The sequence below is a fragment of the Methylopila sp. Yamaguchi genome (assembly GCF_002897035.1).
Lineage (GTDB): Bacteria > Pseudomonadota > Alphaproteobacteria > Rhizobiales > Methylopilaceae > Methylopila.
The window spans coordinates 1-55,239 of record NZ_BAUX01000020.1; the positions used below are offsets into that span (position 1 = coordinate 1).

Below are 55,239 nucleotides of genomic sequence, written 5' to 3' on the forward strand. Positions count from 1 at the left end.
GGGGCGCAGCGCGCGGTCGCATGGGGCGCTATCGATCGGAGCGGAGGGCGCCGGGCGCAGGCGGTGGCCCGCGACGAGACGCTTCGTCGAACGCGTTGGAACGATCTCCATCGCGTCCTTCCAACCAAGGCTCCGTCCTCAACCGCGCTATTAAACACGCGTTTAATATGGCCCATGAGACGGTCGATGTGCAGCTCAAAAGCTGGGCGCCGCTATTGGACCGAGTGGGCTGAATTCCGCAGGAGGCGCCCGTGCGGAAGGCGCCGACTGCGCGCGAAGCGCCCAGCTCGTCCGGGGGTGAAAACGGGCGCCAGGGCACCGATCCCGGGCTTCTACTTGGGTCGGGCCTGCTCGACGACGGCGTCGCCGTTGGGATCTCCGCAGACAGTTAAGAGAGGTCGAGGTCAACAGGGCGGCTCACGGCGCAGCGAATGACCATCGCCGCGCGGTTGATCGGTTCAGCGCCAGCCCAAGGCGGGGGCGACGTGCTTCAGAATGGCCTCGATCACATGGGCGTTGTAGGCGACGCCCAGCTGGTTCGGGACGGTCAGCAGCAGCGTGTCGGCCTCCTGGATCGCCTCATCCGCCTTCAACGCCGCCGCCAGCTTGTCGGGTTCGGCCGCGTAGGACCTGCCGAAGATCGCCCGCATGTCGTCGATCACCCCGATCTGGTCGTCGCCGTCCCCGCGACCGAAGTACGCCCGGTCCTGGTCGTTCACGAGGGCGAAGATCGAACGGGAGACCGAGACGCGCGGGGTCCGCGCGTGGCCCGCCTCTTTCCAGGCGTCGCGATAGATCCGGATCTGCTTGGCCTGCTGCACGTGGAAGGGCTCGCCGCTTTCGTCCTTCTTCAGGGTCGAGCTTTGCAGGTTCATCCCCTGTTGCGCGGCCCAGACGGCCGTGTCGTTGGAGGCCGACCCCCACCAGATGCGGTCGCGCAAGCCGGGGGAGTGCGGCTCGATGCGCAGCAGCCAGGGCGGGTTCGGGAACATCGGGCGCGGGTTGGGCTGAGCGAAGCCTTCGCCCTTCAGCACGTTCAGGAAGACCTCGGCGTGACGGCGACCCATGTCGGCGTCGCTTTCGCCGTCGGCCGGCGCATAGCCGAAGTGTCGCCAACCCTCGATGACCTGCTCGGGCGAGCCGCGGCTGATCCCGAGCTGCAGCCGGCCCCCGGCGATGAGGTCCGCCGCGCCCGCGTCCTCGGCCATATAGAGCGGGTTCTCGTAGCGCATGTCGATGACGCCGGTGCCGATCTCGATGCGGCTCGTCTTCGCGCCGACGGCCGCCAGCAGCGGAAACGGCGAGGCCAACTGCCGCGCGAAGTGATGCACCCGGAAATAGGCCCCATCCGCGCCAAGCTCCTCAGCCGCTACGGCGAGGTCGATCGACTGGAGCAGGGTGTCGCCCGCCGAGCGGGTCTGCGAGTGCGCGGAGGGCGACCAATGGCCGAACGACAGGAACCCGATCTTCTTCATGACGTCCACTCTACATGTGCTGTCGGCCGCCACCTGTGCGGGCAGGGCGGCCGATCGTGCGTTACCAAGGCATACGCCGGCGCAAGCGTGAGGTCGCCGGCGCTGCGCGAACCGACGTCACGCCGCTTTCAGCCGCGCCGCGTCCTGAAGCGCCGCGTCGAGCGCCTTCTCCCGCAAGCCGGGTCCGGCCATGACGCCCTCGGCTATGACAAACTCGACCTGCGGGACGCCAATGAACGCGAACACAGACTTGAGATAGGTCTCGACATGCTCGAACGCCGCCATGGGCGTGTCGGCGCCATAAAAGCCTCCGCGGGAGACCGCGACGATCACCCGCTTGTCGCCCGCAAGTCCGACGACGCGTCCGTTCTCGCCGTACTTGAAGGTCCGGCCTGCTACGAGCAGCCGGTCGATCCACGCCTTGAGCTGGCTTGGGATCGTGAAGTTGTACATCGGCGCGCCGATCACCACGACATCGGCTTCCAGGAACTCGTCGAGCGCCCGAGCGGCCTCGGCGTTCTCGGCCCTCGTGTCGGCGGAGACGTCCGCGTCCGGGGCCGCGGCCGCCAGATGCTCGCCCGAGAGATGCGCCAGCGGCGCGGCCGCCAGATCGCGCCGGACGATCTCGACGCCGGGCGTCTCGGCTTCGAACCGCTGGACGATCGCCGCAGACACAGCGCGACTGACGGAATGGGCGCCGAGAATGCTGGCGTCGACATGGAGCAGTTTCATTGTGATCCTCGGTATTGGTTTGTAACCGAGGCTCAATAAGTTACTCTTGGACGCTGATCGCAAGGAGGCACATTCTTGGAACGCAGGCACACCGATGATCCCATCCCCGGCTACGCGGGCGCGGAGTCCCACGAGTGCCTGATGGTGAACTCGGTGCTGGCGCGGGTCGGCGACAAGTGGACCGTGCTGGTCGTCATGTTCCTCGCAGACGGCTCCAAACGCTTCAACGAGCTCAAACGGCTGATCGGAGGCGTGTCCCAGCGGATGCTGACTCTGACGCTGCGCGGTCTCGAGCGGGACGGGCTGGTGACGCGGACTGTGACCCCGAGCATTCCGCCGCGGGTCGATTACGAACTCACCGATCTCGGCCGCTCCCTGCAGGCGCACGCGGTCGCGCTTGCTCGTTGGGCGCACGAGAACGGACCGGCGATCGAGAGCGCCCGCGCCGCCTTCGATGACGAGCGCAGAGAGGCGTCGTGACTGGGAGCGACGCGCCGGCCAAGCCTTGGAACCCGCCGCCGCTCATCCTGACGCTCCGCCTCGATCAGGCGCGGCAAGTCAGGTTCGACGCGTTGCGCCAGGAGCATTTTCCTCCGGAGCGCAATTACCTGTCGTCGCACGTCACCCTGTTCCACCATCTCCCGGGCGCAGATGTGTTGGAGATCATTCGACGGTTGCGCGCAGTCGTCGACGGGCGCCCGCCGCCCCTGGTGACGGTGCAGTCCGTGGCCTCGCTCGGCCGCGGCGTCGCCTTTCGGCTGTCGTCCCCGGAGACGCTCGAGATCAGGCGCGCGCTCGCCGCGGAGTGGCGGCCGCACCTGACGCCCCAGGACCGCAACTTCGGCGGGCTGCATGTGACGGTCCAGAACAAGGTCGCTCCAGAAGCCGCCCACGCTCTGCTGGCGCGCCTGCGAAGTTCATTCGCGCCCGACGATTTTCACGCTCCCGGTCTCGACCTGTGGCGGTACCTCGGCGGACCTTGGGAGCACGTCGAGGCGTTCGATTTCGCGCCGCGGCAGGGAGCCGGGGTCGGCTTCTCGGCCGGCGCGGGCGGGAACTGAGCGGCGCCGCGCGAAAGACGCCGGATCAATCCGGCGGCGCGGCTCTTTCAGGGTCATGACCATCCCCCAGGCCTTGCTCCCCGACCCCTACATCCTCGCGCTCACCGGGGCGGGGCTCCTGATTGCCCTGGTCGTCTGGCTTCCGACGGCGCTGCGGAGGGTCCCGCTGTCGTTGCCGATCATCTGCATCGCGCTTGGCGCGGCTCTGTTCGCGCTTCCGGGGATCTCGCTCGAGCCGCTGCCGACCCTCCACCCCGAGCTGACCGAGCGCCTCTCGGAGCTCGTGGTCGTCATCGCCCTGATGGGCGCGGGATTGAAGATCGACCGGGTGTTCGGCGTCCGGCGATGGTCCGTAGCTCTGCGCCTGATCGTCGTGACGATGCCGCTTAGCATCGTGGCCATCACCGCGATCGGCGGTTGGTGGATCGGGATGTCATGGACCGTGGCGCTGCTGTTCGGCGCCGCGCTCGCCCCGACAGATCCCGTGCTGGCGGCGGACGTTCAGGTCGGACCGCCGAAGTCGCACGATGAGGACGACGTGCGGTTCGGGCTGACGGCCGAGGCCGGATTGAACGACGGCTTCGCCTTTCCCTTCGTTCATCTGGCGATCGCGCTCGCCGCGTCGGCCGCGACAGGAAAGCCCTGGGTCGCCGAATGGATCGCCGTCAACGTGATCTGGGAGATCGCCGCCGGGGTCACGGCGGGCTACGTCATCGGCCGGGCGTTCGGGTGGCTGACATTCCATGTGCCGGCGAAGTCCAAGCTGGCGGAGAGCGGCGACGGGCTGATCGCGCTGTCCGCGGCCTTGGTGTCCTACGGCCTGACCGAGATCATCCACTGCTACGGCTTCCTCGCGGTTTTCGTGACGGCGCTCACCTTCCGGCATGCGCACCGCGACCACGAGCTTCACGTCGGGATGCACGAGGTCGCGGAGCAGATCGAACGTCTCATGATGATGGCGCTGCTCCTGCTTTTCGGCGGCGCTCTCGTTAGCGGCCTGCTGGCCCCGCTCGGCTGGGTCGACGTCGCCGCCGCGGTGGTTATTCTGGTCGTGGTCCGGCCGCTCGCCGGGCTGATCGGATTGATCGGGCACAAAGCGGACTGGCGGGAGCGGCTGACGCTCGCGTTCTTCGGCATCCGCGGCGTGGGTTCGATCTATTACATCGCCTACGGCCTCAACCACATGCCCGCTCAAGAAGGCGAACGTCTCTGGGCGATCGTCGGTCTGGTGATCCTGCTCTCGATCCTCATGCATGGGCTGACCGTCACGCCGATCATGCGCAGGCTCGACCGGAGCCAGGGTCGAGATCCCGATCAGGACGAGCCGCAGCCTGCGGCCGTCCAGAACGCGCCCTGACGCGCGGCGCTCTTGTCGACTTCCGTCACCTCGGCTCGTCGGCGTCCTGGGCGTCATACCATGTGGCGTAGGGGGTGTTCCGGGCGAGCTTCCGGTTCAGATCAGGCGCGCCGTCCGTCCACCACGCAGGTCCGCGCTCCCCGAGCGCGACCTTCGCGGCGTGAACCCGGTCGCGGGCGGCCTTCAGCGCTTCAGCGTCGGCGCGCGCGGTCCGGACGGCGCTGCGGGCCGACATCAGCTCGGACACGAGTCGACGCCGCTCGTCGTCCGACAGAGCGGGATTGCTGAGCCTCCACAGGCGTCCCCTCACCACAAAATAGCGGCCGTCAGGGGTGACGGGATGCCGTCGCGCAAGCGCCTCCGAGGACGAGCCGGCTTCAGCCATCGCCTGAACTGCTCCGTTGGGTCGGGCGCGCTAAGCGCCGAGCGCCCTTGAGGGCGAGCTCGGAACATAGCGCTGACAGCGTCAAGGCCAGCCGTGACGCCGCCCGCCTGAGTGGGCCTTTGTAGTACATAGAATTTATAGATTGTATTGACTTATTCGTTGAAGTTTCGGAGGAATGCGCCGGACGCCGCGAAGGGCTTGGAGATGGCGCAGATCGAATTCGGCGTGTGGGCGCCCGTGCACGGACCGCGCGCTGCCGCCCATGATCCGCAGGAGGCCTACGACGCCTCGTGGGAGCACAACCGCGCCACGGTGATCGAGGCCGAAACGCTCGGTTACGACTCCGTGCTCGTCGCCCAGCACACCGCCAATCCTCATGTGCCCAGCCATGATCAGCTCGAGGCCTGGACGGCGTCCGCCGGTCTCGCGGCGCTGACGCACCGCATCGAAATCATCGCGGCGATCAAGCCGGCGCTCTACCACCCGGTCGTGCTCGCCAAGATGGCGCTGCAGATCGAGGAGATCAGCCGCGGCCGCTTCGCCCTCAACCTGATCAACGCCTGGAACCGCGCCGAATTCGACAGGGCCGGCATCCCCTTCCTCGACCACGATCTGCGCTACGCCTATGGCCGCGAGTGGCTCTCGATCGTGAAGCGGCTGCTGCGCGGAGAGACCGTCACGCACCGGGGCGAGCACTTCGCCATCGATGGCTACGTGCTGGCGCCGGCGGGTAAATTCCGAGAGCGGCCGCGGATTTATCTCGGGGGCGAGTCCGAGCCCGCGCGGGAGCTTGCGACCGAGCACAGCGACGTCTGGTTCATCAACGGCCAGCCGCTCGGGGCGGTCGAGGGGCTGATCGCCGACCTCAGGGCCCGGCCGCGCCTGGGAAGCCCGCTGCGCTTCGGCCTGGCGGCCTTCGTGATCGCCCGCGAGACCGAGGCCGAGGCCCAGGCCGAACACCGCAGGCTCGCGACGCTCGCCGAGCGCGACAAGGCCGACCGGGCGATCCAGAAGGCCAACACCGACCCGAAGGTGGTGATGTTCCAGACGATCGCGAAGAACCCTTCCGTCGGCACGAACGGCGGCACGGCGGCCGGCCTCGTCGGCAGCTACGACCAGGTCGCCGAACGCATCGCGGCGTTCCACGCCGCCGGCGTCGAGGTCTTCATGCTGCAGTTCCAGCCTTTCCGCGCCGAGATGCGGCGCTTCGCCGAAGAGATCTTTCCGCGTCTCGGCCGGTCGCCGGCGACGGTCGCCGCGAGCCTGAGGGACGCTCGATGAGCCTCGCCGATCCGCGCGTCGGCAGCGGCTACGCGCTCGCGCCCGAGCCCAGCCTGCGGGCGCCGTCCGCCCGGCCGTCCGCGCGCGCCGCCGCCGCCGGCGCGGCCGCGAGACAGCGCTGGCTGCTCGCGCTGTCCTGGGCGGCGCCCGTCGTCGTGCTCATCGTCTGGGAAGCCCTGTGCCGCGGCGGCTACGTCGCGCCGCATGTGCTGCCGGCGCCGAGCAAGGTGGTGCAGACGGCGATCAAGCTCGCCTCCACAGGAAGCCTGTTCTCCGACCTCGGCGTAAGCCTCCTCAGAGCGGCGACCGGCTTCGCCGTCGGCGGCTTGATCGGCTTCTCGCTCGGCGTCACGGTCGGCTTCTCGCGCCTCGCGGAAGCCGCGATCGACCGCAGCGTCCAGATGATCCGCGCGGTGCCGTTCCTGGCGGCTCTGCCGCTCACGATCATCTGGTTCGGCGTCGGCGAGGCGCAGAAGATCTTCCTCGTGTCGCTCGGCGTCGTCTTCCCGATTTACATCAACACGATCCTCGGGATCCGGCAGGTCGACCCGAAGCTGCTCGAACTCGCACGCGTGCAGGGCCTGTCGGGATGGACCACCATCCGGCGCATCATCCTGCCGGGCGCGCTGCCCTCGATCCTGACGGGCGTCCGCTACGCCCTCGCTGTCGCCTGGCTTGCGCTCGTCGTCGCCGAGACCGTCGGCGCACAGGCGGGCCTCGGATTCCTCGCCATGGACGCTCGCGAGTTCCTGCGCACGGACGTCATCGTGCTAACCATCCTGATCTACGCGCTGATCGGCGCCGGATCAGATTCGATCGCGCGCCTGCTGGAGCGGCGGCTGCTTGCCTGGCACCCGAACTATGCAAAGGGCGCCCGATGAGCCCGGTCGCCGCGGCTCCGGCTGTCGTCGTCCGCCGCCTCGTCCGGCGCTACGGCGAGCGCACCGTCATCGACGGCCTCGACCTGACCATCCAGCGCGGCGAGTTCGTCGCCCTGCTCGGCGAAAGCGGCTGCGGCAAGACCACCCTGCTGCGCGCGCTCGCCGGCCTCGACCCGATCGACGGCGGGTCGGTCAACGCGCCGGGGCGGCCAGCCGTCGTGTTCCAGGAGCATCGCCTGCTGCCTTGGGACAGCCTCTGGCGAAACGTGTCTCTGGGGCAGCCGGAGGACGGGGCGCGCGAGCGCGCCGCCGCCGCTTTGGCGGAGGTCGGCCTTGGCGACCGGCTGGACGACTGGCCGCGCAACCTCTCCGGCGGCCAGGCGCAGCGCGTCGCGCTCGCCCGCGCGCTGGTGCAGGAGCCCGAGCTGCTGCTCCTCGACGAGCCTTTCGCCGCGCTCGACGCGCTGACGCGTCTTCGGATGCACCAGCTCGTCAAGGAGCTCATCGCCCGACATCGGCCGGGCGTGCTGCTCGTCACCCATGACGTCGACGAGGCGCTCGCGCTGGCCGACCGCATCCTGCTCATGCGGGACGGGGCGATCGCTCACGAAATCCGGCTCTCGGACGAGGTCTCGCTCCAGGCCGCCCGCGCGGACCTGTTGGCCCAACTCGGCGTCGTTCCGGCGGATCGCCGCGCGAGCTCTCCCGCGTCCTCCCTCTCTCAAACGCCCGCTTAAGGCTCAACCCATGTCGTTCTTCCGCACCCCTTCGCGCCGCTCGTTCCTCGCGGGTTCGACGCTCGCCGCCGGCGCACTGTCCGGCGCCTTCTCGCTCGGGGGCGCCGCCCCTGCGTCCGCGCGCAACACCGACAAGGTTCGGCTGACCTTCGGACCGTCCGGGGGCCTCACGCTGATCGCCAAGGAGCGCGGCGCGTTCGAGAAGGCGCTCAATGACCAGGGCCTCAAGGTCGAGTGGGTCGGTCCGTTCCCGAACCACGCGCCGACCCTGCAGGCGGTGACGGGCGGCAGCGCCGACTTCAGCTTCGGCGGCAGCACGACACCGGCCTTCGCAGCGATCAGCGCCGGCTCGCCGCTCGTCTTCACCCAGTTCCTCGTCTACCGCCCGCGCACGACCTCGATCATCGCCCGGCAGGGCTCGGGGATCGAGAAGGTCCAGGACCTCGTCGGCAGGTCGGTGGCGGTGAATCGCTCCGGGCTGGGCGAGTTCCTGTTGGTCGCGGCGCTGGAAAAGTACGGCGTTGACCGCTCCAAGGTGAACTTCGTCTACCTCAACCCGCCGGACGCGGCGCCCGCGCTCGCCTCCGGCAAGGTCGACGCCTGGTCCATGTGGAGCCCCGGCGTCGACATCGCCCGCGCCGAGTACAAGGCGCACGACATCTTCGTCGAGGAGCGAGATCTCGACTTCCAGATCGACTTCACGACCTGGCTGACCTCGCGCACCTTCGCGACCGAAAACGCCGACATCGTGCGGTTGGTGAACGCCGGCTTCGCCCGCGAGGCGGAGTGGGCGAGCGCAAACCCGCAGGAGGCCGAGAAGATCGCTCAAGGCACGCCGCCCCGCTACTCCGACGCCGTCCGCGACCTCTTCCTCGAGCGCAAGCGACGCTACGAGATCTATCCCGTCACAGACGAGGCCTTCGTCGCCCAGTTGCAGAAGGCCGCGGACTGGCTGGTCGAGCGCAAGGTCCTGCCGGAGAAGGTGACGGTGACGGACCTGCTCGCGAAGGTCTGAGGCGGACCTCGTCCCGGCCTCGGTTGATCCGAGGTCGGCCGGCGCTGCCCGAGATTTCGGGTGCGCGCGCCGCCTACACGTCACGGATCGACGGCCTCATAGGCGTGCGGAGGGCCTACCGGCCGGCGTGCGATGCGTCTTCGGAGGTTGTCAATCGCTCCGACCTGGGCGATTGCCTTGGGCTGCGATCAAAAGCCCGGGGAATGAACAATGCCTCCGATCACCTATCTGACGACGATCGACTTCGAGATCGGCGCCGTCGCTCGGCTTGGCGAGGCGATCCAGGGCCTCAAGATTTCCCGCCCCTTGATCGTTTCGGACCGAGGCCTGAAGGCGGCGGGGATCGTCGACCGCATCGCGGCGCTCTGCCCGGCGGGATCGCCGGTGTTTCTCGACGTCCCGACCAACCCGACCGAATCCGCGGCGCTCGCCGCTCTCGAGGTCTACAAAGCGGAGGGCTGCGACGGCTTGGTGGCGGCCGGCGGCGGGTCGCCGATCGACCTCGCGAAGGCGGTCGCCCTGCTCGCGACCCACGACGGTCCGCTGGAGACCTACGCCGCAATCCTCGGCGGCATTCCGAAGATCGCCGCAGTCGCGCCGCTGATCGCAGTGCCGACCACGGCGGGCACCGGCTCGGAGGTCGGCCGCGCGGCCTTGATCAGTCTCGACGACGGCCGAAAGCTGGGCTTCATCAGCCCGCACCTCATCCCGAAGCTCGCGATCTGCGACCCCGAGCTGACGCTTGGCCTGCCGGCGTGGCTGACCGCCGCGACCGCGCTGGACGGGCTGTCGCACTGCATCGAGACCTTGCTCTCGCCCCGCTTCAATCCGCCGGCCGAGGCGATCGCGCTCGACGGCGCCGGGCGCATCTGGCGGCACATCGAGCGGGCCTGCGCCGACGGGAGCGACATCGAGGCGCGTTCCGAACTGATGATGGGCGCGCTCGAGGGCGGCCTGACCTTCCAGAAGGGCCTCGGCGCGGTCCACGCGCTCAGCCATGCGCTCGGCGGCCTGAAGACGACGTCGCTGCACCACGGCACCCTGAACGCGATCCTGATGCCGCCGGTGCTGCGGTTCAGCGCCGGCCATGTCGGCGACAAGATCGAGCGCCTCAAGGCGGCGATGGGCCTCCCGCCGGAGGCCGATCTTGCGGACGAGCTTGACGCCCTCAACCGGCGCCTCGGCGTGCCGGCGGGCCTGGGTACGCTCGGCGTCACCGCGGACGTGCTGCCTTGGGTGGTCGAGCGCGCGCTCGCCGACCACAGCCACGCGACCGCGCCGCGCCAGCCGACCGCCGAGGAGTACCGGGCGCTGCTGGACGACCGCATGGGGTGAGGCCGCCAGTGCGCGGCCGTCACGCGATTGCCGAGGCGTCGAAACCGGGCTTCAATCGCGGCGCGGCGACGCGCTCCTCGGCGCGGATCTCGGCGGAGGAAGAGACGACATGACTTGGAGCCCCTGTCCCGATCCCATGATCGGCGACCGCCCGTCGACCGACGCGATCGAGACCTTGATCGTGCCGCGAGCGGTCGATCTGGGCGAGATGGTGGTGCGCCGCGCGCTGCCCTCGACCAAGCGCCAGATGGTCGGACCCTTCATCTTCTTCGATCAGATGGGGCCGGCGGAGTTTCTGACCGACCAGGGCATCGACGTCCGGCCGCACCCGCACATCAACCTCGCGACCCTGACCTACCTGTTCGAAGGCGAGATTCTCCACCGCGACAGCCTCGGCACCGAGATCGCCATCCAGCCCGGCGCCGTGAATTGGATGCGGGCGGGCCGCGGCATCGTGCACTCCGAGCGCACCAGCGAAACCCGCAAGCGAACGGGCCAGAAACTCTTCGGCATCCAGTCCTGGATGGCGCTTCCCACCGCGATCGAGGAGGCGGATCCCGCCTTCATGCACCACGGCGCGGCGGCCCTGCCGGTGATCGACGTGGAGGGCGTCCAGGCGCGGCTCATCGCGGGCGCCGCCTTCGGCGAGATCTCTCCGCTCGCCGTCGCGTCGCCGACGCTCTACGCCGACGTTCGCCTCGCGGCGGGGCGGCGCCTGCCGATCGACGCGACCTACGAGGAGCGCGCGCTCTACACCATCGCCGGCGAGATCGAGATCGCAGGCGACGCCTTCGCGCCGGGCCAGCTCCTCGTTCTGCGCCCCGGCGACCCAATTACGATCCACGCCCGCTCCGACGCGCGGTTCATGCTGTTCGGCGGCGAGCCGATGGAGGGCCCGCGCTACATCTGGTGGAACTTCGTTTCCTCGCGACTTGAGCGGATCGAGCTCGCCAAAGAGGAGTGGGCGAAAGGCCGCTTCGACACGGTGCCGGGGGACGAGCACGAGTTCATCCCGCTGCCGCCGTCTTTGAACGCGCCGCAGCGCGCCACCGGCGGCGCGGAGCGCGTCTGACGGCGTTTTTTACGGGTTTCTCCCGGCTGACTCGTTCTTCCATCGGTGGCGCATGCCCGGCGCTGCGTTGACGGGAGACGAACGATGGCGGAACAGGCGACGGGTCGCGGCGGCGATGCGACCGCGCGGAGGGGTGCCGGCGTCGGCCGCGTGCGGGCCGCGACGTGTTTCCTCGGGAGCTGGCGCATCCTTCCCCTGATCGCCGCGCTCGCCTGCGCCGTCGGCCCGGCCTCCGCCGTCGAGATCATGACCGCGTCTGGTCCGGTCGACGTCGCGACGCCCCTGAAGCGCGTCGCGGTCTACGACCTGTCGGCGCTCGACACGCTGGACAGGCTCGGCGTCGTCCCCGCCGGGGTGCCGGAGAAGCTCTACGCGCCCGCGCTCGAGCCGATCGCCGCCAAGGCGGCGCATGTCGGCACCCTGTTCGAACCGGACCTCGAGGCGCTCAGCGCGTTGAAGCCAGACCTGGTCATCGTCGGCGGCCGCTCGTCCCCGCGGGCCGAGGCGACGCGCAAGGTGGCGCCCACCATCGACATGACCATGACCGGCGGCGATCTCGTAGGCGAAGCCAAAGCGCGGCTCGCGGCCTACGGGACGCTGTTCGGCCGCGAGACGGAGGCCGCGGCGGCGAAGGCGGAGCTGGAGGCCGCGGAGCAGGCCGCCCGCGCGGCGGCGCAAGGCAAGGGGACCGGTCTCATCCTGATGACGACCGGGCCAAAGATTTCGGTGTTCGGCCCGGGCACGCGTTTCGGCTGGGTTCACGAGGCGCTGGGCCTGCCGGCCGCCATCAAGCAGGTCAAGGCCGGCTTCCATGGCGAGGCCGCGTCGTTCGAGCTGATCGCACAGGCGAACCCGGACTGGCTCATCGTCGTGGATCGTGCCGTCGCGATCGGCGCGCCCGGCGCGACCGCGCGGGCGACGCTGGACAATGAGCTCGTCGCGGGCACGACCGCCTGGAAGAAGGGGCAGGTGATCTACCTCCCGCCAGCCGATTTCTACGTCGCCGGCGGCGGGGTGCAGGCGTTGACCCGGACGTTCAAGGCCATGACCGCCGCATTCGACGCGGCGAAATGAGGGCTGTCCGCCGCGCGTCGCCGGCGGGCCTCGCGGGCGTCGCGCTGCTGCTGGCGCTCGCCTCCGCCAGCCTGTTCGTCGGCGCGGGGCATCTCAGCCTCGCGCGCCTCACGCAGGATCCTGCGGCCTGGACGCTGTTCGCCGCGAGCCGGCTGCCCCGGACTCTGGCCGCGATCCTCGCCGGCGCGGGCCTCGCCGTCGCGGGTCTCGTGATGCAGACGCTCGCCCGCAACCGCTTCGTCGAGCCGATGACCGCCGGCGGCGGACAGAGCGCGGCGCTCGGCGTTCTCGCGGTCACGCTGCTCTGGCCGGCCGCCTCGCTGCCCGTGAAGATGGCGGCGGCGAGCGCGGCGGCGCTGGCGGCGTCCTCGCTGTTCGTCGCGGTCGCCCAGAGGCTGCCGCCCACCCAGCCGCTGCTCGTGCCTCTTTTCGGGCTCGCTTACGGCGCCGTGCTCGGCTCCGCACTGACCTTCCTGGCCTGGCGCACCGACCTCCTGCAGTATGTTGAGATCTGGATCAACGGCGACTTCTCCGGGGTGCTGCGGGGGCGGTACGAGTTGCTGTGGCTCGCCGCCGCGGCGACGGCCCTCGCCTGGTGGGCGGCGGACCGGCTGACCGTGTTGTCGCTCGGGCGGGACGCGAGCGTCGGCCTCGGGCTCGACTACGCGGCGATGATGCGGCTCGGCCTCGTTATCGTCTCGGTGGTCTCCGCTATCACCGTCACCACGGTCGGCATGATCCCGTTCGTCGGCCTCGTCGCGCCGAACCTGGTCACGCGCCTCGTCGGCGATCACCTTCGGCGCGCGACGCCGTGGGCGGCGCTCGCGGGCGCAAGCCTCACGCTCGGCTGCGACGTGCTGGGACGGCTGCTGCGCCACCCCTACGAAGCGCCGGTCGGCACGGTCCTCGGCGTCGTGGGAGCGGCGGCATTCCTTTGGCTGCTCTTCGGTCCGCGGCCAGCCCGTGCTTAAGCGCGAACGCGTCGTGCTCGCCAGCCTCGCCGGGCTCGCGCTGGTCGCGACGGCGGCGTTCCTCGGCCTCAACCTGCGCGGCGACCTCGCCTTCGCGCTTGAGCTTCGGGGCGTGCGGCTGCTGGCGCTGGTCCTCGTGGCCGTCGCCGTCGCCGCCTCGACCGTGACGTTCCAGACGGTGACGGCGAACCGCATCCTGACGCCCGCGATCATGGGGCTCGACGCGCTCTACGCCTTCGGCCAGACCGCGCTGGTGTTCGGGCTCGGCGCCTACGGCTTCGCGTCGCTCGACCCGCGCCTCAAGTTCGCGGGGGAATCGACCCTGATGCTCGTCATGGCGCTCGCGCTGTTCCTGCCGCTGCTCCGCGCCCGCATGGACGTCACGCTGATGCTGCTCAGCGGCGTCGTGCTCGGCGTGCTGTTCCGCAGTCTCTCGGCGCTGCTGATCCGCCTTGTCGATCCAACGGCCTTCGCCGCCATCCAGGGCGCGAGCTTCGCGAGCTTCAACGCGGTTCGCAGCGACCTGCTCGCGATCGCCGGCGTCGTCACAATCCTCGCCGTCGCCGCGATCTGGCGGGCGCGCCACGCGCTCGACGTCCTGGCGCTGGGGGCGGACCCCGCCACAGGGCTCGGCCTCGACTGGCGGCGCTCGGCGGTCGGGCTGCTCGCGCTGACCGCCCTTCTCGTCGCCGTCTCCACCGCGCTGGTGGGTCCGGTCGTGTTCCTCGGCCTGTTCGTGGTGGCGGTGGCCGAGCGCCTGGTCGACACGCGTCGCCACGCCGTGCTCCTGCCTGCGGCGGCGCTGGTGGGCGTCGTCATTCTCGTCGGAGGACAGGCTCTGCTGCAACACGGCCTCGGCGGGGAGGGCGCGCTGGGCATCGTGGTCGAATTCCTCGGCGGCGTCGTCTTCCTCGCCCTGCTGATCTCGGAGGCTCGGCGATGATCCGGATCGAGAACGTCTCGCTGACGCGCGGCGGCGCGCGCATCCTGGACGACGTCAGCCTGACCCTGCCGAAGGGCGGCCTGACGGCGCTGATCGGCCCGAACGGCGCGGGCAAGTCGTCGCTGCTCTCGCTGATCGCCCGGCTGCAGCCGCTCCAAACCGGGCGCATCTCGGTCGACGGCCTACCCGTGGACGGGACCCCGGGGCGGGCGCTCGCGAAGACGCTCGCCGTCCTGCGCCAGGATCCTGGCGTCGCGAGCCGGTTGCGCGTCCGCGAACTGGTGGGCTTCGGCCGCTTCCCGCACAGCCGCGGGCGGCTGACGCCTGAGGACGAGGCGGTGGTGGCGGCCACGCTCGACCAGTTCGACCTGACGCCGCTCGAGGAGCGCTTCGTCGAGACGCTGTCCGGCGGCCAGCGCCAGCGGGCGCTGATCGCCATGACGGTGGCCCAGGCGACCGATTACCTGCTGCTGGACGAGCCTCTCAACAATCTCGACATGCGCTACGCCCGCGACCTGATGCGACGCCTGCGCGCCTTGGCCGACGCCGGCCGCACGATCGTCGCGGTGCTCCATGACGTGAACCAGGCCGCGGCCTACGCCGACCGCATCGTCGCCCTGCGGGACGGGCGGCAGGTGGCGATGGGAGCGCCCGCGGAGATCATGACGCCGGAAATCCTGGACGCCGTCTTCGGCTACCGCATGCGCGTCGTGGACCTCGAGGGGCGGCCGATGGCGCTGCACCATCTGTGACGCCGAAAACGATCTTCTAGAAGCCTTCTTCCATGCAGAGCTGCCTGAGATAACGGCCGTAGTCCGATTTCGACAGGCCAGCGGCGATCGAGGACAGGGCCTCGCCCGTGATCCAGCCCTTGCGGAACGCGATCTCCTCTGGGCAGCCGGTCTGCACGCCCTGCCTCTGCTGGAGCGTGCGCACGAAGTTGCCGGCGTCGAGCAGGCTTTCGTGCGTGCCGGTGTCGAGCCAGGCGAACCCCCGGCCGAGCTTCTCCACGCTCAGCGAGCCCTCCCGCAGATAGAGCTCGAGCAGCGCCGTGATCTCCAGTTCGCCCCGGGCGGAGGGCTTGATGTCCTTCGCCTTCCGCGACGCCGTTCCGTCGAGGAAATAGAGGCCCGTAACCGCGTAGCTCGACGGCGGCGCCGCCGGCTTCTCGATGATGGCCGTCGCCGTCCCCGCGGCGTCGAACGCCACGACCCCGTAGCGCTGAGGCTCGGTGACGCGATAGGCGAAGACGGTTCCGCCTTGCTGGCCGGCGCTTGCGGCCTGAAGGATCTCGGGCAGGCCGTGCCCGAAGAAGATGTTGTCGCCGAGGATCATGCAGGAGGGCGAACCCGCGAGAAAATCCTCGCAGATCAGATAGGCCTGGGCGAGCCCGTCCGGACTTTCCTGCGTAAAGAACGACAGCTCGACGCCCCACTGCCGGCCGTCCCCGAGCGCCCTTCGGAACTGGTCGGCGTCGCCGGGCGTGGTGATGATCGCGATGTCCCGGATGCCCGCCAGCATCAGCACCGACAGCGGATAGTAGATCATCGGCTTGTCGAACACCGGCATCAGCTGCTTCGAGACGCCGTGGGTGATCGGATAGAGGCGCGTGCCCGATCCGCCCGCGAGGATGATGCCTTTTCTCGTGCTCACGCGTGGTCCGTTCGAAGCTGGGCGATGATCGGGCCAAGCGCAGATCGCCAGTCAGGTCTGCGAACGCCCAAATGCCGCCTTATCCGATCGCAGTCGAGGCGGGAGTTGGACGGGCGCCGCGCCGGCCGCGGACAGTCGGACGAGGGAACGCCCACCACGTCGCATTCCATCGCAGCCGTCTCGAAGATCGCCGAGGCGAAGCTCGCCCAGCTGACGTCGGGCGCCCCCGCGAGATGATAGAGGCCACGATGTGCTTCGGATTCTCGCAGCGCCGCCGCCAGGTCGAGGCAGGCCCGTGCGACGGCCGCGGCAGGCGTCGGGCCGCCGATCTGATCGTCCACCACCCGCAGGGACGACCGGCCCTCGCCGGCCCGGAGCATGGTACGGACGAAGTTGGCCCCGAAGCGCGAGAAGACCCAGGAGGTGCGCAGGATCGCGCAACGCCCGCCGTTCCGCAGGACCTGCTCCTCGCCGAGCCGTTTGCTGCGTCCGTAGGCGTTGATCGGCGCGGTCGCATCGTCCTCGCGCCAGGGCGCTTCGCCGGCGCCGCTGAAGACATAGTCGGTGGAGATGTGGACGAAGGGTGCGCCAAGCTCCGCGCAGGCCTGCGCCATCTGGCCGGGCGCCTCGCCGTTGACGATGAGCGCGGCGGCCTCCTGCTCCTCGGCGAGATCGACGGCTGTCCAGGCGGCGGCGTTGATGACCGCGTCGGGCCGGGCGGCCCGGATCAGCCGGGCGCAGGCGCGGGGATCGGTGAGGTCGGCCTCGTTCCGGCCGACGAAGCGGGCCGCCGGCGCGGCCAACGCCAGCTCGCGTGCGACCTGTCCCGTGGAGCCGAAGACGAGGAGCGTCATCGCGGCCTCATCATGGCGGGGTCACGCTGAGGCCGAGCCGCGCGGAGCGTTCGTCGATGCGGCCGCGCCACCAGCTCTCGTTGTCGAGGAACCACTGCACCGTGGCCTCGAGGCCGACCCGCAGCGTCGTCCGCGGCGCCCACCCCAGCTCGTTCCGGATGCGGCTCGCGTCGATCGCGTAGCGGAAATCGTGGCCGGGCCGGTCAGCGACGAAGGCGATCTGGCGCTCGTAGCGGCTCGCCTTAGGTCGCTTCGCGTCGAGGATCGCGCAGAGCGTGCGGACGATGTCGATGTTCGTCGCCTCGGCGTCGCCGCCGACGTTGTAGCTTCGGCCGACGACTCCGCTGGAGAGCGCGAGCAGCAGCGCGGCCGCATGGTCTTCCACGTAGAGCCAGTCGCGCACGTTCCGGCCGTCGCCATAGACCGGGAGCGGCCGCCCGCCGAGCGCCGCGAGGATCGTCAACGGGATCAGCTTCTCGGGAAACTGGAAGGGACCGTAGTTGTTCGAGCAGTTCGTCAGGATCACCGGCAGGCCGTAGGTCGCATGCCACGCCCGCGCGAGATGGTCCGACGCCGCCTTCGAGGCCGCGTAGGGGCTGTTCGGCGCGTAGGGCGAGGTTTCGGTGAACTTGCCGTCGACGTCGAGCGCGCCGAACACCTCGTCTGTGGAGACATGGAGAAAGCGGAAGCGGGCGGGCGACCCCGCGTCGAGCCAGAAGGCGCGCGCCGCCTCGAGCAGGTTCAGCGTGCCGACGACGTTAGTCTCGACGAACACGCGCGGCGCGTCGATCGACCGGTCGACGTGGGTCTCGGCGGCGAGATGGATCACGCCGTCCGGCCGGTAGTCGCGAAACAGCGCCCGCATTGCCTCGGCGTCCCGGATGTCGGCGTGCGCGAAGCGATGCCGCGTCGAGCCCGCGACCTCGGCGACGTTCGCGAGCGACGAGGCGTAGCTCAGCGCGTCGATGTTGAGGACGTCATGGCCTTCGCGCACGGCGAGCCGCACGACGGCCGATCCGATGAACCCCGCGCCGCCGGTTACGATCAGGCGCATGGGCCGCTCCTCATGCGAACGGCGAGACGAAGGCCGCGAGGGCCTGCGCCTCGGCGTCCCGGGGGGAGGTGAGCGGCGCGACTCCCGCGGGGACCGGCCAGTCCACGCCGCAGCTGTCCCAGCGGACGGCGCCCTGCGCGTCGGGAGCGTAATCGGCGGTGCACTTGTAGAGCGCCTCGGTGTCGTCCTCGAGCGTAAGCAGGCCGTGGAGAAAGCCTTCGGGGATGTAGAGCTGCAGCCCATTGTCCGCGCTGAGCTCGATCCCGAACGACCGCCCGTAGGTCGCGCTGCTCGTCCGGACGTCCACCGCGACGTCGAAGAACCGTCCCCGCCCGCAGCGCACGAGCTTGCCCTGGGCGTGCGGCGGGGCCTGGTAGTGCATCCCGCGGAGTGTCCAGCGGCGCGGCGACAGCGAACGGTTGTCCTGGACGAACTCCGGAAGCGCGACGCCCGCCTCGGCGAGCCTCCGCTTGCTCCACGTTTCCGAAAGCGCGCCCCGGTCGTCCCGGAACTGGGGCGGCGTGATGATAATCAGGCCCGCGATGTCCGTTCGCTCGACGCGCATGCGCCCCTTCATGGCCGTGGCGCGGCCCATCTCCAGGAAACGTCGGTGAAACCCGCCGTCGAGATTTCTAACCTTCAGGCCGGGCTGGGGGAAAGCCCCGCCAGACGCGCCTCCTTGAAGGAGATCAGCTTGCGGGCGGTCTCATCCCAGAGCGCGAGCGGCACGCATTTCAGGCTCTGAGTGAACGTCAGCCGTCCCACGGCGCGCAGCTCGGGGAAGTCGCGGAGCACTTCCGGCAGGCGGTAGTAGGGGATGCGGCTCGACACGTGATGCACGTGGTGGATGCCGATGTTCGCCGTGAGCCACTGGAACGGCGCCGGAAGATCATAGTGCGAACTGCCGTGCAGCGCGGCTTCCGAGGCGTTCCATTCCTCGCCCTCGCGCCAGTGCGTCTCCTCGAACTGGTGCTGGACAAAGAACAGCCACACGCCCGCGGAGGCGGCGAGCGCGACCACCGGGAGCTGGATGAGGAAGAACGAGCTGGCCCCGACGGCCCAGATCATCAGACCCGCGATCAGCGCGATGACGGCGTTGGTCGCCATGGTGCTGAGCCACAGCGTCCGTCCCTTGCGCATGAAGCCGACAGGCAGACGACCCTGCAGGATGAAGACGTACGAGGGGCCGAAGCCGAACATCACCAGCGGATTGCGGTAGAGCCGGTACCGGAGGCGGCCCCAGGGCGAGCGCGCCCAATATTCCGCGACCGTCAGCGTGTCGATATCGCCGACGCCCCGGTGGTCCAGGTTGCCCGAGGTCGCATGGTGCACGGCGTGGCTGCGCCGCCAGTAATCGTAGTCGGTGAGGGTGAGCACGCCGATCACGCGGCCGACCCAGTCGTTGGCCGAGCGGCGCGGGAAGAACGAGCCGTGCCCGCAGTCGTGCTGGATCATGAACAGCCGCACGAGGAAGCCGGCGGCCGGCGCGATCAGCAACAGATAGAGCCACACCAGGCCCTGGTTCAGCGCGACCGCCATGGCCGCCCAGGTCCCCGCGAACAACGCGACCGTCAGGCCGATCTCATAGACGCTGCGAGCCGTGCTCGGCTCGTGGTAGGCGCGAAGTTTCCCGCGCAGCTGGCTCGCGTCCAGGGAGGCCGTTCGGCTGTCGTCCGGCGCCATGGCGCGTCGCTTTCTGCTGCGCGGTGAGGCTGCCAGCTGTGGAGAGTTCACAGATCGACACGGCAAGTCGTGTGCGCCGCGCCGTCCCGCAAGCCCGCGGGGAGCCCCCGCATAGCCTGCGTAGCCGCCGACATCCATCATTTCGTGCGCCCAAGGGTTGCCGAACGAGCGTCGCCGATAGCGCGGATCGGCGACGTTCCGGACGCGTGCCACCCGATGGTCCGCTCTTAGCCGGAGCGCGAGAGAGGCGGACGCGCGGGTCGGCGGCTGGCCTTCGCGAACACGAGATGGTGACCGACGTCGCCGACCGAGTGGGGGCGAGCCGAGGCGCGGGGCGAACAGCCGACCGGCCTCAACCCGCCTTCCGCGAGACGACAATAGACGTCTGCAACATAGAAAAATATAAAATCGATGTAATGAATATATTTATGTTGACCCAGCGATTGGACTGGCGCATCGTCACTCTGCGCTCGGGTCGTCCCCGACTGAACGCCGCGGCTTTTGAACGAGCAGCTTGCGCCGCGTCACCAATCGCTAAAGCGCCACGGCGTGACGAACGCCCGTGGTTCCGACAGCCCCGAAGGTCCGTCATGCCTGCGTTCCCGACGTCCTCTCTCGACCACCTCAAACCCCGGCTCCGCACGGCCGCGGGACGATGTCGCCCCTGACGCGAGGGTCGATGTGGTCCGGCCGCCGCGACGGCGCCGGGGTTCTTTCTTGAGAGACGTGAAAAGGAGCGCGCCATGAGCGCAGCGTTCGTCATCGAAGTGCGAGGCCGGCAGGCCGGTCTCGTCGTGCGCCAGGACCGCGGCGGCTACCGCTTTTTCGCGGCGATGTCCGAAGCCTTTGCGCTTGAAGGCAAGGTGTTTCCCTCGGCGGCGGACGCGAGCCGGGCCGCCCGGGCGATTTTTGCGGCCTCCGCCCGCTAAAACCGTGACCGTTCGGCCACGCCTCTCTCCGCTATCGTCGCTTCTCCGGCCCTCGTGACGCCGCAGGCCGCGCATTGGGCATGCGCGGCGGCGACGGGCCGGCTAAGCCTCTTCGCTCAGGACATCCGCGGCGGGGGCTTTGAACGATGGCGGCTGAAGGCCAGAGCGAACTCGTGCAGGTCGTGGCTCTGCTCGGCGCGGGCGTCGTCGCCGTTCCGATCTTCCGGCGGCTGGGATTGGGCTCGGTGCTCGGCTACTTCGCGGCCGGCCTCGTCATCGGGCCGTTCGGGTTCGGGCTGTTCTCCGATCCCGGCGCAATCCTCCATGTCGCCGAGTTCGGCGTCATCATGCTGCTGTTCGTCATCGGCCTCGAGATGCAGCCCTCGCGGCTGTGGGCGCTCAGGCGCGAGATCTTCGGCCTCGGCGTGGCGCAGGTCGTCGCCTCCGGCGCGCTGCTGACTCTGGGCGGCTACATGGCGGGACTCGACCCCGCCGTCGCCTTCGTCGCCGGCATGGGCTTCGTGCTGTCCTCGACCGCGGTCGTCATGCAGATGCTGGACGAGCGCGGCGAGACGTCCACGGCGCAGGGCCAGAAGGCGGTCTCGATCCTTCTGCTCGAGGATCTCGCGATCGTGCCGCTGCTCGCGATCGTGGCGTTCATCGCGCCCGCCGACAGCGGCGAGAACGCCGCCGACCGCTGGCGCGAGATCGCGATCGCGATCGTGGCGGTGGGCGGCCTCGTGCTCGCCGGCCGCTATCTGCTGAACCCGATGTTCCGGATCCTGGCCCGCTCCCAGGCGCGCGAGGTGATGACGGCGGCGGCGCTGCTGGTGGTGCTCGGCGCGGCGCTGCTGATGGAGTTCGGCGGCCTGTCGATGGCCATGGGCGCCTTCCTCGCCGGCGTGCTGCTGTCGGAATCGACCTTCCGCCACCAGCTCGAAGCCGACATCGAGCCGTTCCGCGGCATCCTGCTCGGCCTGTTCTTCCTGGCGGTCGGCATGTCGCTCGATCTGGCCGCGATCTCCGTCCACTGGCCGACGATCCTCGCCTTCACCGCGCTGTTCATAGCGGTCAAGGCGGCCGCGATCTTCGGCGTCGCGCGGCTGATGGGCTCGTCCTCCCGGGAGTCGATCGACCGGGTGGCGCTGTTCGCGCAGGGCGGCGAGTTCGCCTTCGTGCTCTACTCCGCGGCCTCCGCCGTCGGGATCATGGACGCGCCGACCAACGCGATCTTCACGTCGGTCGTGATCCTCTCGATGGCGCTGACGCCGCTCACCGCGCTGGCGCTGAAGCGCCTCTTGCCCCGCAGCGCGCCGTCGCTCGACGGGGTGGACAAGGCGGACGGACTCAGCGGCGAGGTGCTGGTGATTGGCTTCGGCCGGTTCGCGCAGGTGGCGAGCCAGTCGCTGCTCGCCCGCGGCTTCGAGGTCTCGATCATCGAGAACGACGTCGAGATGATCGAGGCGGCGGCGACCTTCGGCTTCAAGGTCTATTACGGCGACGGCACGCGGCTGGACACGCTGCGGGCCTCCGGCGCGGGTCAGGCGCGGGCGGTTCTGGTGTGCGTCGACAAGCAGGAGGCGGCCGAAAAGATCGTCGAGCTGGTTCAGTCCGAATTTCCGCTCGCCAAGCTGTTCGTGCGCGCGTTCGACCGCGGCCACGCGATGGATCTGGTGCGGGCCGGGGTCGACTATCACATCCGCGAGACGTTCGAATCCGCCATGGTCTTTGGCGAGGCGGCGCTGGTCGCGCTTGGGGTGCCCGAGGAGGAGGCGGCCGAGATCGCGGAGGACGTGCGGCGGCGGGACGCGGAGCGGTTCGCGCTGCAGGTCGCGGGCGACATCCACTCCGGCTCCAGCCTGATCCGCGGCAACGCGCCGATCCCGACGCCGCTCACGCGTCCGCGCCGCGCCGGTCAGATCATGGACCAGGGAGCGCCGCAGCCGGAGGCGAGCTGACGTCGCCCCGCGGAACTTTCACCGCGTCCGAGGCCTTTCTCTGCAAAGGAGAATCCGCCATGGACAGCACGCAGGAAATTCGAGAACGGGCCTATCAGATCTGGATCGAGGCCGGCCAACCCGTCGGTCAGGAGGAGCAGCACTGGGAGCAGGCGCGCCGCGACGTCGAGGGCGCCCATCAGGACGCGGCAGGCCAGAGCGAGAGCCAGGAGAGCCGGCTCGACGAGACCTTGAAGGAAAGCTTTCCAAGCAGCGACCCGTCGTCGGAAAGCCAGCCCGGCGGGGGCATCACGGGTCCGGGAAACCCGTAGTTTTCGTTGTGAAGACATCGGCGAGGGGGCGGCCGTCGGCGGCCGCCTCGAGCGCGATCCAGTGTCCGACGGCGCCTGGGCGACGCTTGAGCCCACGCAGACGGACCGTCAGCCTCGCTCCCGGCTCCAGGTTGCCGTGATAGACGATCTCTCGAGCGCGGACGGCGACGCCGCGAGCGGGGAGGTCCAGCAGGTCCCACTCCGCGCGATCGGCGAAGGCCTGATAGGCGCAGAAGTACATGAGCTCCGCGCCGTTGAAATCCTGAGTGGGGCATGGGCGCACGTCGATGTGGCCGATGTCGCTCTCGTCGCCGCATGTGAAGCCGCGATGCTCAGTCCAGCGGCCCCGCCGGAGCTGGGCTGGCAGCGCCGCAATCGCGGCGCCGCGAGACAACCCGTCCCACGCCGGCAGCCCTGGCAGAACGACCTTGGCGATCGATCGATTGCAGCCTCCCTCCGCGCGTTTCACGAAGGTCGACAGCAGCGCGATACTCCCCGCCGCCGCGCCGCCGCGACGCTGAAGCCGATGCGTGGTGGCGAACCGGGTGCGGGAGGTCCGTGTCATCTCCGAGCGGATCGTCAGCTCGTCGTGCTCGGCGAAGGCGTCGAGAGCAAGCCCCTGAGACTGCACCGCGCAGAACGCGGCGTAGACCTTGTCTCCGGTCGCGTCGCGGAAGTCCGCGGCGGCGACGCCGCAGACCTCGGCGAGGAGCCGCCAGTGCAGGTCGCCGCACAGCTTTAGCAGCCACGTCTCGGAGACGCCGCCGAGGCACAGCTCCGGCATGCCCAGCGTCACCCGCGTCGTCCGGCACGGGGCCGTGAAGACGGTCGCGCCCTCGAGCGCGGAACGATCGACCGCGATGTTCATGGTCAGACGGCGACGCTGAGGGGCGCGCGTTTGCGCGACAGGCGGTCGGCGATCCTGGACACGACGAACTCCGCGTCTCGGCCGACCGCGCCGAAGCGGCCGGAGCCCCAGGTGTTCAGCCAGGGCAGCCCGATGAAGGACACGCCCTCGACCTCGGTCTCGCCGCGCCTGTGGACCGGACGGCCCGCGCCGTTGAAGACGGGCGCGTCGAGCCAGCGGAAGTCCGGCGTGAAGCCGATGCACCAGACGATCGACGTGATCCCGGAGCCGGCAAGATCGAGCGTTCCGCGCTCCGCCGGCGGCGTCCACACCGGCTCGTAGACCGACGGCGGCGGGGCGTCGACGCCGGTCTCGGCGATGTGCTTGTCGATCGCCGCGTTGATGCCGTTGTAGGTGCGGTCGGCGAAGTCGAGGCTGGCGGCGAGGTTCTCGCGGAAGCGCAGGACCCCGGCGTCGTAATCCTCCAGCACGCCGTAGAGCTCCATCCCCTCCGTCGCGAAGCGCCGGAGGTCGATGTCGCGGCCGCCGTCGCGGCCGGTGACGTAGTGATTGGTGTTGTCGCGCACGCCCTCGCGCAGGGGGTGCTTGTCGACCGTCATCTCGTAGTAGCCCATGTCCGCGAGCCAGGTGACGACATCGCGGCCGCGGTAGAACCGAGCGCAGCGCGGCGCCTCTCCGACGGCGAGATGCACCTTGCGGCCCGTGAGATGGAGGTCTTCGGCGATCTGGGCTCCAGACTGGCCCGAACCCACCACGAGGACCTCGCCGGCGGGCAGCTGGTCGGCGTTGCGGTACTGTTCGGAGTGGATCTGCGTGATCGATTTCGGCAGCTTCTCCGCCATGCGCGGAATGATCGGCGTGTGGTAGCCGCCGGACGCGACCACGATTTCGTCGGCGGTGTAGTCGCCGTCCGAGGTCGCGATCGCGAAGCCCCCGTGCGGACGCCGCGCCACGCGCGTCACCGACACGCCCTCGCGGATCGGCGGGTTCACCTTCTCCACGAAGCCGCGGACGTAGGCGACGATCTCGTCCTTCTTCATGAAGCCGTCAGGGTCGGGACCATCGTAGGGATGGCCCGGCAGGTCGCACTGCCAGTTGGGCGTGACCAAGCTGAAACTGTCCCAGCGCTGCGTCGACCAAGTGTGTGCGGCGAAGCGCTTCTCGATCACCAGGTGATCGATCTGCCGCTGCTGCAGCCAGTAGCTGGTGGAGAGGCCCGCCTGGCCGCCTCCGACGACGACGACGCTGAGATGCGGAGTTCCGGACATGCTCATGCTGTCCTCCTGGAGGATCAGGTTTCGAAGGAGACGACGGTGACGGGCGCGTCCGGCGCGAACCGCGCGGAGGCTCGCTCGATCCGCCCGAGTTGGTCGAGCGCGCTGGAGCAGGCGAAGCCATACTTCGCGCGCACCCGTTCGCTCGCGATGTTCAGCGCGGTGCGGCAGCGCTCGGCGAAGTCGGAAACGGGATAGCTCTCGCCCGCTGTCATGTGCTCGGAGATGACGAGCGAGGGCGAGTAGCAGCTCTCTTCCGCGCCGTCGGGCCAGCGGATGGTGAAGCGCATTTCAGGCATGGGCGGACTCCGTCAGACGGCTGTAGACGTCGAGATGAGTGCGGGCGACGGAGAGCCAGTCGCGGCCCAGCGCCGCCGCCCGGCCGCGCTCCGCGAACTGGGAGCGGACGGGTTCCGCCAGCGTCAGCATCAGCGCGTTCGCGATCGATCCCGGGTTAAGCGGGTCGCACCAGGCGACGTCTCCGTCGCCGAGGTACTCCGTGAAGGGCGCGATGCGGGAGGCGGCGACGGGCGTCCCGCTCGCCATCGCCTCAAGCGCCACGAGGCCGAAGCCTTCCCGCACCGAAGGAAAGGCGAGCACGTCCGCGACGCGGTAGAGCGCGGGCATGTCGGCGTCGGGCAGCGGACCCGTGCGGATCAACGCGCTCGGCGGAAGTCCGCTCGCAGCGGCGTCCCGCTCGAAGGCCGCGCGGTAATCGCCGTGGTCCAGCACCGAGGCGCCGCCGGCGATCACCAGTTGCGCGCGCTCGTGGAGCCGGCGCACCTGCCGGAAGGCCTCCAGCAGCCGCCGCGCGTTCTTGCGCTCCTCGACGCCGCCGACCGAGAGGATGATGGGACCGGAGCCCAACCCCAGGCGAACGCGCAGCGTCGCCTCGCGGCCGTCCGGATCGGGGCGGAACCGCCGGGCGTCGACGCCGTTGCCGGCGAGCGTCGCCTCCAGCCCGTAGCGGGCGCGCAGCACGCCGCGCCAGAGCTCGCTGACGACGATTTGAGCGTCTGAGGTCGTCACGGAGCGCGTCTGCAGCGCGGCGACCCGGGCGTCCGCAAAGTCGTCGAGGTGGTGCACCGTCCGCGCGAAACCGCGGACGAGGCCGTCGTCCTTGAGCGTCGCGAGCGCGTTGCCGGAAATGCCGTCCTGGGCGTGGAACACGTCGAAGCGACGGTTCTCCGGTTTCGCGAAATGCCGGCGATACTCATCGACCCGCGTCATCACCATGTCGTGGGTGTCGCCCTCGACCGGGGCGGCCTCGACGCAGACGGTCTGGAACGGCGCCTCGCGGAAGAACCCGCGGGCCGCGGGATCGGGGGCGTGGACGACGGGGGCGTGCCCGAGGTCGTGCAGGGCGCCCGCAAGCTCCATCGCGTGGACCACGCCGCCGCGCGGATTGACCGAATGACAGAGCAGGGCGATGCGGAGAGGCGCCGTCATGACGCCGGTCCCGGGGCGCAGCCGATGAGCGGGCGCGCGGCGAGGTCCCAGACGGTCGCGACGCCTCCGCGGGATGCGATCTCGACGCGGCCGCCCCGTGTGATCCCGCCGATGTCGGCCGCGGCGATCCCGCGCGCATGAAACCGGCCGAGGATCGCGTCGACGTGGTTCGACGGCGCGGCGATCAGGTAGCCGAAGCTCGGAAAGCTCCGGAGCCAGCGATCGAGCGGAACGCCGTCCGGCCGGGGCACGGCGTCGAGCTCGATCCGCACGCCGACTCCAGAGCATTCCGCGAGCATGGCGGCGGTGCCGACCACGCCGGCCTGGCTGATGTCCTTGGCCGCGCAGCTGAGGCCCGCTTCGGCGATCTCCGGCAGCAGCTCCAGGTCGCCTCGCAGCCGGTCCGCCGGCGCGTCGGTCGCGGCCTCCCAGTTGTCGAAGGGCTCGCGGTAGCGCCCGCGCAGGTCGACGGCGGCGATCAGGCGGTCGCCAGGCGCGGCGTCGAAGCTCGTGAGCAGGCGCCGGGCGCGGCCGAGCACGGCGACCGAAAGCTGGCCGCGGTCGCAGGCGAGATTGCTGTGGCCGCCGACGATCGGCGTGCCGAACCGGGCCGACGCGTCGCGCAGGCCCTCCAGCACCGGCGCCGCTCCGGCCTCGCCGTTCGCCCAGACGGCGTCGACCACCGCGATCGGCCGCCCGCCCATGGCGGCGATGTCGGACAGGTTCACCATCACGCCGCACCAGCCGGCGAACCAGGGATCCCTCTCCACGAAGGCGTTCATGAAGCCCTCGATCGCGAACAGGAGATAGCCGTCGCCCTCGGGGATCGCCGCGCAGTCGTCTCCGACCGCCACCACCGACGCGCCCGAAACGCCGAGGCGCGCGACTGCGGCCGCGATGTCCGCCTTGGCCTCCATCCCGCGGCCGGACCTCAGGGCCGCCGCCAGCGCATCGAGGTCGACCGTGCCTGAGAGGGCGAGGCTCATGCCGCTCTCCGGACGAGCGTCAGGAAGCCGGCCTCCGGCGTCGCGAATGGCGGATAGAAGGCGAGGTCGGCCTCCATCCTGAGATGCGGGCGGCCATGAAGTTCGACGGTCTCCAGCGCGCGCCAGCGCAGCCGCTCGAACAGAGGCCCGTTCTGCTCCTGCACGTGGGCGAAGAACCGCGTGCAGCCGCGCGCGTGGGCGGAGGACACCGCGAGCCGGATCAGCGCCGCGCCCAGAGCGCCGACGCGCCGGTGGCCGGCGTCCACCGCAAGCCGCGAGCCCCACCACACGCCGGGCCTCTCCTCGTGGATGCGGACGGTGCCGACAACGGCGTCGTAGGCGACGGCGAGCGACGACGCCGCGACCAATGGGATCGCGACCTCGTCGATCGCGTCGCGGTCGTCGCCCGCGAAGATCTTCTGCTCCTCGCAGAACACCTTCCGGCGCAGGGCGGCGGCGCCGCGCCGCTCCCAGTCGCCGACCGCCCACTTGATCTGGTAGCCGGCCGGGACGAAGGGCGTCACCGCTTCGAAGAACATGCGCTCTCTCCGCGTTCGTAGGCCGCAAGCGACGAGCACGCGCCGCACTTCGCGCAGCCCGCCTTGACGTCGACGGAGCGCAGGCCGCTTGCGATCAGCATGCGGGCGAGGGGGCCGAGGATCGAGGCCATGAAGGCCGGCGGCGGCGTCGGATGGCTCTCGAGCGGGGTGCCGGAGATCGGCGTGAACGGCACCACGAAGGGATAGACGCCGAGCGCCGTCAGCCGCTCGCAGACCGCGAGAATCTCGGCCGGCGTGTCGCCGAGGCCGGCGAGGATGTAGGTCGAGACCTGTCCGCGGCCGAACACCGGGACCGCCGCGCCGAAGGCCTCGAAGTAGCGCTCGACGGTGACCGTCGCCTTGCCCGGCATGATGCGCTGGCGCACCGGCTCCGACACCGCCTCCAGATGCATGCCGAGCGCGTCGGCGCCCGCGGTCTGCAGGCGCTCGAACCAGGCGTCGTCGTCCGGCGGCTCGCACTGGACCTGGATCGGCAGGTCCACCCGCGCCTTCACGCCGATGCAGCTTTCCGCCAGGACGGCGGCGCCCCGGTCCGCGCCCTTCGGCGTGCCCGTGGTCATCACCATGTGCCGCACGCCGTCGAGCCGGACGGCGGCCTCGGCCACCTCGCCGAGTTGGGCGGGCGTCTTGTGCGCGACGGTGCGGCCGGCGGCGAGCGACTGCCCGATGGCGCAGAACTGGCAGGTCTTGGTGCGGCTCTGGTAGCGGATGCAGGTCTGCAGCACCGTGGTCGCCAGAACGTCACGGCCGTGCAGCGTGGCGATATGCCGGTAGGGCACGCCGTCGGCCGTCGTCAGCTCGTAGAACTTCGGGCCGAGCGGGAACGAGGCCTCCGCCACGACCGCGCCGTCTCGGGTGATGCGGCTGCGGCCGAAGGCGTCGGGCTTCTCGACCAGATAGGGGCTGTCGAACGCCGGCGCGGTGTGCACCGGCGCCATCACCGTCATGCCGTCGATGGTGATCGCCTTGTGGTCGGAGGGTCCGGCGCCGCCGCGGCGGCTGGCGGCCCCCGCGCTAGGATCGACGAGCCGGACCCCGAAGGACTGCAACTCGTTGATCAGCTCCTCGGTCCGCAGCGTCGGCTTCGGCTTGGTCGGCATCGGCGTCATCGAATGCGCTCCAGGAAGAATGGGTGGCGGACCGGCGCAGCGGCGCCTGCGGACGGTCGTCGAGGACGAGGCTGAGGAGCTCGGGCCGGGCGTAATGGCCGATCGAGTCCATCATCCGCTTGCGCTTGGTCACCAGCGCCATGTCGAGATCGGCGATCAGGATGCCCTCGCCCTCGGTGAGCGGCGGGACGAGATGCGCGCCCTCGGGCGAGACGATCGCCGTCATGCATCCGCCGGTGAGGGCCTTGCGAAGCTTTTCGTCGGGCGAGATTCCGGCGCGCTGTTCGTCCGTCAGCCAGCCCGTCGCGTTGACGACGAAGCAGCCGCTTTCCAGCGCGTGGTGCCGGATCGTCACCTCCATCTGGTCGGCGAAGATCGGCCCGACCATGGAGCCGGGGAATTGGGCGGCGTGGATCTCCTCATGGTCCGCCATGAGGGCGTAGCGGGCGAGCGGGTTGTAATGCTCCCAGCAGGCCAGCGCGCCGACGCGGCCGACATTGGTGTCGACGGCGCGCAGGCCCGAGCCGTCGCCTTGGCCCCAGATCATCCGCTCGTGGTAGGTCGGCGTGATCTTGCGGCGCTTGAGCTTGAGCGTCCCGTCGGCGTCGAAGATCAGCTGGGCGTTGTAGAGCGAGCCGTGGTCGCGCTCGTTCACGCCGAGCACGACCACGAGGCCGCGCCGCCGCGCCGCCGCCGACACCGCGTCAGTGACGGGCCCCGGCACGACGACGGCGTGCTCGTAGAGCCTCAGGTGCTCCCCGCCGGTCGTAACCGGCGGATGCACGAAGGAGAAATAGGGGTACCAGGGCAGGAAGGTCTCGGGAAACACCACGAGCTCCGCGCCCTTGCCGGCCGCGTCGTCCAGCGCGTTCAGCACGCGGTCGAGCGTGCCTGCGCCGTTCTCGATGTCGGGCGCGATCTGGACAGCCGCGGCGCGGACGATGCGTTTTTCCATCTTCCGTCTCCTCGTCATCCCCGGACGGCCGAAGGCCGATCCGGGATCGTCATCAGGATGAGGCGTCCTGGCGCTTTGTTTGGACGACGATCCCGGCTCTCCGCTGCGCTTCGGCCGGGATGACGTCCGCGCTCACAGCGTCCAGGTGTCGAGGATGAAGGCGTTCTCCTTGCGGTGCAGGAGGACGATGTCGAGCACGTCGAGCGGGCTGATCGGCGTGACGCCGGGGATCAGGGCGCCTTCGCCGTGGCCGTAGAGCGCCTGGAGCGCGAACCGGCAGGCGTAGACCTTGCCGCCGTCGGCGAGGATCTTCTCGATCCGGTTGTTGAAGTTGAGATGGCCCGGGAAGGCCTCGTCGCCGAGCTTCGGGAAGCCGCGCTGCACGCCGAGCGTGACGCCGGGGCCATAGAGCAGGACGGAGGTCTCGAAGCCCTTCGCGATCAGGCGCGAGGCTTGCAACAGGTTCACGAGGCCGATCGAGCCTTCGAAGGCGACGGTGTGAAACGTAACGAGCGCCTTTTCGCCCGGCGCGGCCTTCACGTCCTCGAACACCTTGGTTTCGTAATCGACCAGGAAGTCGCCCTTCTGATTGGCGGGCTTCGTCACTGCGGGCATCGCTCTCTCCTCGTGTGGCCTCCGCGGCGCCGGCCGCAGGTCGCGAAGAGATGAGCAATCCCCATGCCAATCGCTGTTTTAGGATTGCAGTCATTGAATGGCGCAATATGCATTCAATAATCCCGTCAATGCCGGGCTTTGTGCTTCATAAGTTGAATTCATCTTCTTGGGATTGCGCATGATGAGGGCGCCATGTGCGCATCTGCTGAGCAGAAAATTGAATGCATTGATCGGGTGCTGGACGCATGCTTCAATCCAGTCAATATTGCAGGCGACGCTCCTCTGAGAATTGCGACGGCCGATGCCTTGGACCCCCGACCTGACGCTCAGCGACAAGCCCCGCTATCTCGCGATCGCAGACATGATCGCGGCCGACGTGAAGTCCGGCCGGCTGGCGGCGGGCGATCGCCTGCCGCCCCAGCGGACGCTCGCGAAGCGTCTCGAGATGGATTTCACCACCGTCGCGCGCGGCTATGCGGAGGCCCGCAAGCGCGGCTTGATCGACAGCCGCGTGGGGCAGGGCACCTTCGTGCTGGGCGCACCCAAGACCGCGGCGCTGCGCGCCTCCGCGCGGCTCTCCGCCGATCTCACCATGAACCTGCCGCCCGAGCCGACCGAGCCTGAACTGATCGAGTTGATGCGGGGCGGGCTCGCGCAGGTCGGCCGGGATCTCGTGGGCCGGCTGCGCTACCAGGGTTTCGGGGGATCCCCGGCGGACAAGGACGCAGCCTCGGCCTGGCTCGGCCGCCGCGCGCTCGTGCCGTCGCAGGACCGGCTGTTCGTGACCCCTGGCGCGCACGCCGCCCTGCTCGGCATTCTCGGAATCCTCGCCAAGCCCGGCGACGTGGTGCTGTGCGAGGCCGTGACCTATCCCGGCGTACGGGCAATCGCTGCGCAGCTCGGGATCCGGCTCGTCGGCCTGGCGATGGACGCGGACGGCGTGACGCCGGCGGCCCTCGACGACGCCTGCGAGCGGCTGGAGCCCAAGGCGCTCTATCTCAACCCTACGCTCCAGAACCCGACGACGCTGACGGTCTCGGAGGAGCGACGCGCGGCCCTCGCCGACGTCGCGAGGCTCCATGAGCTGCCGATCGTCGAGGACGACGCCTACGGCTTCATCCCGATACGCAAGATCTCTCCCTTCGCGGCGATCGCGCCGGACCTCACCTGGCACGTCGCCGGCCTCGCCAAATGCATCGGGGCGGGCTTGCGGGCGGCCTATGTGGTGGCGCCCAGCGCGAAAGCCTCCTGGCCCTTCGTGGCGGCGCTCCGGGCCGCGAACGTCATGGCCTCGCCCCTCACCGTCGCGCTCGCCACCGCCTGGATCGAGGACGGCACCGCCGACGCCATCCTGCGGTTCATCCGGGCCGAGACCGCGGCGCGCCAAAAGCTCGCGACCGAGATCCTGCCGGCGGGCTCCTTCGCGGCGGACCCGCTGAGCTTCAATCTCTGGATCCCGCTGCCCGCGCCCTGGAACCGCTCGTCCTTCGTCGGCCACCTGCGCGACACCGGCATCGGCGTGGTCGCGAGCGACGCCTTCGCTGCCGGCGGGCCTCCGAGCGAGGCGGTGCGCGTGTGCATCGGCGGCCCGTCGACCCGGGACGAAATCCGCCGCGCGCTGGAGTTCATCGGCCACGCCTTGGCCGAGCCGCCGGAACTCGCCTCGTCCTACATCTGACGCGCCGCCCCACAGAGGGTCGGGGACAGCGCCTCAACCGCGGACGTTATCCCGGGCGGCCGCCAGCGGAACGTAGTGATGCGGCTGGCGCATCGTCACGAGGTCTTTCCGGCGGATCGCGTTGGTGGGGTAGGGGGTCGCGAGGTTCGTGGTGTCGAGCGTCGAGACCGCGACGCCTTCGCCCTCGAACACGACGGATTCGGTGCGGGGGAAGGTGAAGGTCTCTGGTCCGAACACGCCGCTCTTGCCGGCGTAGCCGCGCTCCGGGTCGACCACGTTGGCGAAGGCGAAGACCACGTTGTTTTCGCCCGCGCGCGCCCGGAAATGGTGCCAATGCATGGGGTCCGCGCCGGTCGGGATGGGATAGCTCTGCCGCACCGTCGTGCCGGCGTGCCCGTAGGAGAACACGCCGCCCTGGGCGGCGGGGCAGGCGATCAGGTCGCAGCCTTTCAGCGCGAGCACCCGACCGGCTTCCGGGAACAGAGCGTCGTGACCGATCAAAAGCCCGACGCGCCCCAACGGCAGGTCGAACACGCGCCAGCGATCGCCCGCCGTGGCCCAGGGCCGGTCATGGTCGCTGAGATGCGTCTTGCGGTAGCCGCCGGCGACCCCCTCGGGCCCGACCAGCGCCGCCGCGTTGTAGACGGCGTCGCCCTCGGCCTCCGCGAGGCCCGCCACGATGTGGACGCCGAGCTTGGCCGCGATCGCGTAGAGCCGCGTCACGGCGACCCCGGAGAGCGGCTCCGCTCGGCTCCCCGGGTTGTCGAGGCCGGTGAGCGACAGCTCGGGAAACACCACCAGGCTGGCGCCCCGCGCGGCCGCGTCCGCCGCGAGCTCCGCGATCCGGGCGAGATTGGCGTCGACGTCGCAGGTGGGCCTGAATTGCGCCGCCGCGACCTTGGAGACGCGACCCGTGGGAAGCGGCTGGTGGCCGTAGAGGCCGTGGAAGTCGAGGGGGTTCCAGCCGGACTGACCGGTTGCGAGCTCGGCGTAGAGCTCCGGGCGGCGCTGGGCGAAGGTCGGCTCGCCCAGCACGGTTCGCGCGCGGGCCCGGTCGGTGTCGATGTCCGCGTAGATCACGCCGTCGCCGCCGTCGATCACCGCCGCGATCGCCCCGTCTGGCTCGATCACGCAGCTCCCGCCGGAGAACTGCACCGTCCGCTCGAGGCCCCAGCGGTTGCTCTCGATGAGGTAGCAGGAGTTCTCAAACGCGCGGCTGATCCAGTACGGCGCCGGCGTGCGCTCCGAAAGCCAGTTCGAGACGTGGCAGATGACGTCGGCGCCGTCGAGGGCGACGAGCCGCGCCGTCTCTACGAAGTGGATGTCCATGCAGATGAGCAGCGTGATGCGCCCGATCGGCGTCTCGAACACCTGATGGCCGAGATCGCCCGGCGCCGCCCATTTCGGCTCGGAGATGTAAGGGTGGCTCTTGCGGTGCTTGCCGACCAGGCCCTCGGGACCGATCAGCGCCGCCGAGTTGAAGTAGAGGTTGGTCGCCGGGTCCACCTCGGGCATCCCGATGACGATGTAGGTCCCGGTCTCCTTGGCGAGCGCGGCGAAGCGATCGGTCGTCGGCCCGGGGATGGTTTCGACCTGGGAGGCGACCTCGTCCCTATCGAACCAGCAGTATCCGGTCGTCCCCATCTCGGGCGTCACGATCAGCTTCGCGCCGTTGTCCGCCGCTTCGCGCGCGAGCGTGAGCAAACGCGCGATGTTGCGCTCCTTCTCGAACATCGTGGGTTCGAACTGGACCGCGGCTGCTTTGAAGATCGGCACCGTTATCTCCGCCGGAGAACACGACGCCTCGTGACGCGGGCGCCGTTCAAACAGGAAAAGGCGTCGCGCCTGGTCAGGGGCGCGACGCCGCGGCTCAAAGCCGGAGCAGGGTCGGTTACTTCAGCTTGCTGAAGGACGTGTCGAACGACAGGCTCGCCATGTAGCGGTCGCCGCACGAGTTGAACTGACCGATGAAGGTGGCGCACTCGCGACGCGACAGGTTGCTGTCGGTGTAGCGCAGGTCTAGCGTCATCGCCTTGTAGGTGAAGCCGATGCCGGCGTTCCAGAAGGTGTAGTCCGGAATGATCGGCGACTTGATCCAGAACTTGCCGACTTCGGCCGAGACGTAGGCGCCGACGTCCGGGATCGGCATCAGCGACGACGGGATCGAGTACTTGGCGAACAGCGAGCTGTGGGTGCTGTCGTTGCCGATGTTCACGAAATCGCTCGTCCAGTAGACGTTGGCGCCGACCGAGAAGTCGGCGGTCAGGGCGTACTTCGCGATGCCGTAGATCTTCCAGAAGTCGAGGGAGCGCGTGCCGTTGATCTGGCCGACGTAGTCGATGTAGAGGAAGCCGGCGTCGAGGGTCAGGGCGTCGAAGGTGTGACGCACGCCGCCGTAGTAGTCGAGCTCCGCCGTGGGGTCAGCGCCGCCGAAATTGACGTTCGACGCCCAGAAGCCGGCGTAGACCCAATCGAACGCCGAGACTTCGACATAGCCCTGCACAGCCGGATCGCCCTTGCTCTGGCTGACGCTGCGGAGGTTGTACTCGGTGGCGAACTTCACGCCGAACGAGACGTCGATCGGAGACATCGTCTCGACGACAAAGGCTTCGGGAGCGGCGAGATCCGCGGCCATGGCGGCGTCGCTCAGCGGCAGAGCCGCGGCGCCGACGAGCGCGGCGCAGGCGAGTTTCAAAGCGTAAGACATTCCCGAAGGTCCCCGTCAGACAATTCTGATGAGCCATCTAAGCTTCATCTAGATGTCATCGCTAGGGCCGAAATGCTGCGGTGGCGAATAAGATAAGCAAGTGTTGCGCGAATGCAGCACTTGGTTTCGCAGATTAAAGGATTAGAAAGGCATAGGATTGCGCGACGAGACGCCGCACGTTGCTGATGATGATCAGATTAAAACTATGCGAGGGCGCCGCAGCAAAAGGCAGTTCGGCTAGATGAAATGATCAAACAAGCGGCAGCTCGCTGCGCTTGAACAGAAAGACGCTTGAGCCGGCGGTCGTGCTTGGGGCGGTCGGGACGTGCAGCTGTTCCGTCAGATACCGGAACACGATGCGCGCGGCCGCGGCCGATAGCGTCGGCTTCCAGAGCCAGATGTCGCGCTCCTGGTCCACTGCGTTCTCGTCGAACAGCGCCGCCGTCGCGTCCTCCGCGCAGCCAACGCGCCACTCGCTTGGATTTCCGCCGAATTCCTTGATGTAGCTGAGGAATTCGAACTTGACCTGCTGGGGGCTGAACACCATCGCCGTCAGCCTGGCATCGGGTTGAGGCGGGCGTGCCGGGAGGTCTCGGCCGTGCGCGAGCGCCAGCGCTCGACGCCGGCGGCGCCCTCGCGCTTCTCGTCGGCGGACATCTGGCTGGCGATCGCCTCCAGGGCGTTGAGGGCGGAGCCGACCCCGTGCTGGGCCGCAAGCGAAAGCCAGACATAGGCCTGCGCCCGGTTCTTCTCGACGCCGATACCGTTGGCGTACAGGAAGCCAAGACGCGCCTGCGACGGATAATGGCCGGCCTCAGCCGCCGCACGATACCAGCGCGCCGCCTCGGCGGGATCGAGCCCGACGCCCTCTCCCTTCGAGCAGAGGGTCGCGAGATTGTACTGCGCGAACACGTCGCCCTGTTCGGCGGCGCGCCGCAGCCAGGCGGCGCCGGCGGGGACGTCGGTCGCGACGCCCTGTCCCATCGCCAGCATGGCGCCGACGTTGGTCTGCGCCAGCGGATTGCCCGCCTCGGCGCCTTCGAGGTAGAGGGCGAAGGCTTTCGTCAGCGAGGCGGGCACGCCCTCGCCATGGGCGTATATTGCGCCCAGCCACGTCTTGGCCTCCGCGTCGCCGGCCTCGGCGAGGCTCGAGAATTGCGCGAAGGCGTCCTTGAAGTCGCCGCGCTTGTAGGCCGACACTGCGGCGCCGATCACCGTGGCGTCGTCGACCGGGATCTGAAGGGAAAGCATCGGGTCAGCCTCTCGGGTTCTGGAACAAGGGCTGGGGAAGGTCGTCCCGCGGCGCCCGCGCCACGCGCTCCGCGAGCGCGCGCTGCATCCAGACGCCGTGAGGTTCGGACTGGCGGGGGAGCGGTCCTCCGATGGTCTCGGGCCGGAACTGCGTGCCCCAGCGCGACAACGCGAGATGCTCCTCAGCGGCCTCGCCGGCGCGGCGGTCGATCTCGGCGCGCCAGAAGCCTGCGCTCGTCGCCGAGCCCTCGCCATAGACCGAGACCCGGCACAGCGTCTGTCCGATCGCGGTCGGCTGGAGGACGACGACGCAGGTTTCGTCAGCGGTGGCGAACAGCACGAGGTTCGGGAACAGCCAGGCCGCCCGCGCTTCGCGGCCATCGGCCAGGGTGGTCACGCCGAGGAGCCAGCGGTCGCCGTCGTCAAACAGCGGCTCCCCGCCGGCGAGATGCTGGCCGGCGAGCTTCCAGTTGGCGGGATGCTCGAGCCAGGCCTCCTCGGACCGGACGCTCTTGTGGTTGCCGAAGAAGTCGCCGAGTTGGTTCAGCGTGGTGAGGCTGGCTTCGGGCGAAGCGGGCGCGACGTCCAGGTTGACGAAGATCAGCGGCCCCCAGCTGCGGACGTGCGCGGTCAGCAGCCGCTCCGGACGTAAGCCGAGATACTGGTGCATCTCCGGCGCGCCCTCGCCGAGGTCGCGCGCGGGGATCGCGGGCCGGTCGCGGCTGTAGCCGCAGGAGGTGAAGGAGCACTTGGTCTTGGCGCCGGTCTGGCATTGCAGCGGAACCATGCGGCAACCGCCATGCTGAGCCTTGTTGAAGCGCGCGGCGAGGCCGCCCTCCGTGCGCTGCACGTGGACGCCATGGGTCCCGATCGTGAAGGGCAGCAGGTCGCCGACGTGGGGGATCGCCTCATGCGCGCCGACGCAGATCCAGTCCCGCGTCCAGACCGCCTCGTCTTCGAGCAGTGTGAAGGGCAGCGACCGGAACGCCGCCGGCGGGAGCACGCGGGGCGCGTCGCCGAGGGCCTCCGCGTAGAAGGCGGAGGACGCCAGGTCGCGCCCCTCGTCGTGATAGCCGAGGTCGGGTCTGTGCGACATGGTCCGATCCCTCATCGATCGATGGAAGTGCCGGCGCCCGCAGGGGAAGAGTGCGGGCGCCGGCGGCTGACCCCGCGCGCCTAGGCGCGCGACGCCAGAGCGGGGGACTCGTAGTCGGCGCGGCCGCGGTGCTTGATCGCGTCGGCCGGCGGGGGCGGCAGGGGGCCGTCCGCCATGAAGCGGTTCAGCACGTTGCCGACCAGAGTCGAGATGTTGTTCTTGCACTCGTTCCAGGGGAGCGAGCCGCAGAACGCGATGGAGGAGAACGAGAAGGCCGCGCCGCCGTTCGGGGTCTCGTGGTAGGCGATGTCGCCGCGCACGCGGGGATGCGTGGTGCCGTCGAGGCCCTGCTGGTTGAAGCCGAAGTCCTCCATGACGAGGAGGTAGGCCTCGGTGTGGCGGCCGGCCGAGGTCGCGACCGCGAGCGTGTGCGGAGGCGAGCCCAGCATGGTGTCGACGATGTCGAGCTCGAGGCCGGCGGCGCCGCCGCCCACGAGACCGAAATTGCCGAGCTTCTCGTCGTAGTCGATGCCCTCGAACGCCCAGGAGACGCGGGCGTCGAGGCTTTCGGAGGTGCGGCTGAAGTAGCTCGAGATGTCGAAGCCTTCCGACGACATGCCGACGCCGGCCACCGAGTGCAGATAACGGCCGCGGTAGCGCCACATGCCGCCCAGTTCGCCGGTGCCCTGGTGGTAGTACTCGCCCGGATCGGCGCGCCAGGTGCGGATGCCGCTCTCGCAGCGGCGCATCTCGGTGACGACGCCGCGGCCGAGGCCGTCGTAGGCCGGGTGGAACGAGTGCACCCAGTACCAAGCGTCCGCGCCCATATACATCAGGCGTCCGCCGCGCTGCGTGTAGTTGTGCAGGGCGTCGAGCTGCGTGCCGGAGTTATGCTCAGGATGCGAGCCGGTGATGATGACGTTGTAGTTCTCGAGGCGGGAGATCCCGTCGTAGGTGACGTCTTCGTCGGTGATGACGTCGTACTCGTAACCCATCGTCTCCAGCCAGTAGATCAGGTGGAGGTCTGCCGGATACTGCCAAGGCGCCTGGGCGAGGAAGTGGTCGTACTTCGGGCGGATCGACAGGATCGGGCGCAGCCGCGACGACAGGCAGATGCCCGAGCCGTCGGTATGGGTGTCGTAGATCGAGCCGCCGTACTCGCGGTGCTCCGCCAGGAACATGTTCTGGTGCTGCATGATCGGCACGCGGTAGATGAACAGCTCCGCGCCGCCGGCGTTGCAGGCCACGTGTTCGTTGGCGTAGGCCATGTAGCTGATGGTTGGCACCATCACCGCGATCTTGGACTGTTCTTCGCCGATCTTCGGCACGATCCAGAACGGGATGTAGTCCTCGTCGCCTTCGGTCGTGGTGAGCTTCAGCGCGTAGAACCGGCTCTTGATCTCGGTCGGGACCGTCCACTCGATGTCGGCGCTCCAGCGGGCGTCGTCGACGTCGTCGTCGTGGAAGTGAATCGCGCCGTACTCCTTCGGGGCGTGTTTCCAGTCGAAGTTCTGGCCGGCCCAGTTGTAGCCGGTGAGCGCGCGCGTCGGGCAGTTCACCAGGCGGGCGTCGAACCGGTAGGGGCCGTTGTCCTTCGCGACGATGGTGTTGATGCCGTCCCAGAAGTCCCAGGCGGCGACGATGACCTCCGAGAGCGCGCCGGTCGGGCCGGAGTTGCGGCGCTCGGTGAGGCCGGGCTGGGCGCCGCCCTTCATCTGCTCGATCTCGAACCGGCTCAGCGCCTTCTTGCAGATGCGCGGGCTGTCGATCTTGCCGTTGTACTTGCCCGCAAAGACGACGCCGGCCGGAAGCGAAGACTGCGCGAGCGGGTCGTCCGAGAGCGTGTCGACATAGGCCGCGATGGCGACCGGGATGGGCGAGTGCTCAATCTTGGCCGCGACCGTCGCTTTCACCGGCTCGATGACGGGATCGAGGGCGTAGACCACCTGCGGCTCATGGTAGAGCGTCACGTCGCCGTTCGCGGCGTCGAAGGTCGCGGCGACGAAGTGCCAGGCGTGGTCGCGGATCGGCGCGCCGGTCGTGATCTTGTGCTCGTTGATGCGCAGCTCGACGAAGCCGTCCTCGTTGATGAAAAGGCCGTAGCCCTTATCCTTGGACCACTTGGTCACGAGCCCCTGGGCCCCGTGCTTCCAGTAACGCGGATGAGTCTTCGGCGTCGTCGGCCAGATCCAGCACTGCAGCGTGAAGCTTTCGACCTGGAACACCTTGGCGTCGGGGACGAAACCATAGGAGCCGCCGTGGATGATCTGCTTGCGGCCGGCGTAGGTCTTGTTGACGTCGGCCGCGATCGGCCTCTCGATGAAGCCCGGGCCGCGCGGATTGGTGTCGCCGTTGATCATCTGGACGACCTCGGCGGCGTATTCCGCTGGCCCGTCGCAGTTGACGTAGAACTTAATCTTGTCGCCGGGGTGGACGCCGAACTTGTCGGCGTAACCTGTCAGCCGCATGGCGCACATGAATGTCGTCTCCGAGGGTATGGCGGCCGACGTCAGGCAAATCGCCGCCGTTCGCGGTCCTGGTGGGGCCGCGCGGGAGGCGCTCATGCGTGAGGCGAGCCTGAAGCGTTTGAGAGGTTCAGCGCGGGAAAGATCGGGCGGTCAGGTGACCGGCCAGTTGTCGTCCCTGCGCTTCCAGCCTTCGTTGAAATGTTCCGGCATGCCGGCGGTCTCGGGCAGCTCGTCCAGGCGCATCAGAAAGATGTCGTGCTGAATTTCCTGCTCGTCGGTGTAGACTTTGTCGTTTACAAACTCCGGCGGCACGCCGCGGATGCCGGACAGACGGCCGATGCGCCATTCGGCGTCGACCTTCGTGCAGATCACGATCAGCTTGCCCTTCGTCGATTCGCCCCGCATGCGCAGCAGCACGCGCTTCAGGACCGGATCCTCATGAACGCCGCCGGTGACCACGGTGGTGTCGCCGGGGGTCTCACACTTCAGCACCGAGAAGCCCGCGACGCCCTTCATGGAGTCGACGCATTCCTTGTGCTCCTTGATCAGAGCTTCGCGTTCAGGCGTACCCTTCTTCGGGATCGGAATCATGGCAGTCCTCCCAAGGCGTAGTCATGAAGAAGCTGAGCCCGCCGCAATAAACGTTGCGGAAGGACACTAGATCGGCAGGAAGAATGTCGTTGTCCCGCCGGTGATGACTTGCCGAAACTAAACCAATTCCAGCTTGGGCGCAATCAAATTGGACGATACGTCTAGATGTTTATTCGCGCTGAAGTCTAGATGGTCATATGGCGGTTGACCAGCTCGTCGGTCATCTCCGCAATCGGCCCCCGGGCGACGATGCGCCCGTTGTCGACCATCAGGAAGGCGTCGCCGAGCTTGCGGGCGACCTTGATGTGCTGCTCGGTCAGGATCAGGCTGATGCCCAGCTCCTTGTTGAGCATCTTCAGGATCTCGCCGATCTCGTTGACGATGTTGGGCTGGATGCCCTCCGTCGGCTCGTCGAGCAGCAGGATCTGCGGACCCACGGCGAGGGCGCGCGCGATCGCGAGCTGCTGCTTCTGCCCGCCCGACAGCAGGCCGGCGCGCCGGTCCAGGTTTTCTTTCAGGTAGGGGAAGATCCTGAGGCACAGCTCGGGAATCTCGGGGGCCTTGTCCGCGCGGGCGAAGGTGCCGAGCAGGATGTTCTCCCGCACCGTGAAGTCCGAGAGAATGCCGCGGCCCTGGGGCACGTAGCCAAGCCCATAGGTGGCGCGCACGTTGGTCGGCTTGCCCGAGAGCTCCGCGCCGTTGATGCGGATCGCTCCGGTTGAGCGGTCAGTCAGCCCCATGATGGTGCGCATCAGCGTCGTCTTGCCGACGCCGTTGCGGCCCAGCACGCAGAGGCACTGCCCCTTCTCCAGCTCGAAGGACATGTCCTTCAGGATGCGAGTGGCGCCGTAGTAGGACGTGACGTTCTCGAAGTTGAGCAGCGTGGTCATGCCGCCTCCTGCTCGCCGAGGTAGACCTCGCGCACGCGCGCGTTCCCCTCGATCTGCTGGATCGTGCCCTGGGCGAGCAGCGATCCCATGTGCATCACCACGACCTCGTCGGCGATCTCGCGCACGAAGCCCATGTCGTGCTCGACCACGACGAGCGTGGCGGTCTTGCGCAGATCCCTGAAGATGCGGACGGTCTTCTCGATCTCGCCCTCGGTCATGCCGGCGATCGGCTCGTCCATCAGCAGCAGCCGCGGCTCCTGCATCAGCACCATGCCGATCTCCAGCCACTGGGTCTCGCCGTGCGACAGGATGCCGGCCCGGTCGTTCAGACGGCCGGTAAGGCCCGCGAGGGTCGCGATCTCGTCGAGCTTCTGCTTGAGGCCCGCGACGCGGAACTTGAACAGGTTCCAGAACGGATTGGTCTGCCGGCTGTAGGCGACCTCGAGGTTCTGACGCACGGTCATGTCGCGCAGCACCGCCGGCACCTGGAACTTCCGGCCGATGCCGGAGCGGGCGATGATGTGCTCGTGCTTCGCCGTGATGTCTTCGTTCGCGAACACGATCTTTCCCGAGGTGGGTTTGATGCGGCCGGTGATGAGGTCCATCGTCGTGGTCTTGCCCGCGCCGTTGGGACCCACCAGGCAACAGAGCGTCCCCTCGGTGACCTCCATGCTGAAGTCGTTGATGACCTTGGTGGTGTCGAAGCTCTTCGACAGATTGTGGATTTCCAGAAGGCCTGGCATCGCCGCCCTTACTCCGCGGGAATGGGTTTGGCGTCGCCGTTCGGCTCGGCCGAGGCCGGTCCGCGCTTGGTCGCGAACAGACCGAGGCCGGATTCGACCAGGCTCGCGAGCCCGTTCGGCAGGAACCGCACGACGACGATGAAGAAGCCGCCGAGGATCAGGAGCCAGGTGGCGAGGAAGGCGTCGCCGAGGTAGCTCTGGGCGCCCTGGATGATGAAGGCGCCGATGATGGACCCCAGCAGCGAGTAGCGCCCGCCGATCGCCGCCCAGATCACCATGGAGAGGCTGAAGCCGACGTCGAGCTGGGCCGGCGAGACGTATTGCACGAGCATCACCCAGCAGCAGCCGGCGACGGCCGCGATCAGTCCGGAGACGGTGTAGATCACCGTCTCGTAGCCCGCGACGCTGTAGCCAAGGAAGCGCACGCGCTCGCTGTCGTCACGGATCGCCTGCGTCACGAGCCCGAACGAGCTCTGCGTGATCAGCTTGGCGAGCACGGTGGCGCCGAGCAGGAAGCTGAACACCACCCAATAAGCGGTGGGGCTGTAGGGATCGACCTCGAAGCCCGCGAACTGCAGCGAGGAGGGCGGCGTCAGGCCGTTAACGCCGCCGGTGTAAGGCTGGCGGTCGATGATGATGGTGTAGAAGGCGGAGAGCATCGCGAGCGTCATGATCGCGAAGAACGGGCCGGAGACGCGCGCCCGGAACATGATGCCGCCGAAGACCGCGCAGAACAGCGTGGGCGCCGCGACCGCGAGGATCATGCCGATATAGGTGTTCTGGAACGGCTGCCAGAGCATCGGCAGGTGGTCCAGGCTGTTGTTCAGCATGAACGGCGGGATCGGATTGGACTCGTCCTGGGTCTGCATCTGCATGGTCATCGCCATGCCGTACGCGCCCAGTCCGAAGGCGATGCCCTGGCCGAGGTTCAGGATGCCGCCGAAGCCCCAGCAGAGGCTGATCGACAGCGCCAGCATCCCGTAGACGCCGTAGGTGGCGAGCTGGTTCAGCAGGAAGCTGTCGTCGACGGTCATCGGGATGACGGCCAAGCCCGCGAAGAAAGCGGCGTAGACCAGCCACTGCGCCGTCTTGTTGTGGTAGAGATTTCCCATGGTCTCAGAGCGATCCCGCGGTGACGTTGCTGATGGAGTGCGCGCTCATCGGCGCGCGCCGGCCTGGGCGAAGAGGCCTTGCGGCCGGAACCGCAGGAACACCACGATCAGCACGAAGATGATGAAGCGGGCGAAGGTGTCGTTGGTGAAGAAGGCGAACACGGACTGCATCTCGCCTGTGACGCCGCTCGCCACCACGCTTCCGGCCAGTGAGCCGCCGCCGACCACGACCATGAGGAACGCCTGCACCACGTAGCTCGCCCCCATGGTCGGCAACACGATGGCGAGCACGCCGAACAGCGCGCCCGCCACGCCCGCGAGGCCTGCGCCGAGCGCGAAGGTCATCATGTAGATGCGGCCGGAGTTGATGCCGAAGGAGGCGGCCATCTCCTTGTTCTGCATCACTGCGCGGACCTGCACGCCGAACCGCGTCTTGTAGAACAGCAGCCAGAGCGCGAAGACCAGCAGCGCGGTCACGCCGAGCACGACGATGCGGAAGGTCGAGATCGACGCGGAGCCGAGCATCACGTTGCTCTGGAAGATCTCAGGCACCGCGAGATACTTCGGATCGCTGCCGAAGATCAGGCGGACGCCTTGCATCAGCACGAGCGACACGCCGTAGGTGGCGAGCAGAGTGTCGAGCGGGCGATTGTAGAGATAGCGGATCAGCCCGCGTTCCAGCGCGAGGCCCACCAGCGCGACGATCACGAAGGAGGCCGGCAGGCACAGCAGGTACGGCACCCCGAGATAGAACTGCAGCATGTAGGAGCTGTAGGCGCCGAGCATGATGAACTCGCCGTGCGCCATGTTGATCACCCCGGCCGTGCCGTAAATGATCGTGAGTCCGAGCGCCGCGATCAGCCAGATGCTGGCGATGCTGACGCCCAGAATGAGCGCGTTCAGAAGCGATCCAAGATCCATGACGCCTTATCCGTTCGGCCGCGTGGGGCCAATCCCAGCGCACTCGCGCCGTCGGCGAGCGCGGCGCTGATGTTGCGTTGCAATAAACGTGCCCCGCGGCGCTTGGGCGCCGCAGGGCGGAGACGTCAGGTCAGATGACGCTCTTGCGGATCTTGCCGTCGGGCGACTTGAGGCCGTCCTTGGTGCAGACGCCGGCGTCGGGGTAGATCGAGTACGGGTCGGGCGCGACGTGGTTGTCGGCGGCCTTGACGATCTTGAAGGTGCCGTCCGCCTGGCACTGGCCGATCTTCGGCTTCAGCCAGCAGTTGAAGTTGTTCTCGTCGATCCAGATCAGGCCTTCCGGCGAGACGTTGTCCTCGACGCGGACGCCGCCTGAATGATCACGGATCGCGCGCGGCGTGACGTTCTCGAAGCCCACCGCGGCCGCGGCCTTCTCAAAGCCGGCCTTGAACACGTAGGCGGAGGTGTAGGTCTCCTCCATGTTGTAGTGGGTCGTGCCGTTCTTGCCGTACTTCGACTTCAGGAAGCTCTCGACGAACTTGTTGTTGGTAGGGTTGTCGAGGGTCTGGAAGTACGGGGCCGACAGGAAGTGGCCGGCGCCGAACTCGGCGCCCATGGCGCGCGTCTCGATCTCACCGGTGGTGAGCGAGGCGATCGGCATCTTATCGGCCTTAAAGCCTTCCTGCTTGAACTGCTTGTGGAACGCGATGTCCGACGCGCCAACCACGGTCGAGAAGATGAAGTCGGGCTTGGCTTCGCGGATCTTGTTCAGAACCGGTCCGAACTCGGAGCTACCGAGCGGGATGTACTCTTCCCCGAGCAGCTCGCCGCCGGCCTTCTGCAGCCACACCTTGGCGTTCTTGTTCGATTCCTTCGGCCACACGTAGTTCGAGCCGACGAAGAACACGCGCTTGCCGAACTGCTGGACCATGAAGGGGATCAGGTCCTGCGAGTGCTGGTTGGCGAGCGGGCCGGTGCAGATGGTGTTCTGCGTGCACTCCGCTCCCTCGTAGCAGGTCGGGTAGTAAAGCAGATGGTCGCGCTGCATGACAGTCGGCAGGATCGCCTTGCGGCTCGCCGAGGTGTAGCAGCCGAACAACGCGATGACCTTCTCGCGCAGGATGAGCTCCTTGGCCTTCTCGGAGTAGACCGCGAAGTCCGACTTGGCGTCGACGATGACCGGTTCGATCGGCACGCCGGCCACGCCGCCCGCCTTGTTGATCTCCTCGATGGCGTACTGCATCACGAGGGTCGAATCTTCTTCCGGAACCGCGAGCGAGCCGGTGAGGGAGAACAGCAGGCCGACCTTGATCGGCTCCCCCTTCTTCAGGGTCGCGCCCCAGGCCTCGCTGGCGGTCGGCAACCAAAGATGCGGCGCAGCAAGAGCGGCGGAGGCCGCTGCCGTCGTCTTCAGTAAATTACGGCGGGTGAACTGCATGTGGGCGGCCCTCAGGTGAAAGGCGTAAAGGCGAAAGAAAAGGCGGTCCGGCAAGGCGCAAGCACTTGCAACTAGACTTTACATCTAGATGCTAGGGTCGGGCATCAGAGGTCGTCAAGGTCTTTCTTTAGAGGCATCGAAATTTCTCCATGCGATGCAGCCCGGCGCCGTTTTCATGCTCAAAGCCCGCTCTCATGCTGTGCACGGCGTCGCAAAATTGAGCGGTTTCGGCCGCGGGCTCCGGCGAGATGGCCGGCAGGGGCGGTTCGTCTGAACTGTCGGGCTACTTGCGCTGCGGGCGAGGGCGCGTCTGTGCGCGCCGACAGCCGTCACGTTTCAAAGAGATCCTGGACGCGGCGGAGAAACAGGCCGTGCTCGGCCTCCTCCGGCGACGCGTAGAGCCGCTCGTCGAGAGGGCGGGGCCCAAGGCCCAAGCCCCTTGCATTCTCAACGAGTCGATAGGCCTCAAATGGCTTTACGACCAGCACCGCGTAGCCGTCGGCCGCGGCCTCGCGTTGGAAATAGACCATCAGACGTTCGAGCGCTTCGCTGCGCTGACCGGGCGGCGGCGTGCGGCGGTGCTCGTCGATCACGGCGTCGGTGACGAGGGACCGTAAAAACTCGCGCTGCTTTCGACCGTAGCGGCGGCGCTCCGGGAGGGTTCTCAGATCTCCAGCGGCGGGCTTGGGGAGCATGTCGATCAGCCCAGGGGTCTGGAGAGGAGGCCCATCGATCGCTTCCCCACAACCAGCTGCGGTCCCGCGTGATTAGAGCTAGAGGTATCATCTAGATATTTGCGAGGCTAATGCTGCGTCGATCCAGCCGTCAAGCTGTCGTCTTCGCTGAAAGCGCGGGCCGGCGACGCACTGCCGAGCACGCCGGAGTCCGTTCAATTTCGCGGATGCGGCGCCGTCGCTCTCCGCGAGCGTCGCCGTGCCGTGAGGCGGAGCCGCGTGCTGTTGGTTGGGCGAAAGCAGCGGTGGAGCGGCTTTGCTGTCCTCTTGGAAAGGTGCGGCAATCGTGACAGAAGGTTTCGATAGGCGGGCGGCGCGCGCATCGAAGCAGCGTCAGCGCTAGACGCAAACGCAGCGCCGAGAGAAACGATCGCGTGAAGGCATGAAGGTTCTCATCGCCGACGACCATTGGGTGGTTCGACAGTCCTTGAAGCAGGTCATGCGGCGCCTGCATCAAGCGCTCGAAACCTACGAGGCCGAGACGTTCGACGAAGCGGCCGCCTTGCTGGTCGAGCACGACGACATCGATCTGATGCTGGTCGACCTCGTGATGCCCGGATTCGACGCCTTCGACGGACTGAGGCGGCTGCGCGCGAGTTTCCCGGACGTTCCCGTCGTGGTCGTGTCGGTCCACGAGGACGTGGACCATGTCCTGCGGTCGGTCGAACAGGGCGTCATCGGCTACATTCCCAAATCGTCTGGTGGTCCGGAAATCGAACGCGCTCTCGAACGGGTGCTCGCGGGCGAGGTGAGCTTTCCGCGCAGGATCATCGAGCGCTCCGCGTCCGCCCAGCCGCCGGCGGTGCGGGCTCCGGCCTCGGCCGAGGCGACGACCGCCGCGGCCGTCGCGATCGATCCAGCGCGCGATCTCGACGCGCTCACCGCGCGCGAGCGGGGCGTTCTCAGCCTGCTGGGGCGTGGCTATTCGGTGAAACGGATCGCCGAGGAACTGGAGCTCAGCAGCCAGACCGTCCGCGTCCACCTCGGCAACGCCATGCGGAAGCTGAACATCCGCGATCGTTCCGCCGCGGTGCATTACGCCATCAGCCGGTTCGGCGCCGCGGCGACCGCAGGACGTGGCTGAGACCGACGCCGCCGCGGACCCGGACGGTCGGCTGGCGGCGATCTGGGCCGGCCTCGACGTCGCGCCCAACGGCATCCTGGTCTGGGGCGACGACCGCCGGCTGCTCTACGTCAACGACCGGTTCCGCAAGACCTGCGATCTCCCGGCGTCGGTCGGGATGACCTACGACGCCTTCGTCTCCGCCATGGCGCGCTCACACGAATGCTTCCTGCCGTGCGAGCCGGAGGAGTGGGAGCGCGAGGAAATCGCCGATTTCGGCGTCGAAAAGCAGCGCGACTACCTCTTCGCGACCGGCGCGGTGATGCAGGTGACCCATGCGCCGTCCCGCCTCGGCGGGATGACGGTGACCTTCACCGACGTGACCGCGATCAAGCGCAACGAAACGGCGCTGCAACTCGCCAAGGAGGCGGCGGAGGCCACCGACGAGGCTAAGTCCCGCTTCCTGCGGGCGGCGAACCACGACCTCCGCCAGCCGCTCGCCTCGCTCAAGATCCTGATCTACAATTGCATCCGCGAGCCGATCGAGGAGCACCGCTCCGACATGCTGCACGCCATGGGCGTGGCGGTCTCGATCATGGAGGACCTGCTCGGCGCGCTGCTTCAGATCGGCCAACTCGACGCGGGCCGCATCCAGCCGCGGATCACCTCGTTCCAGCTGTCGCAGCTGTTCGAGCGCCTTGACATCCAGTTCCGCCATCAGGCGGAGGAAAAGGCCTTGCGGCTGAAGTTCGTCGCCCCGCGCGGCACGATCGCGACCGACCGCGCGCTGCTGGAGCGGATCCTCAGCAACTTCGTCGCCAACGCGATCCGCTTCACCGAGGTCGGGGGCGTCGTGGTCGGATGCCGCCGCGAGGGCAAGAGCCTCCGCATCGAGGTCGTCGACACCGGCCGGGGCGTCCGGCCCGAGGATCGCGAGCGGGTCTTCGACGAGTTCTACCGCGCGACCGAAGAGCGGCGGATGCAGAAGAGCGGCCTCGGCCTCGGCCTCAACATCGTCAAGCGGCTGGCTGAACTGCTGGAACATCCGGTCCGCCTGCGTTCGGAGCTCGGCAAGGGCTCGATCTTCTCGGTCACCGTCCCTCTCGGAAACATCTGGCACAGCGAGGCCGGCCGGGAGGTCGAGATCAGCGAGGCGGTCGCGGGCGAGTTCGTCGGCACGCCGGTGATCCTGGTCGAGGACGACGACATCCTGCGCGAAACCATGACGCAGCTGCTGCGCCGCTGGGGGATTGACGTGCACGCGGCCGCCGACGAAAGCGAAGCCATTCGCCTGGTGGAGGGCGGCGTCACGCCCCAGCTGATCGTGGCGGACTACAACCTGAAGACGCGGACGGGCGTCGATGTGGTCGAAGGCGTGCGGCAGGCGATCGGCGCCGCCACCCCCGCCATGATCGTCACCGCGGACGCGGAGCCGCGCGTGCTCGAAGGCATCCGCGCCGCGGGTCTGCCGGTGCTCGTGAAGCCGGTCAGCCCGCCGCGGTTGCGGGTTCTGATGCACAACCTGCTTTTTGAACCTAGTCTCACGAAGTTGTCCGGCCGCTGAGCGCGCGGCCCTAGGGAAAGCAGAGCGTGGCCGCCAGCCAAGACGTCGTGCCGATCGGCAGCATGATCCCGCTTACGGGGCCTTCGGCCGCCGACGGCGCAGAGTTCCGCAAGGGAATGATCCTCGCCGTCGAGGAGTTGAACGCGCGCGGCGGGCTGCTGGGGCGGCCGATCCGGCCGATCTTCGCCGACACCTGCCGCCAGACCGCCGAGGAGGTGGTCGGCGCCGCCCGCTGGCTGATCGAGAAGCATCAGGTCCACGCCATCGTCAACGGCTACAACATCGGCCCGCAGAACTCGGAGTATGAGCCGATCGCGGACGCCGGCATCATCTACGTCCACGCCAACACGCTGCTGCAGCATCACGACACGGTGATGAGCGACCCCGAGCGCTACTTCGGCTGCTTCATGGCCGACCCGGCGGACTACTGGTACGGGCCGGGCTTCATCAAGTTCATCTCGTGGCTCCGGGACTCCGGGCAGTGGACGCCGAACTCGGACAGGCTCGCGATCATCTCAGGCTCGAAGCCCTACAGCATCGTCATCGCCAACGCGATGGCGGCCGCCGCCGCCGATTTTGGCTGGCGCCTCTGCTTCGGGCCGAAGATCGTGCAGACGCCGACCAGCCAGTGGCGGGACGTGCTGGACGAGGTGCGCGCGACCAACCCGGCCGTCATCGCCAACACCCACTTCTACGCCGGCGACCTCGCGCATTTTCAACGGCAGTTCAGCGAGAAGCCGATGGACTGCATCGTCTACCTGCAATACGGCGCGATGCACCGCACCTTCACCGACATCGCCCAAGAGGCGGCGGTGGGCGTCATCGTTTCCTCCGTCATCGGCCTGCTACGCGACGAGATGGGGAAACGCTTCGAGGCGCGCTACAACGCCCGCTTCGGCGAGGGCTCCACCGCGACCATCGGCTGCCAGTCCTACAGCAACATGCACCATTACGCCGTCGCCGCCGCCATGGCGGGAGGCTCCGGGCCGCCCGGCGACTTCGAGCAGAACCGCAAGGTCGCCTTCGCGCTGAAGGGCATGATCTACCGCAGCGTCCACGGCACGATCCGCTACCACCCCGATTGGCAGGCCGTGGTGCCGTACCCCGTCGTGACGCACGACCCGTCTCTCGGCATGCCGCACATCTTCTACCAGATCCAGGACTTCCGGAAGCCGCTGTCGATGATCGCGCCCGAGCCCTACAACACCGAGCGCTTCGTCTATCCGCCCTGGATGAGCGGGCGAGGGACGGCGGTCCGCCCGGCGGCGCCGGGCAATCCGCGGGGTCTCACGGGCCTTTAGCCCCGCAAAGGCTTGAAGCCCGCGCGGTTTCGGGCGTTAATCGGGTCAAGGCGTCGCGACAGGATCGTCGCGGCGCGTCTCCGGCAAAGGCGCCGGGCGGCAGGCGTCGCAACGACCGCCGCGCATCCCGCGCTTTTCCCAGACAATCCGGAGACCGCCATGGCCGCAACGCCGGCGTCGGGCCGCCTGTCCGCCCACGAGATCCACGACGAGCCGTTCTATCGCCCGGTCGGCGACGAGATCGACATCTTCGCCGCCGCCTACGCCAGCCGCCTGCCCGTCATGCTCAAGGGACCGACTGGTTGCGGGAAGACGCGCTTCGTCGAGCACATGGCCTGGCGCCTGAAGCGGCCGCTGGTCACCGTCGCGGCGCATGAAGACCTGACCGCGGCCGACCTCGCCGGCCGCTTCCTGCTCGCGCCGGAAGGCACGATCTGGCACGACGGACCGCTCACCATGGCGGTGCGCGAAGGCGCGATCTGCTACCTCGACGAAATCGTCGAGGCCCGGCAGGACACCACCGTCGTCATCCACCCGCTGACCGACGCGAGGCGGGCGCTGCCGCTGGAGAAGAAGGGCGAGCTGGTTCCGGCGCACCCCGATTTTCAGCTCACGATCTCCTACAATCCCGGCTACCAGAGCGCGGTGAAGGACCTCAAAGAGTCCACCAAACAGCGCTTCGTGGCGATCGAGTTCGACTACCCGGAGGCGGGGATCGAGGCCGAGATCGTCGCCCGCGAGGCCGGGGTGCCCGCCGATCTCGCCGGGACGCTGGTCGACGTGGGCTTACGCTCCCGCAACCTGCGCGGCCACGGCCTGGCAGAGGGCGCGTCGACCCGCATGCTGATCCACGCCGCGGTGCTCGCCCGGGGCGGGGCCTCGCTCGAAGCCGCGGTGCGCTCCGCGATCCTGCTGCCGATCACCGACGAGCGGGACGTCCGCGAGGCGCTCGGCGCCGCCATCGCTGCCGGGCTGCCCGCAGCCACGCGCCCGCGGTGAGCGTGCACGCCGTGCTCGAGGCGACGCCACACGCTTCGGCGCGCCGGGACGTGGCGCGCCTGCTGCTCGGCCGCGAGGACGTGGGCCCGGCGCTGGCCCAGACGCTGCGCCGCCTCGACACGCTGTGGCCGGAGGCCGAGGTCGAACTCTGGGCGGGCGGCGTTCTCAGCCTGCTGCACGCCAACGCCGGAGCCCGCTGCCTCCATGCCTTCGCTCGCGCGACGGAGGCCCTGGCCGGCCGGCGGGACGCCGCAGCGCTCGTGCGCGACGCCGCAGGCGCCGCTGAGGTCGCGCGCCGCGGCGGGTCTCAGGCGGGGCGGGCGGCGCTCGACGCGCTGCCGGCCGCGGCGCTGAAGCTCCCCACGTCCGCCGAGCGCGCCAAGTGGTGGGCCGGCCTTGCGCGTCTGGCTAGGGAGGCGCCGGACTGCCTCGCGCCGGTCTGCGAGCGCGCGTCCGCGCTGCTCGGCCACGGCGAAGGCGCCGCCTTCGAGAGCTTCGTGGCGGCGGGCCTCAAGGCCTCCGGCGGGGACCGCGAGAAACGCCGCGCCTTCTTCACGCTGCAGGACCCCGCGGCGCGCGCCTTGCTCGAGCGGGCCGCGGGCGCCGTCGCGTTCCAGGACGTCGAGCGGCGGCTGAAGCTTTTCGGCCGCGCCTTGTGGGGGACGGCGCCGAGGCTCGCCGCGCTCCAGGGCGCTGGCGTCTCAGCCGCGCCGCAGCGCGCGTCGATCGTCGGCGATCTGGTGCGCCTGCCCGCCGTCTACCGCGGCGTCACCGGCGCGCGCGCCGAGCCGCTCTACCGGGCGGCGCTCGCCCACGCCCAGGCGCATCAGGCGTTCAGCCGCCGCCAGCGGGCGGAGAAGCTGAAGCCGTTGCAGATCGCGCTGGTCGGCCTTGTGGAGGACGCCCGCGTCGAGGCGCTCGCGCTCCAGCGGCATCCGGGCCTGAAGGCCCTCTGGGCGCCGTGGCACATGGCGCAGCCCGGCGACGCCATGACGGCCGCGTTCCTAATGGCGCGGCTCGCGCGCGCGTTGTTCGACCCGGACTACCAGGACGACGACGGCTTCGTGGGGAAGGGGAGGCGGCTGTTCGCGGAAGCCTCCGGCCGGCTCGACGACCCGACCGCGGCGCGCGCCATCGGCGGCCTGCTCGGCCACGACCTCGGCCAGATGCGGCTGCGGTTCGATCCCAAGATCTACGTTCCCGAGCCGCTCTACCGCGACGACAACCTCGGCCTCTGGACCTTCGACGACGAGCCTGACCAGCAGGCCGACGAGATCGAACAGGCGGTCGACGCGGCGCGGCTGACGCCGCAGGAGGCCGACGAAGGCCGGGAGGGCGACGACCCGCCGAAGCCGGACGCGGGCCGGGCGCGCGAGGCGCCGGCGGACGACCGCGGCGTCGCCATTGCGACTTATCCCGAATGGGATCGGGCGGCGGGCGTCGAGCGCCCGGACTGGACCACGGTGCGCCTCGTGGCGGCCGGGCTCGGCGACGCCCGCGCGCTGGAGGAGAAGCTCGACCGCCTCGGCGGCTTCCGCGACAGGATCGCTAGGCTCGTGCGAGGCGCGCGCGTGGGGAAGGCGGCGCGGCTGAAGCGTCAGCCGGAAGGCTTCGACCTCGACCTCGACGCCGCGGTCGACGCCGCGATCGCGATGCGCACCGGCGACCTGCCCGACGACCGCATCCACCGCGCCTCCGGCCGCCGCGCCCGCGACGTCGCGACGGTCGTGCTCGTGGACGTCTCGGAATCGACCCGCGACCGCGCCGGCGCCGGCACGGTGCTCGACATCGAAAAGCTCGCGGTGGCGGCGCTCGGCCACGCCATGGAGACGGCCGGCGACGTCTTCGCCGTGCGCGCCTTCGCCTCCTGCGGGCGGGACGAGGTGCGGCTCAAGGAGGTGAAGAACTTCGACGGCCGCCTGGACGCGGCCGCCATGGCGCGGCTCGCGGGGCTCGAGCCCGGACTTTCGACACGCCTCGGCGCCGCGCTCCGGCATGTGGGCGCGGAGCTGGAGGACGTCCGATCGCACCGCAAGCTGGTCATCGCGCTGACCGACGGCGAGCCCTCCGACATCGATGTGACGGACCCGCTCGACCTCGTGGAGGACGCCCGTCGCGCGGCCCTATCACTCAGGCGGCGGGGCGTCGACGTGTTCGGCGTGACGCTCGGGCCGCACGCGGCGACCGACGTGTTCAGGCGGGCGAACACCATGCCCGCGCGCCGGCTCGACGACCTGCCGGCGCGGCTGTCGGAGCTGTACTTCCGCCTGGCGCGGCTGTGAACTGATTGGCGTTCAAACCCTGGCCGTCATCCTCCGGCTTTGACGGAGGATGCATCTAAGGCGCTGAACGCAATCTCTGGCGTGGGTGGCCCGGCTAAGCCGGACCACGACGCAGCTTCAACCGCTCTACTTCCGTCTCCGCGCCGGGGCGAAGCCCAGCATGGCCGCCACGCCCAGGTTGAAGATCGCCTCCACGCCCGTCGCGATGCGTCCGCCGTTGGCGGCGAGCATCCGCACGCCGACGCCGGCGCCGTTCGGCAGCGGGCTGGCGCCCGCCCGGCAGCCGACGGCCTCCAGCGCCTGCTCCAGCGCGTCCGCCGAAGGGAGTTTTTCCGCGGGACCGAGCAGCATCGCCGAGCCGTAGGCGCCCATGCCGGCGCCGAGCAGCGAGGCTGGACCGATGAGGTCGGCGCCGTCGACCGTCGAACGGTCGAGCGCGAGCAGGCGTCCGTCCGGTCCATAGACGGCGACCTCGGAGGTCAGCGACCGGAACGGGCGATCCCGCCCGGCGAAATCATGCCAGGCCACGCCGTCCGCGAGGATCGCCAGCGCGCCCTCGGCCAGATCCACCCGCGTCCGAACGCCGAGTTCGGCTCCGGGAAACAGAATTAGCGGGTCGAGCGTCAGCGCGCCGAAGGCGCCGGCACCGATAGCGATGTCCGTCGTCTGCCGAGCGCGGGCCGCTCCGGTGTCGTGCACCACCGTCGCGGCCTGGCTTGTGACATGCGCCGCCGCTCCGTCCTTCACCGTGAAGGCGAGGTCGAGCACGTCGCCGCGGTAGACGCCGCCCGAGGCCGACTGCAGGTAGAGCGTCGCGAGATCCGGCCGCGCCCGGTCGAGCGCGAAGGGCCGCGTGGTGTGGAAGGGGTAGGGGCTGACCTGCCGGACAAGCGCCGAGCGACCACCGCCGCGGGCGAAGACCAGCTCGGCGCGGCGATGGCGGCCTGCGGCGGCCTCGCCTGACGCGTAGTCGGCCGGCTTCATTCGCGGAACAGCACGGAGCGGCAGATGGCGTCGGCCAGCGCTTCCACGCCGTCGCCGGCGCGGGCGTTGGTGGCGATGACGGGGCGGCCGCTCCGCACCGCGCTCGCCTCCGCCAGCATGCGTTCGAGATCGACGCCGACATGCGGCGCGAGGTCGATCTTGTTGACCACCAGCAGGTCGCTCTTCAGCACGCCCGGACCCTTCTTGCGCGGGATGTCGTCGCCGCCCGCGACGTCGATCACGAAGATCCACCAGTCCACGAGGTCGAGCGAGAAGGTCGAGGCGAGGTTGTCGCCTCCGGACTCGAACACGATCAGCTCCAGGCCTGGAAAGCTCGCCTCCAGCTCGTCGCCGGCCGCCATGTTCAGCGTCGGATCTTCGCGGATGACGGTGTGCGGGCAGGCGCCGGCCTCGACGGCCAGCACCCGCTCCGGCTCGATCAGCCCGGAGCGCCGCAGCCGCTCGGCGTCCTCCTTGGTGACGAGGTCGTTGGTCACCACCGCGAGGTTCACGTCGCGGGCGCGAAGGACCGGGATCAGCCGCTCGATCAGCGCGGTCTTGCCGGAGCCGACCGGCCCGCCGATCCCGATGCGGGCGGCGGTCGATTTGGGCGCGCCGGCGAAAGTCTGGGGAGACGGGTGGAGCACGGTCACCTCAGCATGTAGCGCCGCGCGAGCGGCAGTTCGGTCGCGGGCTCGCAGGTCGCGAGTTCGCCGTCGACGAAGACGTCGAAGGTCTGCGGATCGACGCGGATGTTCGGCAGGGCGTCGTTGTGCAGCATGTCGGACTTCTTCAGCCCCCGCGTGCCGCTCGCCGGCAGCAGGATCTTGGAGACGCCGA

At 69.0% G+C, this 55,239-nt stretch carries 55 protein-coding genes (1 of these 55 only partly in view); 22 read left to right on the forward strand and 33 right to left on the reverse strand.

The genetic code is table 11. The annotated features are described in order from the left end of the window. Positions 1-458 precede the first annotated feature (458 nt). Together METY_RS18425 and METY_RS18430 are read right to left on the reverse strand one after the other, a co-directional pair. Positions 459-1,475, reverse strand: coding sequence for an LLM class flavin-dependent oxidoreductase (locus tag METY_RS18425; RefSeq protein ID WP_103122926.1), 1,017 nt, complete (start codon positions 1,473-1,475; stop codon positions 459-461). 117 nt (positions 1,476-1,592) lie between these two features. Next, positions 1,593-2,207: an FMN-dependent NADH-azoreductase gene (locus tag METY_RS18430; RefSeq protein WP_103122850.1), complete on the reverse strand. Its 615-nt coding sequence runs from the start codon at positions 2,205-2,207 to the stop codon at positions 1,593-1,595. 75 nt (positions 2,208-2,282) lie between these two features. Between METY_RS18430 and METY_RS18435 the strand changes: the two genes are divergently transcribed. The 3 genes from METY_RS18435 to METY_RS18445 are packed head-to-tail and all read left to right on the forward strand — an operon-like array spanning position 2,283 to position 4,625. Next, positions 2,283-2,687, forward strand: coding sequence for a winged helix-turn-helix transcriptional regulator (locus METY_RS18435; protein ID WP_103122851.1), 405 nt, complete (start codon positions 2,283-2,285; stop codon positions 2,685-2,687). Next, on the forward strand, positions 2,684-3,268 hold the full coding sequence (locus tag METY_RS18440) for a 2'-5' RNA ligase family protein (protein ID WP_103122852.1): 585 nt from the start codon (positions 2,684-2,686) through the stop codon (positions 3,266-3,268). Before METY_RS18435 ends, METY_RS18440 begins: the two co-directional genes overlap by 4 nt. Positions 3,269-3,323: 55 nt before the next feature. After that, a complete protein-coding gene (locus METY_RS18445; protein ID WP_103122853.1) occupies positions 3,324-4,625 on the forward strand; it encodes a cation:proton antiporter in 1,302 nt (433 codons plus the stop codon). A 25-nt stretch (positions 4,626-4,650) separates the two neighbouring features. Here METY_RS18445 and METY_RS18450 read toward each other — a convergent pair whose 3' ends face one another. Next, a complete protein-coding gene (locus METY_RS18450) occupies positions 4,651-5,010 on the reverse strand; it encodes a hypothetical protein (RefSeq protein WP_103122854.1) in 360 nt (119 codons plus the stop codon). Between the two features lie 204 nt (positions 5,011-5,214). Here METY_RS18450 and METY_RS18455 point away from each other — a divergent pair, with 204 nt between their 5' ends. The 10 genes from METY_RS18455 (at position 5,215) to METY_RS18500 (ending at position 15,071) form a co-directional block, all read left to right on the forward strand. Next, positions 5,215-6,291, forward strand: coding sequence for an LLM class flavin-dependent oxidoreductase (locus METY_RS18455; RefSeq protein ID WP_103122855.1), 1,077 nt, complete (start codon positions 5,215-5,217; stop codon positions 6,289-6,291). After that, a complete protein-coding gene (locus METY_RS18460; protein WP_200819735.1) occupies positions 6,288-7,172 on the forward strand; it encodes an ABC transporter permease subunit in 885 nt (294 codons plus the stop codon). Before METY_RS18455 ends, METY_RS18460 begins: the two co-directional genes overlap by 4 nt. Further along, positions 7,169-7,909, forward strand: a complete 741-nt coding sequence (locus METY_RS18465) for an ABC transporter ATP-binding protein (RefSeq protein ID WP_103122856.1) — start codon at positions 7,169-7,171, stop codon at positions 7,907-7,909. The genes METY_RS18460 and METY_RS18465 overlap by 4 nt, the downstream gene beginning before the upstream one ends. Before the next feature lie 10 nt (positions 7,910-7,919). Next, a complete protein-coding gene (locus tag METY_RS18470; protein WP_103122857.1) occupies positions 7,920-8,924 on the forward strand; it encodes an ABC transporter substrate-binding protein in 1,005 nt (334 codons plus the stop codon). A gap of 210 nt (positions 8,925-9,134) precedes the next feature. Then, complete coding sequence (locus METY_RS18475) at positions 9,135-10,259, forward strand: iron-containing alcohol dehydrogenase (RefSeq protein ID WP_103122858.1); 1,125 nt, start codon at positions 9,135-9,137, stop codon at positions 10,257-10,259. 109 nt (positions 10,260-10,368) lie between these two features. After that, positions 10,369-11,331: a pirin family protein gene (locus METY_RS18480; RefSeq protein ID WP_103122859.1), complete on the forward strand. Its 963-nt coding sequence runs from the start codon at positions 10,369-10,371 to the stop codon at positions 11,329-11,331. A gap of 84 nt (positions 11,332-11,415) precedes the next feature. Beyond that, complete coding sequence (locus METY_RS18485) at positions 11,416-12,405, forward strand: siderophore ABC transporter substrate-binding protein (RefSeq protein WP_103122860.1); 990 nt, start codon at positions 11,416-11,418, stop codon at positions 12,403-12,405. After that, positions 12,402-13,376, forward strand: a complete 975-nt coding sequence (locus METY_RS18490; protein WP_103122861.1) for an ABC transporter permease — start codon at positions 12,402-12,404, stop codon at positions 13,374-13,376. Before METY_RS18485 ends, METY_RS18490 begins: the two co-directional genes overlap by 4 nt. After that, entirely contained in the window at positions 13,369-14,319 is a 951-nt protein-coding gene (locus tag METY_RS18495) for an iron chelate uptake ABC transporter family permease subunit (protein ID WP_103122862.1), read from the forward strand. Before METY_RS18490 ends, METY_RS18495 begins: the two co-directional genes overlap by 8 nt. Next, a complete protein-coding gene (locus METY_RS18500) occupies positions 14,316-15,071 on the forward strand; it encodes an iron ABC transporter ATP-binding protein (protein ID WP_103122863.1) in 756 nt (251 codons plus the stop codon). Before METY_RS18495 ends, METY_RS18500 begins: the two co-directional genes overlap by 4 nt. Positions 15,072-15,087: 16 nt before the next feature. Here METY_RS18500 and rfbA read toward each other — a convergent pair whose 3' ends face one another. The 5 genes from rfbA to METY_RS18525 are packed head-to-tail and all read right to left on the reverse strand — an operon-like array spanning position 15,088 to position 19,563. Continuing rightward, positions 15,088-15,972, reverse strand: a complete 885-nt coding sequence (gene rfbA / locus METY_RS18505) for a glucose-1-phosphate thymidylyltransferase RfbA (protein WP_103122864.1) — start codon at positions 15,970-15,972, stop codon at positions 15,088-15,090. Beyond that, a complete protein-coding gene (gene rfbD, locus METY_RS18510) occupies positions 15,969-16,826 on the reverse strand; it encodes a dTDP-4-dehydrorhamnose reductase (protein ID WP_103122865.1) in 858 nt (285 codons plus the stop codon). Before rfbD ends, rfbA begins: the two co-directional genes overlap by 4 nt. A gap of 10 nt (positions 16,827-16,836) precedes the next feature. Next, positions 16,837-17,880, reverse strand: a complete 1,044-nt coding sequence (gene rfbB, locus METY_RS18515) for a dTDP-glucose 4,6-dehydratase (protein WP_103122866.1) — start codon at positions 17,878-17,880, stop codon at positions 16,837-16,839. A 10-nt stretch (positions 17,881-17,890) separates the two neighbouring features. Beyond that, positions 17,891-18,475: a dTDP-4-dehydrorhamnose 3,5-epimerase gene (gene rfbC / locus METY_RS18520; protein ID WP_244593731.1), complete on the reverse strand. Its 585-nt coding sequence runs from the start codon at positions 18,473-18,475 to the stop codon at positions 17,891-17,893. A gap of 44 nt (positions 18,476-18,519) precedes the next feature. Further along, positions 18,520-19,563: a fatty acid desaturase gene (locus tag METY_RS18525; RefSeq protein WP_103122867.1), complete on the reverse strand. Its 1,044-nt coding sequence runs from the start codon at positions 19,561-19,563 to the stop codon at positions 18,520-18,522. Positions 19,564-20,306: 743 nt separating this feature from the next. Between METY_RS18525 and METY_RS18530 the strand changes: the two genes are divergently transcribed. From METY_RS18530 to METY_RS18540, 3 genes are all read left to right on the forward strand, one after another. Next, positions 20,307-20,492: a hypothetical protein gene (locus METY_RS18530; RefSeq protein WP_103122868.1), complete on the forward strand. Its 186-nt coding sequence runs from the start codon at positions 20,307-20,309 to the stop codon at positions 20,490-20,492. A 146-nt stretch (positions 20,493-20,638) separates the two neighbouring features. Beyond that, on the forward strand, positions 20,639-22,450 hold the full coding sequence (locus METY_RS18535; RefSeq protein WP_103122869.1) for a monovalent cation:proton antiporter-2 (CPA2) family protein: 1,812 nt from the start codon (positions 20,639-20,641) through the stop codon (positions 22,448-22,450). Between the two features lie 59 nt (positions 22,451-22,509). Next, complete coding sequence (locus tag METY_RS18540; protein WP_103122870.1) at positions 22,510-22,761, forward strand: DUF2934 domain-containing protein; 252 nt, start codon at positions 22,510-22,512, stop codon at positions 22,759-22,761. Here METY_RS18540 and METY_RS18545 read toward each other — a convergent pair. From METY_RS18545 to METY_RS18585, 9 genes are all read right to left on the reverse strand, one after another. After that, positions 22,739-23,629: a Pnap_2097 family protein gene (locus METY_RS18545; RefSeq protein WP_103122871.1), complete on the reverse strand. Its 891-nt coding sequence runs from the start codon at positions 23,627-23,629 to the stop codon at positions 22,739-22,741. The two genes, METY_RS18540 and METY_RS18545, sit on opposite strands and share 23 nt — an antisense overlap. A 2-nt stretch (positions 23,630-23,631) precedes the next feature. Next, positions 23,632-24,897: an MSMEG_0569 family flavin-dependent oxidoreductase gene (locus METY_RS18550; RefSeq protein ID WP_103122929.1), complete on the reverse strand. Its 1,266-nt coding sequence runs from the start codon at positions 24,895-24,897 to the stop codon at positions 23,632-23,634. A gap of 23 nt (positions 24,898-24,920) precedes the next feature. Further along, positions 24,921-25,202, reverse strand: coding sequence for an MSMEG_0570 family nitrogen starvation response protein (locus tag METY_RS18555; RefSeq protein WP_103122872.1), 282 nt, complete (start codon positions 25,200-25,202; stop codon positions 24,921-24,923). Next, positions 25,195-26,352, reverse strand: coding sequence for an MSMEG_0565 family glycosyltransferase (locus tag METY_RS18560; protein WP_103122873.1), 1,158 nt, complete (start codon positions 26,350-26,352; stop codon positions 25,195-25,197). Before METY_RS18560 ends, METY_RS18555 begins: the two co-directional genes overlap by 8 nt. Further along, positions 26,349-27,338, reverse strand: coding sequence for a sll0787 family AIR synthase-like protein (locus tag METY_RS18565; protein WP_103122874.1), 990 nt, complete (start codon positions 27,336-27,338; stop codon positions 26,349-26,351). Before METY_RS18565 ends, METY_RS18560 begins: the two co-directional genes overlap by 4 nt. Continuing rightward, the gene (locus METY_RS18570) at positions 27,335-27,877 is read right to left on the reverse strand and encodes an MSMEG_0567/Sll0786 family nitrogen starvation N-acetyltransferase (protein WP_103122875.1); all 543 of its coding nucleotides are present in this window, start codon (positions 27,875-27,877) and stop codon (positions 27,335-27,337) included. The genes METY_RS18565 and METY_RS18570 overlap by 4 nt, the downstream gene beginning before the upstream one ends. Then, the gene (locus METY_RS18575; RefSeq protein ID WP_200819736.1) at positions 27,859-29,007 is read right to left on the reverse strand and encodes an MSMEG_0568 family radical SAM protein; all 1,149 of its coding nucleotides are present in this window, start codon (positions 29,005-29,007) and stop codon (positions 27,859-27,861) included. Before METY_RS18575 ends, METY_RS18570 begins: the two co-directional genes overlap by 19 nt. Then, positions 28,913-29,962 (reverse strand): Nit6803 family nitrilase, encoded by a 1,050-nt coding sequence (locus tag METY_RS18580; protein WP_103122876.1) that lies wholly within the window; start codon positions 29,960-29,962, stop codon positions 28,913-28,915. Before METY_RS18580 ends, METY_RS18575 begins: the two co-directional genes overlap by 95 nt. 132 nt (positions 29,963-30,094) lie before the next feature. Next, positions 30,095-30,577, reverse strand: coding sequence for an MSMEG_0572/Sll0783 family nitrogen starvation response protein (locus METY_RS18585; RefSeq protein ID WP_103122877.1), 483 nt, complete (start codon positions 30,575-30,577; stop codon positions 30,095-30,097). A gap of 301 nt (positions 30,578-30,878) precedes the next feature. On the opposite strand from METY_RS18585, the gene METY_RS18590 reads away from it, so the two are divergent. Next, entirely contained in the window at positions 30,879-32,255 is a 1,377-nt protein-coding gene (locus METY_RS18590) for an aminotransferase-like domain-containing protein (RefSeq protein ID WP_103122878.1), read from the forward strand. A 33-nt stretch (positions 32,256-32,288) separates the two neighbouring features. Here the strand turns inward: METY_RS18590 and METY_RS18595 are convergent, their stop codons facing one another. The 13 genes from METY_RS18595 to METY_RS18655 form a co-directional block, all read right to left on the reverse strand. Then, positions 32,289-34,031 (reverse strand): nitrilase-related carbon-nitrogen hydrolase, encoded by a 1,743-nt coding sequence (locus tag METY_RS18595; protein WP_103122879.1) that lies wholly within the window; start codon positions 34,029-34,031, stop codon positions 32,289-32,291. Between the two features lie 115 nt (positions 34,032-34,146). Next, positions 34,147-34,962, reverse strand: a complete 816-nt coding sequence (locus METY_RS18600) for a TorF family putative porin (protein ID WP_244593732.1) — start codon at positions 34,960-34,962, stop codon at positions 34,147-34,149. Positions 34,963-35,212: 250 nt separating this feature from the next. Beyond that, the gene (locus tag METY_RS18605) at positions 35,213-35,509 is read right to left on the reverse strand and encodes a hypothetical protein (RefSeq protein ID WP_103122880.1); all 297 of its coding nucleotides are present in this window, start codon (positions 35,507-35,509) and stop codon (positions 35,213-35,215) included. 5 nt (positions 35,510-35,514) lie between these two features. Next, positions 35,515-36,213: a tetratricopeptide repeat protein gene (locus tag METY_RS18610; RefSeq protein WP_103122881.1), complete on the reverse strand. Its 699-nt coding sequence runs from the start codon at positions 36,211-36,213 to the stop codon at positions 35,515-35,517. 4 nt (positions 36,214-36,217) lie between these two features. After that, positions 36,218-37,309, reverse strand: a complete 1,092-nt coding sequence (locus METY_RS18615; protein ID WP_103122882.1) for a ring-hydroxylating oxygenase subunit alpha — start codon at positions 37,307-37,309, stop codon at positions 36,218-36,220. An 80-nt stretch (positions 37,310-37,389) separates the two neighbouring features. Next, positions 37,390-39,777, reverse strand: a complete 2,388-nt coding sequence (locus METY_RS18620; RefSeq protein ID WP_244593733.1) for a LamG domain-containing protein — start codon at positions 39,775-39,777, stop codon at positions 37,390-37,392. Between the two features lie 150 nt (positions 39,778-39,927). After that, complete coding sequence (locus METY_RS18625) at positions 39,928-40,368, reverse strand: N,N-dimethylformamidase, small subunit (RefSeq protein WP_103122884.1); 441 nt, start codon at positions 40,366-40,368, stop codon at positions 39,928-39,930. 185 nt (positions 40,369-40,553) lie between these two features. Beyond that, the gene (urtE, locus tag METY_RS18630) at positions 40,554-41,258 is read right to left on the reverse strand and encodes an urea ABC transporter ATP-binding subunit UrtE (protein ID WP_103122885.1); all 705 of its coding nucleotides are present in this window, start codon (positions 41,256-41,258) and stop codon (positions 40,554-40,556) included. Then, on the reverse strand, positions 41,255-42,001 hold the full coding sequence (locus METY_RS18635) for an ABC transporter ATP-binding protein (RefSeq protein WP_103122886.1): 747 nt from the start codon (positions 41,999-42,001) through the stop codon (positions 41,255-41,257). Before METY_RS18635 ends, urtE begins: the two co-directional genes overlap by 4 nt. Positions 42,002-42,009: 8 nt before the next feature. Then, positions 42,010-43,113 carry an urea ABC transporter permease subunit UrtC gene (urtC, locus tag METY_RS18640; protein ID WP_103122887.1) on the reverse strand — a complete coding sequence of 368 codons (1,104 nt, stop codon included), beginning with the start codon at positions 43,111-43,113 and terminating at the stop codon, positions 42,010-42,012. Between the two features lie 45 nt (positions 43,114-43,158). Further along, a complete protein-coding gene (urtB, locus tag METY_RS18645; RefSeq protein ID WP_103122888.1) occupies positions 43,159-44,034 on the reverse strand; it encodes an urea ABC transporter permease subunit UrtB in 876 nt (291 codons plus the stop codon). 130 nt (positions 44,035-44,164) lie between these two features. Continuing rightward, positions 44,165-45,472: a transporter substrate-binding domain-containing protein gene (locus tag METY_RS18650; protein WP_103122889.1), complete on the reverse strand. Its 1,308-nt coding sequence runs from the start codon at positions 45,470-45,472 to the stop codon at positions 44,165-44,167. A gap of 329 nt (positions 45,473-45,801) precedes the next feature. Continuing rightward, positions 45,802-46,167: a hypothetical protein gene (locus METY_RS18655; RefSeq protein ID WP_146035762.1), complete on the reverse strand. Its 366-nt coding sequence runs from the start codon at positions 46,165-46,167 to the stop codon at positions 45,802-45,804. 421 nt (positions 46,168-46,588) lie between these two features. Between METY_RS18655 and METY_RS18660 the strand changes: the two genes are divergently transcribed. From METY_RS18660 to METY_RS18680, 5 genes are all read left to right on the forward strand, one after another. Continuing rightward, the gene (locus tag METY_RS18660; protein ID WP_103122891.1) at positions 46,589-47,290 is read left to right on the forward strand and encodes a response regulator; all 702 of its coding nucleotides are present in this window, start codon (positions 46,589-46,591) and stop codon (positions 47,288-47,290) included. Beyond that, positions 47,283-48,833, forward strand: a complete 1,551-nt coding sequence (locus METY_RS18665; RefSeq protein ID WP_103122892.1) for a hybrid sensor histidine kinase/response regulator — start codon at positions 47,283-47,285, stop codon at positions 48,831-48,833. The genes METY_RS18660 and METY_RS18665 overlap by 8 nt, the downstream gene beginning before the upstream one ends. Before the next feature lie 26 nt (positions 48,834-48,859). Continuing rightward, on the forward strand, positions 48,860-50,134 hold the full coding sequence (locus tag METY_RS18670) for an ABC transporter substrate-binding protein (RefSeq protein WP_103122893.1): 1,275 nt from the start codon (positions 48,860-48,862) through the stop codon (positions 50,132-50,134). A gap of 159 nt (positions 50,135-50,293) precedes the next feature. After that, on the forward strand, positions 50,294-51,133 hold the full coding sequence (locus METY_RS18675) for a CbbQ/NirQ/NorQ/GpvN family protein (protein WP_103122894.1): 840 nt from the start codon (positions 50,294-50,296) through the stop codon (positions 51,131-51,133). Beyond that, positions 51,130-53,415 carry a nitric oxide reductase activation protein NorD gene (locus METY_RS18680; protein WP_244593734.1) on the forward strand — a complete coding sequence of 762 codons (2,286 nt, stop codon included), beginning with the start codon at positions 51,130-51,132 and terminating at the stop codon, positions 53,413-53,415. The genes METY_RS18675 and METY_RS18680 overlap by 4 nt, the downstream gene beginning before the upstream one ends. A gap of 126 nt (positions 53,416-53,541) precedes the next feature. Here METY_RS18680 and METY_RS18685 read toward each other — a convergent pair whose 3' ends face one another. The 3 genes in view from METY_RS18685 to ureC are tightly spaced (at most 2 nt apart) and all read right to left on the reverse strand, a layout consistent with a single transcriptional unit that may run on beyond the window. Then, positions 53,542-54,399, reverse strand: coding sequence for an urease accessory protein UreD (locus METY_RS18685; RefSeq protein WP_103122896.1), 858 nt, complete (start codon positions 54,397-54,399; stop codon positions 53,542-53,544). Continuing rightward, positions 54,396-55,046, reverse strand: a complete 651-nt coding sequence (ureG, locus tag METY_RS18690) for an urease accessory protein UreG (RefSeq protein ID WP_103122932.1) — start codon at positions 55,044-55,046, stop codon at positions 54,396-54,398. The genes METY_RS18685 and ureG overlap by 4 nt, the downstream gene beginning before the upstream one ends. Before the next feature lie 2 nt (positions 55,047-55,048). Continuing rightward, positions 55,049-55,239 carry the final stretch of an urease subunit alpha gene (ureC, locus tag METY_RS18695; protein WP_103122897.1) on the reverse strand. Its footprint extends 1,522 nt past the window's final position, so only the last 191 of its 1,713 coding nucleotides appear in the window; the start codon falls outside the window, past its right edge; its stop codon occupies positions 55,049-55,051.

What these genes read in the sequence shown, in the direction of transcription:
- METY_RS18425 (WP_103122926.1), bottom strand. Translation starts at nt 1,475, where the DNA reads ATGAAGAAGATCGGGTTCCTGTCGTTCGGCCATTGGTCGCCCTCCGCG.
- METY_RS18430 (WP_103122850.1), bottom strand. Translation starts at nt 2,207, where the DNA reads ATGAAACTGCTCCATGTCGACGCCAGCATTCTCGGCGCCCATTCCGTC.
- METY_RS18445 (WP_103122853.1), top strand. Translation starts at nt 3,324, where the DNA reads ATGACCATCCCCCAGGCCTTGCTCCCCGACCCCTACATCCTCGCGCTC.
- METY_RS18450 (WP_103122854.1), bottom strand. Translation starts at nt 5,010, where the DNA reads ATGGCTGAAGCCGGCTCGTCCTCGGAGGCGCTTGCGCGACGGCATCCC.
- METY_RS18455 (WP_103122855.1), top strand. Translation starts at nt 5,215, where the DNA reads ATGGCGCAGATCGAATTCGGCGTGTGGGCGCCCGTGCACGGACCGCGC.
- METY_RS18460 (WP_200819735.1), top strand. Translation starts at nt 6,288, where the DNA reads ATGAGCCTCGCCGATCCGCGCGTCGGCAGCGGCTACGCGCTCGCGCCC.
- METY_RS18465 (WP_103122856.1), top strand. Translation starts at nt 7,169, where the DNA reads ATGAGCCCGGTCGCCGCGGCTCCGGCTGTCGTCGTCCGCCGCCTCGTC.
- METY_RS18470 (WP_103122857.1), top strand. Translation starts at nt 7,920, where the DNA reads ATGTCGTTCTTCCGCACCCCTTCGCGCCGCTCGTTCCTCGCGGGTTCG.
- METY_RS18475 (WP_103122858.1), top strand. Translation starts at nt 9,135, where the DNA reads ATGCCTCCGATCACCTATCTGACGACGATCGACTTCGAGATCGGCGCC.
- METY_RS18480 (WP_103122859.1), top strand. Translation starts at nt 10,369, where the DNA reads ATGACTTGGAGCCCCTGTCCCGATCCCATGATCGGCGACCGCCCGTCG.
- METY_RS18485 (WP_103122860.1), top strand. Translation starts at nt 11,416, where the DNA reads ATGGCGGAACAGGCGACGGGTCGCGGCGGCGATGCGACCGCGCGGAGG.
- METY_RS18490 (WP_103122861.1), top strand. Translation starts at nt 12,402, where the DNA reads ATGAGGGCTGTCCGCCGCGCGTCGCCGGCGGGCCTCGCGGGCGTCGCG.
- METY_RS18500 (WP_103122863.1), top strand. Translation starts at nt 14,316, where the DNA reads ATGATCCGGATCGAGAACGTCTCGCTGACGCGCGGCGGCGCGCGCATC.
- rfbD (WP_103122865.1), bottom strand. Translation starts at nt 16,826, where the DNA reads ATGACGCTCCTCGTCTTCGGCTCCACGGGACAGGTCGCACGCGAGCTG.
- rfbB (WP_103122866.1), bottom strand. Translation starts at nt 17,880, where the DNA reads ATGCGCCTGATCGTAACCGGCGGCGCGGGGTTCATCGGATCGGCCGTC.
- rfbC (WP_244593731.1), bottom strand. Translation starts at nt 18,475, where the DNA reads ATGGGCCGCGCCACGGCCATGAAGGGGCGCATGCGCGTCGAGCGAACG.
- METY_RS18525 (WP_103122867.1), bottom strand. Translation starts at nt 19,563, where the DNA reads ATGGCGCCGGACGACAGCCGAACGGCCTCCCTGGACGCGAGCCAGCTG.
- METY_RS18530 (WP_103122868.1), top strand. Translation starts at nt 20,307, where the DNA reads ATGAGCGCAGCGTTCGTCATCGAAGTGCGAGGCCGGCAGGCCGGTCTC.
- METY_RS18535 (WP_103122869.1), top strand. Translation starts at nt 20,639, where the DNA reads ATGGCGGCTGAAGGCCAGAGCGAACTCGTGCAGGTCGTGGCTCTGCTC.
- METY_RS18540 (WP_103122870.1), top strand. Translation starts at nt 22,510, where the DNA reads ATGGACAGCACGCAGGAAATTCGAGAACGGGCCTATCAGATCTGGATC.
- METY_RS18545 (WP_103122871.1), bottom strand. Translation starts at nt 23,629, where the DNA reads ATGAACATCGCGGTCGATCGTTCCGCGCTCGAGGGCGCGACCGTCTTC.
- METY_RS18550 (WP_103122929.1), bottom strand. Translation starts at nt 24,897, where the DNA reads ATGTCCGGAACTCCGCATCTCAGCGTCGTCGTCGTCGGAGGCGGCCAG.
- METY_RS18555 (WP_103122872.1), bottom strand. Translation starts at nt 25,202, where the DNA reads ATGCCTGAAATGCGCTTCACCATCCGCTGGCCCGACGGCGCGGAAGAG.
- METY_RS18560 (WP_103122873.1), bottom strand. Translation starts at nt 26,352, where the DNA reads ATGACGGCGCCTCTCCGCATCGCCCTGCTCTGTCATTCGGTCAATCCG.
- METY_RS18565 (WP_103122874.1), bottom strand. Translation starts at nt 27,338, where the DNA reads ATGAGCCTCGCCCTCTCAGGCACGGTCGACCTCGATGCGCTGGCGGCG.
- METY_RS18570 (WP_103122875.1), bottom strand. Translation starts at nt 27,877, where the DNA reads ATGTTCTTCGAAGCGGTGACGCCCTTCGTCCCGGCCGGCTACCAGATC.
- METY_RS18575 (WP_200819736.1), bottom strand. Translation starts at nt 29,007, where the DNA reads ATGACGCCGATGCCGACCAAGCCGAAGCCGACGCTGCGGACCGAGGAG.
- METY_RS18580 (WP_103122876.1), bottom strand. Translation starts at nt 29,962, where the DNA reads ATGGAAAAACGCATCGTCCGCGCCGCGGCTGTCCAGATCGCGCCCGAC.
- METY_RS18585 (WP_103122877.1), bottom strand. Translation starts at nt 30,577, where the DNA reads ATGCCCGCAGTGACGAAGCCCGCCAATCAGAAGGGCGACTTCCTGGTC.
- METY_RS18590 (WP_103122878.1), top strand. Translation starts at nt 30,879, where the DNA reads ATGCCTTGGACCCCCGACCTGACGCTCAGCGACAAGCCCCGCTATCTC.
- METY_RS18600 (WP_244593732.1), bottom strand. Translation starts at nt 34,962, where the DNA reads ATGTCTTACGCTTTGAAACTCGCCTGCGCCGCGCTCGTCGGCGCCGCG.
- METY_RS18605 (WP_103122880.1), bottom strand. Translation starts at nt 35,509, where the DNA reads ATGGTGTTCAGCCCCCAGCAGGTCAAGTTCGAATTCCTCAGCTACATC.
- METY_RS18610 (WP_103122881.1), bottom strand. Translation starts at nt 36,213, where the DNA reads ATGCTTTCCCTTCAGATCCCGGTCGACGACGCCACGGTGATCGGCGCC.
- METY_RS18615 (WP_103122882.1), bottom strand. Translation starts at nt 37,309, where the DNA reads ATGTCGCACAGACCCGACCTCGGCTATCACGACGAGGGGCGCGACCTG.
- METY_RS18620 (WP_244593733.1), bottom strand. Translation starts at nt 39,777, where the DNA reads ATGCGGCTGACAGGTTACGCCGACAAGTTCGGCGTCCACCCCGGCGAC.
- METY_RS18625 (WP_103122884.1), bottom strand. Translation starts at nt 40,368, where the DNA reads ATGATTCCGATCCCGAAGAAGGGTACGCCTGAACGCGAAGCTCTGATC.
- urtE (WP_103122885.1), bottom strand. Translation starts at nt 41,258, where the DNA reads ATGACCACGCTGCTCAACTTCGAGAACGTCACGTCCTACTACGGCGCC.
- METY_RS18635 (WP_103122886.1), bottom strand. Translation starts at nt 42,001, where the DNA reads ATGCCAGGCCTTCTGGAAATCCACAATCTGTCGAAGAGCTTCGACACC.
- urtC (WP_103122887.1), bottom strand. Translation starts at nt 43,113, where the DNA reads ATGGGAAATCTCTACCACAACAAGACGGCGCAGTGGCTGGTCTACGCC.
- urtB (WP_103122888.1), bottom strand. Translation starts at nt 44,034, where the DNA reads ATGGATCTTGGATCGCTTCTGAACGCGCTCATTCTGGGCGTCAGCATC.
- METY_RS18650 (WP_103122889.1), bottom strand. Translation starts at nt 45,472, where the DNA reads ATGCAGTTCACCCGCCGTAATTTACTGAAGACGACGGCAGCGGCCTCC.
- METY_RS18655 (WP_146035762.1), bottom strand. Translation starts at nt 46,167, where the DNA reads ATGCTCCCCAAGCCCGCCGCTGGAGATCTGAGAACCCTCCCGGAGCGC.
- METY_RS18660 (WP_103122891.1), top strand. Translation starts at nt 46,589, where the DNA reads ATGAAGGTTCTCATCGCCGACGACCATTGGGTGGTTCGACAGTCCTTG.
- METY_RS18675 (WP_103122894.1), top strand. Translation starts at nt 50,294, where the DNA reads ATGGCCGCAACGCCGGCGTCGGGCCGCCTGTCCGCCCACGAGATCCAC.
- METY_RS18685 (WP_103122896.1), bottom strand. Translation starts at nt 54,399, where the DNA reads ATGAAGCCGGCCGACTACGCGTCAGGCGAGGCCGCCGCAGGCCGCCAT.